Raw genomic sequence first — 56,955 nt, 5'->3', positions numbered from 1 at the left:
TCCCAGCCGTGGCCCTGCCACTCGGGGTGATGGCTTTCCCAGCCGAGCGCTTGGCCCAGCACGGATTCGCCCAGCTCCACGTCGTAGTGGCCTAGGTCGTTCCAGTGCTTCATCCGCTCCAAGCCTCTCTTGTCGGCAGGCAGCAACTCGCAGTTGGCCGGATGGAAGTTGCAGAAGTCCATATAGCGGACGAAGCCGCCGGGCCGCAGCGGGTTCATCTCCTCCGTCAGGTCCAGAAGGAAACGCCGGGTCGCCTCGAAGGGCACCTGCGGGTTTCCGCGGTCTTTGGAGCTAGCCAGTCCTAGCGCGTGAACCGGATGCACGATCAGCACGACTTGGAAGGAGCCTCCCGCGCATTCTTTCAGAAACTCGCGCAGGAGCTTGGACTTCTCGGGGTCCACACCGCCGCGTCCGTCCTCGCGCTCACTGCGGAGCTGGTCGCGAATGAATTTCATCTGCGAGCGGGACTTGGCCACTTCCGGGCGCAAGCGCAGGCCATGCGGCGTGTATTCAGCCAGCTTCTCCTGGCGGGCGCGGTTCAGCGTCTCGATCGAGGCTTCGAAGGTGGAAAGCCCCGCCACATAGCGGATCTCGCGGTTCAGCGTGTCCGTTTCGGCGAAGGGGGAGCTGTAGTAGTCGGATTTCGGCCGGGTGTCGTTGGGATTGCTCATGTCACCGGGGTCGATTCCGATGACGAGCAACTCCGGCTTCTCGCGGGCGAGGAAGTAGCGGGCGATGCCGATGGTCTCGTAGATGAAGCCGCCACTGGCCCCGAGGTTCACGGCCCGCTTGCCCTTCCAGCCGGCGGCATCCGGGTTCCAGGCATTGTCCACGCGGGAGGATCCGAAGAGACCCACCTGCCACTCCCCCGAGCGGATCAGGCCAGCCTTGCCGGTACGGATCTGGCTGGAGAGATCGCGGTAAGGCTCAAGGCTTTTCGCACTCCAGCCCATCGGCGTGACCCGGAAGGGGTCCACGGTGGTATTCACCGCCGCAAACGCGAGACATGCTGCCGCTGCCACCCCGATCACGAGGAAGGAATAGCGGCGTCCGGCTTGCATGCGGGAGGGTCTATGCGGAGGCCTCGCCAAGTCAACGCCGGACACCCTTCCGGGCATGAGGGACTTTGCCCTTGCACGGCGGGCGCTAGCCCTCCCATATCGGCCCCCGACGTGCCGGACACCCAGATCGTCTTCCTACTCTCCATGCCGCGCGCGGGATCCACTCTCCTGCAGCGCTTGCTGATGGGCAGCGGGGTCTGCAAGACCGTGGGCGAACCCAGCTTCCTGCTCCGCTTCCTCGGCATCAATGGCGATCCCATCCTGCGGGCAGCCACCTATTCCGAGGCTCTGGTGGAAACCGCCATCGACGATATGCGGAAGGCATGGGGCGGCTTCGACGCCTGTTACAAGAAGGGGGTCCACGACCTCGCGGTTTCGATCTACGACGGCCTTGCGGGCGAGTTCCCCTTCTTCATCGACAAGACCCCGCGCTACAGCTTGATCGCGGAGGAGTTGGTCGAGCTCTTCCCCGAGGCGAAGTTCATCGTGCTCTGGCGTCATCCCATCGCGGTGATGAACTCGATGAGCACGACCTTCCGCGAGGGTCGCTGGGAACCGCACTCCTTCGATCTCGATCTGTATCATGGCATGGACCAGCTCCGGGCCATCTGTGAGAAGCATCCCTCGCGGGTGCATCAGGTGAAGTATGAGGACCTTGCGGCGGACCCGGAAAAGGAGCTCGCCTCTCTCGGCGCTTATCTCGGCATTCCGACGCTGGGCGATGTGGCCAATCGTGAGCTCACGAAGGGTAACGACGGCAAGCTTGGCGATCCGACCGGAGTGAAGAAGTACTCGAAGGTTTCTCCGGACAGCATCTCCGAGTGGGAGCGCGGCATCCGCAATTGGTATCGCGAGGCTTGGGTGAAGAAATACTTCACCGGCGAGCGCGCGGAGTTCTTCCGCAAGATGGGCTACGACATCCCGCAGCGGATGAAGGACGGCAAGGTGCCGCTAGGTCTGATCGATGGCATCCGCGACTGGCTTTATGCCAGCCGGGTTATGAGCCGCCGTCTGCTGCGGCCGCTCGGCTCGAAGCGCCGCTTGCGCCGCCAGGCGAAAAAGCGCGGCTACTTCGTGGCCTACCGCTGATCGGAAATCGTCTCCGCCCGCCCGAGGTCGAAAAAGCTCGGGCGCCGGAGGTGTCCAATCTCCGGCGCCCGAATCTCGACAAGGAACCCTGACTTGTTCCTTTGCCGCCAGTCACCCGAAACGGGACTGGCGACACCGCGAAACTAACCATGGGATACCCTTTCCGGAACCCCGTCATCGCGTAGTGGGACGGCGCAAAAAAAGCGCCGCCGGCAAACCCGGCGGCGCTTGCGTTGCAGTTCGCTGCTTCAGGGTTGTGCCTGGAGGCGCGAGAAGAGCTTGCCGCCATTTGCCAGTGCGGGCGGGAGGCTTACATCCACCTTGTCGATGCCCGCTCCGTAGAAGTCATTGCTCACCGCGATGGTGACTCCCGACTGGCCATTCAAGGCCGTGGTCCATGTGGACAGGTTGGTGCTGTATTGGAGCGCGGGATTCGGCTCGTAGTTCGACAGGTCCGTGCGGCGGAAGCTGAAGACGAGGTTGCCATCCGCCATCGTGGAGGTGGGCAGCTTGTCGCGATCGTTTCCGGTGGCGGGATTACCGCCGAGCACGAATTCCAGTGCGTTCGGGATCCCGTCGCCATCCGGGTCCGCTGTCGCCAGTGCGTTGTTCCCGGAGAGGTTGTAGGGAGCTCCCGTAACCCAGCTCTGATAGGGATTCACATTCGGGTTCACCAAGCGGATGGACGTGGCTCCGATCACCAGTTCGTAGCCGCTCGGCACGCCGCTGACGCTGGCGAAGCTGCCGGTGAGGCTGGAGAAGGTGGCGATGGTGTAGCTCGGTCCTGTGAGCGGGCTGCCCGTGGCGGTCAGCGTCAGGGTGCTGCCAGTGATGTCGAGGGCGCCGCTGAGGTTCAGCCGGTCGATCGCAGGATCCGAACTGCCGTCGAACTCCACTAGCCATGGTCCGGAGATGGTGGCGCTGGTCGCACCGAAGACGCCGATGGACTCACCCGGGGCGAAGGTCGCACCGGCGGCCACGCTCAGCGGGCCGGCGAGCGATCCGCTGCCGCCCAAGCTGCCGGCGGAGATGGTGGTGGCCCCGGTGTAGACGCTGGCTCCGTTCAGGATCAGCCTGCCGGCACCGGTCTTTGTTAGCGTGCGACCGGCCTCGTTCTGGGCGATCGGCGAACTGATGGTGAGATCCGCCGCCGCAGTACCATCCGCGATATCGATGCTGGTGTTGTCGTAAAGCGTCAGGCCGCCGCCCTCGACGATCGATCCCGCAGTGGAGGCACCTACCGAGAGGGTTCCGCCTTGGAGGCGCAGGTCATTCGAGCTGATCTGGATGAGACCGCCGTTCAACTTGATGTTGTCGGCGTTCATGTATTGCTCGCGGACCAAGGTCCAGAGGCTGTTCTCCTCCAAGGTGATGACCGGCTGGTAGAGCGCGCCTCCAAGCCCGCCGAGGGAGTGGGTGCTGGTCTCCAAGCCCGCCTCGGCTTGGACGGTAATCGTCCGGATCGCGGTATTGCCGAAGAAGCTGGTGGCCCAACTTCCGCCCATCGCCTGCAGGGTGGTGCCGGAGGTGACGGTGATCGCCGCCGAGTGTGCTGTGCCACTCATGGTGATCAGACCCGCGCGCTCGACTCCCAGTGTGCCGCCGCCGGTAAACGAGCCGGAGAGCGTTAGATTGCCCATGCCGGTAATCGCGGTGCTGCCTTCGTTCTGGATATCGGTGCCAAGGTTCTGGCCGTCGCCGGGATTCAGTTCCAGCTCGGCGCCCAAGGCGGTGAGCACGCTGGCATCGGGCGAGAGCGAGCCCGTGAAGCCGTCGCCTACGGTCAGCTTGCCCTCCACCACCAGCACCTCGCCGGTGAAGGTGTTATTGTTGAGCAGCGTGACGTGGCCGCTACCTTCCTTGATCAGTCCGCCTTCGCCGCCGATGGGATCCCCGGAAAGGACGTAGTCGGCTCCGCTATTGCTGAAGGACATCGAGGCGGGCTCGATGCTGCCGCTCACGGTGATTTCCTTGGTGCCGGTGGCAGTGTCGTCGAAGAGCACGCGATCGCCTTGGAAGTACTTTGCCGTGGCGGAGTTCGAGACCTGTTTCCAGTTCGAGCTGGTATTGAGATCCCATATCCCATTGCCACCATCCCATTTCAGGGTGTCGATGGCGGTGATGTTCACGTCCACCGAGCTATCCACGGTGTTGTTCACCAGGCTGGCGCTCATGTGGGGCATGCTGCCCAAGGTAAAGCCGGTGAAACCGGCTCCACCGATGCTGCCGTTGTAGTCGATCAGCTTGTACTGGCCGGTGACCAGATCACCCGGTGGCAAGAGTTGGATCGCGTGAGTCTGGCCGGGGGCGGTTCCGACCGTAAGGCCGTTCGTTTCGGAGATGGTCACGAGGTCGGTCTGCGGGCGGAAGATCGAGCTGCCGCCGTTCGCGAGGTCCGCCAGTTCGTAGGTCACCACGCCTTCCTTGTCGAAGTGGTCGAGGATCGGCAGGGTCTCGATGATCAGCCCGGAAAGAGTCCCCCGGACGTTTCCGGCGCGGGGATCGCCCTTGATGGTAATCACGTCGCCGCTGAGCCGCGAGGAATTGATGGTGACTCCATACAGGGCTCCGCCGGTGCCGGTGGCGGGATTGGTCAGAGTGGAGAGCAAGGTGCCGCCCGTGCCCGCGCCGGCGTAGATCTTCACGGGGCCGAAGCCGGTGGCGCCATCCGAGCTCTGGATCGCCTTGATCCGGTAGGTCTCACCCGGCTGGAGAATGCCCGCCAAACCGTGCAGGGTCACTTGGTAACCCGGGCCGCCGTCATCAAGGTAGGCATCGCCCACGATCCCTTCCACGTCCGTGAACCACGCATTGGCCGCGCTGAAATCCATGGTGACACCGCTGATTCCCTCCGCCGTCACGCTTTCTCCCGTAAAAGCGACCGGATTGGCACCGAAGACGTCGAGGCCGGAAGCATTGTGCCAAGCACTTGCCGGGACGCCTTCGTGATCCTCCTCGGCCTCGGTATCCAATGTACCTCCTTGGCCGCCGTTGTAGAAATAGCGGAAGTTGATGCCGAAGGTCGCCGCGTCGGCTTCTGCTGCGAGACCTGCGGCTAGTACCGCACATGACATCGCCATGCGTATTTTATTGCGCCTATAATTGAGTTTTGAGGCCATACAAAATACAACAATGCATTTTTAGAGCCAAAACAAGATGTAAAATGTAGTGAAATCTGGGATCTTGGAAAGGATCTTGCTCTGGAGTCATGAATCCGAATGATAGAAGCAATGTCGTGTCCTGTGGCCGATTTTAACCCTCAAGGCACTCCGGATGAGGAGGTCGCGGTTCTCACGCAGGCCTTCCATGCCCGGCGGCGGGGGGACTACGCCGGAGCCCTCGAACTCTTCATGCGGGCTGTCGATTTCGACCCCGGAAGTCCTTACCCTTGGATCGAAATGGCGCGGGTGGATGCGCTGGCTCTGGACTTCGAGGGCATGTCAAGCCACCAAGCCCGGGCTCTGATTCTTGCCGAGGGGGATGCTGATGCCTTATACGATATCGCCTGCGTGTGGATGGACGGTTTGATGCCGGAAGAATGCTTGAAGGTGGCGGCAGAGGGAGAGCGGGTCTATCCAAGGGACGATCGTTTTCTGGGAAGACATCTGGCTGCGCTGGAGCGACTGAACCGGGTGGAGGAAGCGCTCGAATTGGTTTCAGGGCGAAGGATCCCGCGTGGCTCTGCCAAGGTGGTGGCTAGGCTTCTCCGCCGCAGCGGCAAGCCGGACGAGGCGCTTTCGGTCTTGTCCGGATTGGAGGATGCAGAGGCCCATATGGAGCGCGCCGCCTGCCTCGACCGGGCAGGAAAATATCGACTGGCAATGGAAGCCTTGGACAAAGCGAAGGCGATCCTGGCGGCGGATCCCGAGACCGACTACGAACGGAAACTCTATTCGCATCACGCGACCCGCTTGATGGCCGTGCGGGAGCGGATCGGAAGTTCAGCTAGCAACGGGAATCCCGATACGCGCTTGGCCTTCGTGCTCGGCCATCCCCGCAGCGGGACAACCCTGTTAGAGACCATGCTCGCGAAGGCAGGGGCCGCGATTGCCTCGGAGTATCCGCTGCTGGAGAACTGCATCCGGATGACCGCGCGATTGTCCGGTGGAGAGGCCGATGCCGATGGGCTGGGTCTGTTGGAAGATGCCGACCGGCTTCCCGGAGTAAGGGAATCCTATCTCGCTCGAATCCATGTCTTGGCACAGGCGGGTCCCGCGGACTTGGTCGTGGACAAGAACCCGGGACTCACCGATGGCGTCCATTGGATCGCCCGCTGCTTCCCCGAGGCCCGCATCGTGACGCTGCTACGGGATCCCCGGGACGTGATCGTGAGTTGCATGTTCCAGAGTTTCGGACACAGCCGTCTCGGGGTCGCCTGCCTCACCTGGGAAAGCGCGGCGCGAGCCTATGCCGATACCATGATGCACTGGGCAGGCATGAGGGGACTGTTAGGGACGGGGACGTGGATGGAGCTGCGCTACGAAGATCTGGTTCGACAGCCGGAGGATGAGTTCAGGAAGGTGTCCGGCTTCTTGCGAATCGCTGCGGAAGGGGCTCCCTCATCCTTGGCGGAGATGATTCGCACTCCGAGCTACGGCCAGGTGCTGGCACCGGTTCATGCCGCTTCCATCGGCCGCTGGAAGAACTACCGCAGGCGGATCGATCCACTGCGCAAAACCCTGGAGCCGGTCATGCAAGCACTCGGCTACCGGTGGTGAACCGCGCGGATCTTCTGCCACGCCGCGGGATCGGCTAGCGCCGTGGCCACTTCGGGCATGGTCATGCCTTGCTTAGCGAGTTGGCGGTGTCGTGCGCGCTTCTGTTCCCAGAGCCGGGCCTCTTCCGGACCCGATTGGAAGGGGCGATCGTGAGGAACCTTCTGCCCGATGAGGATGGCGAAGTAGCCGTCGAGCCCGAAGGGATTGTTCCGCCCGAGTTGTCCCGCGGCGATCCCCGAAGGACCGTTCTCGCGGTAGAAGCGCACCACGCCCTCCGCCGTATGCAGCGGGATCTCCTCCCGGCAGCGCCGCCAGAAGGGCGTATCAAATCGATCGTTGAAGCGATAGTGGACGGCCAGGAAGTCCCGGATATCCGTCCACAGCGCGGCATTGGTGGTATTGAAGTGATCCATCAGGCTCGGCGTCGGCCCTTGTTGCGAATCGATCAGCGCGTCGGTCAGCCAGCGGGATTGCAGGCAGATCACCATCAGCGCAGTCGCCTCCAGCGGTTCGACAAAGCCGCCGGCATTCCCGATCCCGATGACGTTTCCGATCCACGAGCGCCGGTAGTGACCCGAGCGGAAGCGCACGATCCGTGGCGCTAACGCCTTTGGCGCGACCTTCCGATAGGCCTCGATCGCTTCATCATCGCTCGCATGGGCGCTTGAGAAGACATAGCCGCGATGAATCCGCTCGGGATGATCGATCTGCCACAGCCAGCCGCTATCCATGCTATCGGACACGGTGTAGGGCAGCACTGCTTCGTCGCTCCGGTCCCAACCACCGGCCACCGCCCGGTCGCAGAAGAGCGATGAAGAGAAATCGATGAAAGGCTCTCCGAGCGCCTTCCCCACCAGCTCCGAAGCAAAGCCGGAGCTATCGATATAAAGATCTGCCTTCCGCTCCGAACCGTCGGAAAGCTTGAGCGCTGAAATGCCTTCCCCGCCTGTGTCGGCTCCGGCAAGCTCCGCATCCGTAAAGCGCACGCCCAGGCTCCGGCACTTCGTTTCCAGCCAAGCCACGAAGAGCTTGTTCTCGATGTGCCAGGCCAGGTTCCCGCCGGGCGCAGGCATGTCGGGAAGTCCGTCCGCCCGCAGCGGCAGTGCCTTGCCGGATTCCATCATCGCGGAGCCCAGATCCATCGCGGACGGATCCTCGTAGGCTAGGAAGCCGTTGTTTCGTGAATGGTCGCGCCAGCGCCATGCATGCTGCCGGCCGGTGAAGGTGTAGTCGAAGTAAGGGCGCTTTCCCCACGTGAAGCGGATCCCCAGCTTGAAGACCGGCTGAATCGCATTGAAGACCTCGTGTTCGTCCAGGCCGAGGTAGTGATGAAGATGAGAGGGGATGTAAGGGACCGTGCCCTCTCCGACACCGATCACGCCGATACGGCTGCTATACACCACCTCCACATCAAGCGACGGGAGCTTGCGTTTGAGGGTGAGTGCGGCGAGTAGCCCGGCACTACCGCCGCCCAAAACCAACACGGATCGGATCATTCTCCGATGTGAAGCACGCGGCGTGTCAGAAGCGCAAGCCTGTCCTCTGCTAGGCGCAGGACATCTTCTTAAGGAGCGAATCGAAGTTCCAGAAATCCCAGCCTTCCACGATCTGGCCATTCTCTACCCGCAGCCAGGTCACGCCTTGGAAATCCAGCGACTCTTGGCTCGGAACCATACCCATGCCGTCCCCGTTGTGGATTCCCGTGGCCCGCCAGTGGACGCAGGCATCGTCCCCATCCGCCAGACAGTTGACCACCTCCAGCTTGATGTCGGGAACTGCCGCCACGAACTCCGCCTGAAATTCCGCGAAGCCTTCGGGCCCGATGGACTTGCGTCCGCCTTCCAAGTGACCGACGGCTCCGGGAGCCATCAGTTCCTTCAAGAGAGAGAGGTCCCGGTTATTCCACATGGGACCGAACCAAGCGAGGGCGACCTCGCGGGGGCTGAGGGGAGTGCTCATCACCCGCCTGTCTAGCGGTGTTCGATGACTTCTGCCAGTGGGAAGCGTGACTTCGGCACGGAGGCATAGTTATCATCCGCCGAACGGTAGCCTGCGGCGCAGGCCATGGTAGTGGCGTATCCGCTGCCGGCGAGGCCGAGCACCTCGTCATAGCCCGCTGGCTCCAGTCCCTCCAGCGGGCAGGTATCGATCCCGAGCACCGCGGCGGAAGTCATGAACTGGCCGAGCGCGATGTAAGTCTGACGGATGTTCCAAGCATGGCGGGCCTCCTGGCTCATTCCGGCGGCGAACCCGGACACCACCTTGCGATAGCCGGCGAGGCTTTCGGGCGAGCGGCCCTGATGCTCGGAAAGCGCCGTGAAGAAGCGCCCGATATGATCTTCATCCATGTCCGTCCGCGTGGTGAAGACCACGAGGTGGGAGGCGTCGGTAATCTGCGACTGGCCCCAGGACTTCGCCCGCAGATCCGCCCGCAGTTCAGGGCTGTCGATGACGAGGAACTTCCATGGCTGGAGGCCGAAAGAGGAGGGGGTCAGCACGAGCGAATGCTCGAGTGCTTCCCACTCCGCTTGCTGGATCTTCTTGGTCGCATCGAACTGCTTGGTCGCGTAGCGGAACCGCAGCGATTCCAGGAGCTTCTCGGAGGTCATGACTTGTGGGCGTTACTGGGCGTCCAGCTTGAAGGGCACGGAGGCGGAGGGGAACTCCTTCAGGGTGAAGCTGAAGATCACCCCGAATTCATCTTGCAGGCGGTTGTCGCGCTTGGTGATACCCATCGAGGCGACCCAGTGATTGAAGTCGCGGTGGATGGTGTATTGCTGCACCTCCAGCGTGCCGTCATCCAGCTCCCAGAGTTGGAAGAATCCGGCGCCCCACTTGTCGCCCAAGCGGGCATAGGCACGCAGGTCGATGCGATGGGAATCGGTTAGCACCGGATGGTTGTCGAGGATGCGATGGCCGAGAGAGAACTCGAGGTTTTCGTTCGGCATGAAGCGTGCGCGAGCGGCCACTTCCGAGAAGCCCGAGCCGGAATCGATCACCGGAAACTGGGTTTCCAGGTTCATGCCGAACCAGGGAAGGGGATTCCAGCGCAGGTCGTTGTAGAGGTTCGAGAAATTGCGGTCGTAGTCGGGATCCGTAATGAATCCGTCCATGTAGGTATCCATCGAGAGCCAGTCGAAGCTCTGGCCATCGCGGCGCGTGATCAGCTTGTTGCGCATGCCGAGACGGATGATGTTCCAGTCGCGGATGCTATCGATCGCAGTGAAGCTCGGCACGGCAAGTGGCTGCGGGCGGGTGCTGAAAGTCTCGCGATCCACCCCGGGGAAGAGCGGGTCGAGGTCGTCCGTGGAGATGTAGGAGTAGCGGACGTAAGGCTGCACCACATGGAGCAAGCCATCGAGGCCGATCCAGCGCTTCTTCACGTCGCCCAGGTCCTTGGTGAACTTCATCGAAGCCTCCGCGCCTGCGTGCATGTGGAAGCGATCAATCGATTCGGAGGGGCCATTGACCTCCCAGTAGCGGCTGTAGCCGACGCCCAGTTCCGGGGTCACGCTGAGCCAGCCGCCCACGTTGGTCGGCATCGAGACTTCCTGGTAGGTGTGGAAGCGGTTGTAGCCGGGGCTGGAGAGCTGGTCGATGAGGCCCGGGAGCGCGGGGCTGCCGGGTGGCAGCGAGCGGATCGTCTGGATCAGCTGGCGCTCGTAGGTGGGGAGCTGATCGAGCAGCACCGGCACCAGCGGGTCGTTCGTGGGCAAGCGCAGCAGCGGGCGAATGGCCGCAAGCGAGGCGCTGCCGACTTCCTCCTCGATGAAGGAGAGGGAGATCGTCCCTTCGTGCAGGATCGGCAGGTCGAAGAGAGGGCGGCGCGCGAAGTCGAGGGCGATCTCCGGGCTGCGGGTGTCCGAACGGTAGAACTCGTTCGGACGCAGGCGGGCTACGGCGCTAAAGAGCGTCCCCTCGTCACGACGGAAGAGGCCGATGGTGTTGTCCGGGTTCGGATCGGTGCGGAAGAGCTCCGGCTCGAAATCCTCCAGATAGTAGTTGTCGCTGAGGATGTTCAGGTTGCTGTCCACGCGCCATTCGGCATTCTCCTCGAATTCGAGCGGGATGCGGTGTTGCAGGGCCAGGCGGTAGCGGTCCTCATTCACGAAGCCGCGGGTGATACCGGTGCGGCTCACGTCCGGGTTCAGGTCGTTCGTGTAATACAGCGAGAGGCCGGTGAGATTCGGGTTGTCCTCCTGGCGGGTATCCATCAGGTCGACGCCCGTGCCCACGCCGCGGCGGGTGCGCAGGTCGAAGTGCCAGCGGGACAGTAACCAGGCATCATCGTTCTCGCCCGTTTCCGGGTTCGGGCTGCCGCCCAGCATGATGCCATAGCTATTGAGCAGGAAGGCGCCCCAGTTCGAGCGGGCACCGGGGACGAAGTGATATCCCAGATCCGCATCGAGCGGCTGGGAGAGATAGGGGAGCCAGAAGATCGGCGTGTCTCCGGCATAGAGGCGCAGGTTCTTGAAGGTGACTTTGTCCTCCGGATAGATGGTCGTCTCCTTGGCCCGCAGCCAAAAGCCGGGGTTCTCGACATCGTGGGTGGTCACCCCGGCGTCGTGGCCGACATAGACTTGCTTGCCATCGCGGTCCTCGACCGTGAAGCGACCGGCCTCCAGCACGAAGGGATCGACCCCGGCACGCAGGCCGCTGGCGTCCATCTGCTCCTTGTCCCAGTAGTAAACGAGCCGCTCGCCGCGCTGTAGGAGATTGCCGCGGTAGACGCTCACGTTCCCGGTCAGGGTAATGGACTTCTCCACACTATCGGCCACCGCGTGATCGGCGAAAATCTCGGTGCCTTCCTTGGTCTTCACTTTGACGTCGCCGTCCAAGAAGAGCTTGTTCTCCTTGCCCTTCCAGATGGCGCCGCGGGCCTTGATATTCACGCCGGTGTCCGTCTCCACCTCCACCGGGCCGGAGATGGTGGCGACCATCGTCTGGAGGTTGAAGTCGTTTGAAGGCCCCGTGCGCTTCAGGATGATGTTCTTCGGCATCGCCGGAGTCGCCTCGGTCTGTCCCGGGAAAAGCTCAAGGCCCGGCGGCGGCGGCACGGGGTTGATGGGGACGACCACTTCATCGGGACCGGGGACATCCGGGATCGGTTCCTCCGCGGGGTTCTGTGCTGCAAGCCGGACTGTGGAAAGGAGAATGGCAGGAAGAGCGGCGAGCCTCATCGTGGCGGGATGAGACGGGCTCCCGGATTTGAAGTAAAGGGCAAAGCCCGAAAGCGGTTGCAGGAAAGGGGCGGCGGGGAGATTGTTTGAAAAATGACCCCTCGGACCGAATCCCTCGGCATCATCGGAGCTTCCGGCTTCCTCGGGCGCGAGCTTTCCCGTCAGGCCTCGGCCGCCGGGTGGTCCGTCTGCGGATACAGCCGCAAGCCACGGCAGCCCGGAGGCCCGGTTGCGGAGTGGCGGATCTGGAACGAAGTGCCGGACTTCGCCGGGGTCTCGGCCATCGTGAATCTGGCGGGCGAGCCGATCAACCAGCGCTGGAACTCGGATGCGAAGCGCCGCTTCTATGATAGCCGCATCGGCGCTACAGGGCGGATCGTCCGCGGGCTGTCCATGCTCGGCCGCACGGAGCGTCCCCACGTGCTGGTGAATGCCTCCGCCGTGGGGATCTACGGGGACCGGGACGATGAGATTCTGGAGGAAGGTTCTCCTACCGGGACCGGCTATCTGGCCGAGCTGTGCCAAGCTTGGGAGGATGCGGCCGATGGGATCGGTCGTCTGGGGCTGCGGGTGATCAAATGGCGGACCGGCATCGTCCTCGGCAAGGATGGCGAGGCCTTCAAAAGAATGTTGATACCCTTCCGTCTGGGCTTGGGCGGACGTTTGGGCTCGGGAGCCCAGTGGATGCCATGGATCCATATCACCGATCTCGTCGGCGGTATCCTCCACGCGCTCAACCTCGGCTCGACCGTCGGTCCAGTGAATGGCACTGCCCCGGAGCCGGCAAAGAACGATGAGTTTACGGAGAAGCTGGCCAAGGCCCTGAATCGTCCGGCGGCGATCGCCGTGCCGGAGTTTGCGCTCAAGTGGATGCTCGGAGACTTCGCTTCCGCACTGGTGGCCAGCCAGCGGGTGATCCCCCGGCTCATGCTGGATACCGGTTATAAATTCCGCTATCCCACGCTGGATACCGCTTTGGCCGATCTGGTGGGCGAGGGAAAAAGCCCGGTGGCTGTGTCCTGATTCCGCTTGCGGCGCGGGATAGGGGCTGGTTCCCTTCCGCCGCTCCATGGCTTCGCCGCAAAACACGATCGCGCTGGTCTTCGACTACGACCAGACCCTGAGTCCTCGCTACATGCAGGACGACGTGTTGTTCCCGGAATTCGGGATTGATCCGGCGCAGTTCTGGAAAAAGTGCAATACCCTGGTGGTCGACCAGCAGTGGGATGGCGAGCTCGCCTACCTGAAGTGCCTGCTCGATTATCTTCAGATGGACCAGGTGAGCAACGCCCGCCTGTCCGCCCTAGGGGCCGGCCTGCGCTTCTTCCCGGGCGTGCCCGAGATTTTCGATACCCTGCCGGGGATCTGCCTCGGTGCGAACCACGAGGCGGCAGGCATCCGGATCGAGTTCTACATCATCTCCTCCGGCTTGAAGGCCTTGCTCGATGGCAGCCGTCTGGCGAACAAGGTGAAGGCGGTCTTCGGCTGCGAGTTCGGCGAGGATTCGCAGGGCCACATTAGCTTCCCGAAGCGCGCGATCTCCCACACGACCAAGACCCAGTTCCTGTTCCGGATCAACAAGGGCATGCTCGACTACTCGCAGGACGTGAACGACCACATGCCCTTCGACCAGCGGCCGATCCCCTTCGAGAACATGATCTATGTGGGTGACGGCCCGACCGACGTGCCGTGCTTCACCGTGATGAACAAGAACGGGGGTCACGGGATCGCCGTCTACAATCCGGAGGATCCGACCGGGAAGAGCTTCCGGAAGTGCTTCCAGCTCTCCACCCACGCCGGGCGGGTCAAGCACATCGCCCCGGCCGACTACCAGCAGGGCAGCCACCTCTGGCTGCTGCTCACTGAGATGGTCCGTGAGATCGCGGACCGCATGCTCCGCCGCCGCACGGAAGAGCGCGAGAATGCGACCGTGGCCGCTCCGACCTTCTGAGGAAACGAGGAATGGAACCACCGAGCCGCATCTTCCGCCAGGGTCTTGAACGATTACGGCGCGGACGCGGACCGCATGGGTCTGTTAGAGCCGCTCTCCACGGGGCCTGAGCCTGTTTCCCGAGAAACCCCTTTCATGTCAGAGAAGAAGCATTTCCATTTCACCGGCGTCTGCGGGACTGCCATGGGAGCGGTGGCCGTGGCCATGAAGCGCAAGGGCTTCACCGTCACGGGATCCGATAACAACGTCTATCCTCCGATGTCCGACTTCCTCCGCAACGAGGGGATCGTTATCACGGAAGGCTACCGCGCGGAGAATATTCCGGGTGAGGCGGATGTGATCGTGATCGGGAATGCCATCAGCCGCGGCAACGAGGAAGCCGAGGCGGCGCTTTCCCGCAAGCTGCTCTACCAATCCCTGCCGGAGGTGATGAAGGAGCACTTCCTGCGCGGGAAGCGGAACTACGTGGTGAGCGGCACGCATGGCAAGACCACCACCAGTTCGATGCTGGCCTGGCTCTTCCTGACGGCGGGTCGTGATCCCGGTTGGATGATCGGCGGCCTGCCGAAGAATCTCGGACGAGGCGCGCAATTCAGCGATTCCGACTTCAACGTGCTCGAGGGCGACGAATACGACACCTCCTTCTTCGACAAGCGCTCCAAGTTCCTGCACTACCTCCCGGAAGTGGCGGTGGTGAACAACATCGAGTTCGACCACGCCGACATCTACTCCAATCTCGACGAGATCAAGCTGACCTTCAAGCGCCTGCTGAACGTGGTGCCCCGCACCGGCATGGCGATCATCAACGGCGATGACGCGAACTGCCTCTCGGTTGCTGACGGCGCGCACTGCCCGGTGCAGACCGTGGGTCTGGGCGATGGCTGCCAGACCCGGATCACGGAGGTGACCTACGATGCGGATCGTAGTTCATTCACGCTCGGTGGCGAGCGCTACTCGCTGCGGATGACCGGTGAGTTCAACGTGCGGAATGCGGCGATGGCCACGGCGGCCGCGCTGTTCGCCGGGCTGTCCCCTGAGATGATCCGCGAGGGGCTGGAGTCCTTCGATGGTGTCGCCCGCCGTCAGGAACTGCGCGGCGAGGTCGGCGGGGTGAAGATCATCGACGACTTCGCCCACCACCCCACGGCCATCAAGTATGCGGTGGGCAGCATGCGCCAGCGCTATCAGGATAGCCGCCTCTGGATCCTTTTCGAGCCGCGCTCAAACACCACGCGTCGCGCGGTCTTCCAGAACGAACTGGCCGAAGCTCTGGCTCTGGCCGACCAAGCGGTGGTCGCGGAGATCCCGGACCTGCACAAGTTCCCTGAGCATGACCGCCTGAATCCCGAGAAGCTGGTGGAGGACATCAGTCGCCATGGTGGCAATGGCCGCTACATCCACACCGTGGACGAAATCGTCGCCACGGTCGCAAAAGAGGCCCGTCCGGGCGATGTGGTCGCGGTGCTGAGCAACGGCGGCTTCGGTGGCATCCACAAGAAGCTTTTGGAGAGCTTGGCCTAAGTCCGGCTCACTTCAGCGAGGAGAGATACTCCACCAGATCGCGCAGTTCGCGCGGCTTGAGAATCGCCCCCATCGGCGGCATCGAGGAAACCGGATCGGTCTTCGTCGCGATGTCGGTGGCGGCGATCTCGATCCTAGTCCCGTCGGCTTGTGCCAGGATCAGGGCGCCTACTTGCTCCTCCACGAGATTTCCCGCGACCATTCCTCCGTCCTTTTTTGTCACGCTCATGGCACCGAAGCCGGGAGCGATGCTGGCTTGTGGTTCGATCAAGGCTTGGAGGAGATAGGTTCGGTCCTTGCCCCCGATCTTCCCGAGTTCAGGTCCGACATTGGAGCCTTCCTTACCGATCCGATGGCAGGCGGTGCAGTTCGCGGCAAGGTTCTGCTCGAAGACCTTCTTTCCTTCCCCGACATCGCCACCGGCGAGTGCATAGGACCAAGCTCCGAGCGGGCCGCTGGCGGCGAGTGTTGCTTTGATCTTGGCCAGCTCATCGGGTAGCAATGTGGTAGCTGCCTCGATCGTTTCGAGCTCCAGCTTCGGGTCGAGCTTACCCCCGGAGAGACTGTCTAACAGGCCTTGGAGCAGCTCCTTTCCTTCCGGCATGCGCCCGAGGAGTCGGACGGCGGCTTGCTTCTCCGCGAGGTCCGGAGAAATGAGGGCCGAGGTGCCGATGTAACGGATCACTTCGTTGTTCTTTGCTCCGGTCAGCATGCCTGCGGCTGCGGTGCGGAGGGCGGGGGAGGGGTCCGCGAGGAGGGAGATGGCAGTGTCGACCACGAGCGAATCACCGGCGCTTTCCAAGCGACGGAGCGCGGCGATGCGGAGTGATGGATCGAGCGCCGGATCGAGAGCTTGGCGGGCGAGACTCGAAGGATCCTGCTTGGTCCCCGTCGCCTCGATTGCGGCGGCAACGGCGCTCGTCCAAGCGGTCTCTCCGCTGAGAGGAGAGAGGATGCCGGTGATTTCGGCCGCCGTCCGGGGAGCGATCTTCAGGGACGGTGTGGGTGCATGGGCTCCGTCCACCGGATCGAGGTCCACGGTCGACTTGATACTCGCGAGGGCCTCGAACGCCGCGGTCCGCAAAGTCGACTCCTGCCGCGGATCGGCGGCAAAGCGGGCTAGCCTGAGAAGGCATTCGTTATCTCCGATTCTGCGGTTCGCGGCGATCGCACGTCGAAGGCTTGAGGGCCGCAGTTCCCGGGCCTGATCCAGCAATTCGGAAAGGGGGAAGAGCGCGCGCCCTTGGATTGGCTTTTCGTATAGCGCCCGCGCGACCTCCGCGACCACGGTAGGATCCGGATCTTTCAGCAAGGGAGTAAGCTGGGCTAGAATCCTTTGTGCCCTTCCGTCCAAAGACCTTGGGTTGGTGCCTTCGGTGACTTGGCAAGAAACGTCCTGGAGCATGTTGCGGAAGGCTTGGGCCAATCCGATTCGGACTGCGGGCGAGGGGTGTGTTAGAAGCGGCTTCAGTTTCTCCGGTTGGTGCTGGTAGGCACGGAGGGCGAAGCTTCCCGAATGGGAAAGGAAGGCGTCCTTGCCCCCGTTTTCCGCGAGCATCTTCCCGATCGGTTCGATCTCCCCGGGCAGTGATACCTTCCCAATGGCCATCGCCGCTTGGAAGCGGACCCTGGAGGACGGATCGGCCAACAGAGAATAAAGGGCGCCGGTGGAGCTCTTGCACTCGCCACACCATTTGGCTGCCTGAGCCCGCAGTTCGGGGTCCTTTTCCTTCGCCAGTGAGATGAAGAGCTCAGGGTCGAACTTTTCTCCTTGGGAGAGGCCCCACAAGGCATGGATGCGAGCAAGTGGAGAATGCTCCGGGGAGGCTGCAAGCTGTTTCAGTTCATTCCATTTCTCCCGGCGCACGAGTTCCCACTGTGCGTCCAGCCGGACCCGTTGATCGGCATGATCGAGCCGCTTGAGCAAGGCCTCATCGCTCTCATCCGCGGCGCCTAGCTTGAGGATCCGCGACACCTCTTTGCGCACTTCGCTTGATGCTTCCTTCGGGTCGTCGATCTTCCAGACCGCGCCTTTCTCCTTCAGGGGGTAACCACCCTGCCAGTCCGCCACGTAAAGCGCTCCGTCCGGACCGAAGTTGCAACCGGTGAAGGCCGTGCCGCTGGCCATCAGGTGGTCGCCCGCCATCTTGTAGGCGGCCCCGTCCGGCTCGAGTTTGAAAGCATTGATCTTGCCCGCCGGGAACTGGGTGAGGAAGAAGTGCCCTCGGTAGCGTTCGTTCAGAGCGGTTCCCGGATTGTAGGCGAAGCCGCTGGGGCCATCGAGATACAGCGAGAGGGGAGGGAGGATCGAAGCAGGCCGGTCTTCGCCACCGGGGAAGGCAATGCGTTCATCCATCCATGGGTTGTACTTCCCGCCACGGTATTGGTAGTAGCTACGCCAGCCGCTGTCCGATCCCTCCACGATGTAGAGCAGGCGCTCTTTCTCGCCCTTCTGGTCCGAATCATTGTCGACGCCGAAGATGTTACCGTAATCGTCGAAGGCGATCTCCTGCACATTCCGCAGTCCGCGCGCGAAGACCTCGAACTCGCTGCCATCCGGATTGCAGCGCAGCAGTGCGCCTTCGTGCGGATAGATCCAGCGCTTGCCCTCCGAGACGACATTTGTGCCCTTGTCGCCGATGGTCCAATAGACCTTTCCGTCCGGGCCGAAGGTCAAGCCGTGCATGTCATGCCCGGCGTAGTTGATGTGCACGCCGAAGCCGCTGGCAATCGCCTTGCGCTCGTCCGCCTTGCCATCGCCATCCGTGTCGCGGAGCTTCCACACGTCGGGTGCGATGGTTGCATACACTTCGCCGTTCCGGGCCAGCACGCCGGCAGCGATACCGGTGACTTCGGTATTGAAGCCTTCGGCGAAGACCGTGGCTTTGTCGGCCACACCGTCTCCATTCGTATCCACCAGCTTGTGGATCTTCTCGCTGTGAACCGTTAGGTCCTTCCAATCGATCGTGCCGTCCTGGTTGTGATCCTTGAGGGAGGGATGCTTCCTGAAGCGCTCGGGGGTGATCTCCTTGCGGAAGAAGTCGCGCTTCTGCTCTACCGAGATGTGGGAGAGATCCTCCGTCACCCAATCCATGACCTCGCGGATGTCGAGGTCCGCCACTTTCCTGCGGGTGGTCTCGGTGACATAGATCGAGCCATCGGTATCCACCGCCACGGAAACCGGATTGATGAACATCGGTTCGCGAGCCACGAGAGACCGGACCAACCCGTTCTGGCATGGATAAGTTTCCGGTGCCGCCACTGCGGCGGTTAGAAGGGAGAGCGGCAAAAGCTGTCGGACAAGCTTCATGGAGGTTTGCACTACGCAGCGTGGACGAGCGTGCCTGTCAATCCAGTCCGGAGATATCCCCGTTTGAGGGCATCTTGCACCTTATGGAGCTTCCCTCCATTCCGGTGAGGGTGAGGGCCCGCCGGGGCCTGTAGGGGAAATCCCGAATCGTAGCTATTCCGGGGTTTTGCCATTGAATGCGAGGGGGAAAGGGGGCTCATGCCTATCCATCCGCCCGGGCGCTCGATCCCGGACCTCCTACCCCACCCCCCGACTTCTCGTCGTTCCCCCGCGCATGAGATCTGCCTTCCCCTTTTTCCGCACCTTCGCGTTCCTGCTGTCCGTTTTCGCTTTGCCCGCCGCCCGGGCCGTAGGGGTCTACTCTTCGAATGTGGTCATCAGCGAGTTCGTGGCTTCGAACAGCAACGGCCTGTCCGACGAGAATGGCTCGAAGGAGGACTGGATCGAGCTTCACAATCCCACTCCCTTTCCGGTCAGCCTCAACGGATGGTATCTCACGGACGAGGCGGCGAACCTCAAGAAGTGGAAGTTCCCGAACGTAAGCCTGCCCTCAAAGGGCTATCTCGTCGTCTTCGCTTCCGACAAGAATCGTCGTGTCGCCGGCAATCCTCTGCACACGAACTTCAAGCTCACCACGGCGGGAGAGTATCTCGCGCTGGTGAAGGCGGACGGGACCACGATTTCCTGGGAGTATTCACCGTCCTTCCCCGAGCAGCTCCAGAATGTCTCATACGGGGTGACCCCGGTTCCGGGTGCGCCGGTTTCCTTGATTGCGCAAGGCGCCGAAGCCCAGGTGTTCATTCCCGAAGGCCCCTTGCCGCCGATGTGGAACGGAGAGGGATACTCGCCTGGAGCCGCTTGGTTCACCGTGCACAGCGGGATTGGTTACGATGACACGCCGCCTCCGGTGGGGGCTGCCAAGATTCTCTATGTGGGCGAGGTCCCAGCGAGCGGCGTGGCCTCGGCAGGTGACCAGTCGGTGATCAACCGACTCACCACGGTCCTCGGGCACCGCGTCACCTTGATCGATGACGACGCCGTGCAAGCAGCGAACGCCGCGGGGATGGACTTGGTCATGGTTTCCTCCTCCGTGAGTTCGACGGCGGTGAACACGAAACTGAAGGACGTGGCCGTGCCGGGGATCAACTGGGAGCGGGGACTCACCGACGACTTCCAACTCAGTAGTTCCGGCAGTGCGGTCAACCTTCAGACCGACATCCAGCTTACCACGCTGGGCTCGACGCATCCGCTCGGCGCCGGGCTTGCTGCCGGGCCGCTGGTCGTTCGCCAAACGGCGGGGACCTTCAATGTCGCCTCGATCAGCAACAATGCCGTCGGGTCCAAGGTGATCGCCACGGCGTCCACCGGGGAGCCCGCGGTGTTGGTGGTGGAGAAAGGCCAAATGCTGCGTGGGAATGTGCCGGCTCCTGCCGCACGCATCCACACCTTCCTGGGGGATGACGGGCTCGCGCCACTGACCCCGGAGGGTATCGCCTTGTTCGATGCGGGGGTCGCGCACGCCTTGGCCTACTACGTTCCGCGTTCGCCTTACGACGAGGTGATCCAATCCCAGATCGGCGCACAGATGAAGGGAGTCTCGGCGAGTGCCTTGGTCCGTTTCAATTTCATGCCCGAAACGGTGAACGACTTCGATTCGCTGGTCCTGAAGCTCCGCTATGATGACGGATTCGTGGCCTACTTGAATGGGATCGAAGTGGCGCGCCACAATGCCCCGACAAATCTGAGCACCTCGTCCGTAGCCACGTTGCACCGTGAAACCAGCGCCGGGCTTACGGCCGAAACGATCGATATCAGTGCCCATCTCTCGCTGCTCCAGGCAGGCCAGCCGAACGTTCTGGCCTTCCATGCACTCAATCATTCGGCAGCGGACGACAACTTCCTGCTGCTGCCGGAGCTCATCGCAGGGGGCGAGGTGCTGCCCTACTACCAGTACTATACCACGCCGACGCCAGGCGGGGCGAACGACACGAGCACCTTGGGTCTGGTTCCGGACGTGGTCTTCAGCGCCGAGCGTGGCTACTTCACCGAGCCCTTCTCCCTTACGCTCAGCAACGAGATGTCGCAGGCCCAGATCCGCTTCACCACGGATGGCTCGGCACCCACGGCGACGACGGGCACCATCTACACGGGGCCGATTTCCATCACGACCACTGCGGTGGTGCGTGCCGCGGCATTCCGCTCCGGTTACAGTTCGCCCAAGCCGGAGACCCGGACCTTCCTCAAGCTGGACGATGTCATCCGGCAGCCCGCGACCATTGCCGGTTGGCCGCAACCGACGATTCCGGTGGGGGTGGGCTCCCGTATCCACGACTACGAAATGGATCCGGAGATCGTGAACGACCCCGCCTATGCGGCAGATCTGACCGAGGGCATGAAGGAGATCCCCACCATGTCGCTGGTGGTGAACAAGACCGATATGTGGAGCGCCACGGGGGGCATGGGTTTCTACCGCAACGATGACCTCAAGAAGCCGGCGTCGATCGAGTACATCGATCCGAATGCCCCGGCCAACAATGTGCAGGCGGACTGCAGTGTGGAAGGTCACAGCCACGACCGGATGAAGCGCTCCCTGCGGCTCTCGTTCTCCAGCGCTTATGGTGAGTCGAAGTTCGATTCCAAGCTCTTCACCACCGGTCCGCTATTCCCGGGGAAGGGGAATGAGAGTGTGGACAAGATCGTGCTGCGAGCGGGGAACAACCATAGTTTTGCCCGCAGTTGGAATCCGACCCGTAGCACCTACACGGAAGATGAGTTCTACCGCACCACGCGTGTCGCGATGGGCGGGCCCGGGGCACCGGGTCGCTTCGTCCACCTCTTCATCAATGGCATCTACTGGGGACTCTACAACCCGGTCGAGCGTCCGGACGGAGCCTTCGCCGCGAATGTCTTGGGTGGTGAGAAGGAAGATTGGTTCAGTGTGAACCACGGCGGCACCCATGGCGGCGACGCCACGCGCTGGAACTACACGATCGGCGAACTGGTGGCGAAGAACATGTCCGTGCCCGCCAACTACTCCGAACTGAAGGAGTATGTGGATATCCCCAGCTTCGCGGATTACCTGCTCTGCGCATGGTATACCGGCATGAACGACTGGCCGGTGAACAACTGGTGGGGTGGCAATCGCAACAATCCGGCGGGTGCCTTTCAGTTCTTCAACTGGGATGGCGAAGCTTCATGGGGCACGGGTAACAGCTCGAACCTCACCGCATGGGTACACCCCGCCTTTCGCGTGAGCTCGGCAGACCTTACTTCTCCGTCCGGCAAGATCTGGCACGCAGCCCGGGTGAACCCGGATTTCCTGATGACCGTGGCGGACCGGCTGTACAAGCACATCTCCACGGGAGGTGCGCTCAGCACGCCGCAGGTGCTTTCGCGTTGGGATGCGCTGGGCAATCACCTGCGCAAGCCCATCGTGGCGGAGTCCGCACGATGGGGGGATACGATCCAGGAGCCCCCGGTTCGCCGTGACGTCGAGTGGCAGGCAGAGATCTCTCGTATCCGGAATATCATCGCCACCGGAACGGTTGATGGGACCGGCCTGAACGACAATGCCACCATCCTGCGGAACTTCATGCGCGGGCAGGGCTACTATCCGACCATCGATCCGCCGACTTTCAGTCAGGAGGGCGGTCTGGTCCCTGCACACTATGCGCTTCAGATGAGCAATCCGAACACGGGTGGCACCATCTACTACACCTTGGATGGATCCGATCCACGTCTGTCGGGTGGTGGCCTGTCGCCATCGGCCCAAGTCTACTCGTCCGCAGTGACGATCGACTATACGCTCGAGGTGAAGGCGCGGGTCCGCAACGGCTCCACATGGAGTGCCTTGAACTCACGCAGCTTTGTTTCAGATACCCTGCCGCCGCTTCGCGTCACGGAGATCATGTACAATCCGGCCGCTTCCACGGCGGCAGAAGTGGCGCAAGGCTTCCCGGAGAAGGAAGAGTTCGAGTTCATCGAGATCCGTAACATCGGCACCGTTGGCATCGACCTCAGCGGCGCACACTTCACCAGCGGGCTGACCTTCACCTTCGGCAGTCGCATCATCCAGCCGGGCGAAACCATCCTTCTGGTTCACAATGCCGCCGCGTTCGCGGTCCGCTATAGTAGCACCATCCCCGTCGCCGGCGTGTATGAGGGAAGCCTCGACAATAGTGGAGAGCGCATCCGCTTGAAGAGCCAGGCTGGAGAGACGCTGATCGACTTCGTCTATGACGACGCATGGCACCCCTCGACGGACAATCAGGGTCACTCGCTCGTGGCGCTTCACCCGGATGGCCCGGCGGAGCTTTGGAATACCGCGGAGGGCTGGCGACCGAGCACCCATCCCGGCGGTTCGCCCGGTGAAGAAGATCCGCCGCCGAACGATGGTGGCACAGGCATCATGAGCTTCCAACAGTGGCGCGAGCTGCACTTCGATGCCGCGATGCTGGCGGACCCGGACCTGAGCGGGGCGGATGCCGACTGCGATGGCGATGGCACGGTGAACCTGCTTGAGTATGCCTTCGGCTCCGATCCGCTGCTCTCGAATGTCGATCGCCTGCTGGTGGAGGAGGGTGCGCTTGCAGTGCGGGGGCTTTCGGCTCTGGATCTCGATGGCGAGAACGGTCGCCGGGTTCTCTTCTGCCGCCGCAAGGGCATTGAGACCAAGGGCTGGTTACTCAAGCCGGTTTTCAGTGCGGATCTGTCCCGGTGGGACGAAGCGGAAGGGGAGCCCGTGGTGGTGGCGGACGATGGCGAAATCGAAGTGATCTCCATACCCTTCCCGGAGGGTGGGGATCGCTTCTACTTCAGAGTGCAGGTTACGGAGAGCCCCTGAGTCCTCAGCATGGAGACCGCGGGGCTCCGAGCCTCGCGGTCAATCCCTACGGGTGAGCTCGACGAAGACGTCTTCCAGAGTCGGATCTTTCCGGTGCAAGCTCCGCAGCGGCCAGCCATACTGGGAGGCCAGCTCATGGATCCGCTCGCGGGCATCCGTGCCGGAATCCACGAGGATCTCGTAATGCGACCAGTCTCCCTCGACGATTTCGTGGGTCACGCGTTTCACGTGGTCCATCCGCTGGAGGGCAGGGGCGATCACTCCGGAGTCCCCGGAGATCTCGGCATGCACCCGTCCGGCGGCACGCATCCCGGCCACCAGGTTCTGCGGGGTGTCCTGGGCCTTGATCTGGCCGCCGTCGATGATGATGACCCGGCCGCAGGTCATTTCGACTTCGTGAAGGATGTGGGTGGAGAGCAGGATCGTGTGATTCTCGGAGAGCCGCTTGATCAGATCGCGGATCTGCCGGATCTGGTTCGGGTCGAGCCCGTTGGTGGGTTCGTCCAGAATCAGGAGCTGCGGCTCGTGGACCAAGGCATCGGCGAGGCCAACCCGCTGCCGGTAGCCCTTGGAGAGCACTTTGATCATTTTCCGGCGCACGCCTTCCAGTCCGCACGTTTCTATGACTTCGTTGACCCGGCGTTTCGCGTCCCGATTGTTCAGGCCCTTCAGGGAGGCACGGTAGCGCAGGAATTCCCGTACCCGCATGTCTTCGTAGAGCGGGACGTTCTCCGGCATGTAGCCGATGCAGCGCCGGGCATCCAAGGATTGGCGGAAGATATCGAAGCCGGCGATGGTCGCGCTGCCGGAGGTCGGAGGCAGGTAACCGGTCAGCATCCGCATGGTGGTGGTCTTACCAGCGCCGTTCGGCCCGAGGAATCCGACGATCTCGCCCTTCTGGACGCTGAAGTCGATGCCTTTGACCGCCGTGTGGCGGGCAAAGCTCTTGGTAAGTTCCCTGACTTCGATCATTGGAAATACGATGTATTGCTAGAATGGCGACGATTACTGGAATTACCGGAAAAACCGGCCTTGTGCGTTGACGGTTTCCAGACGGCCTCTTACCTAAGCGCTGCGCGCGAGGGGCCAAGCGGGAATTTCCGCGAACTCCAGCCCACACCCGAATCTACCGTCCATGAAATCGTCGGTTTCCGCCCGCTTCAATGCGGACCTGCTGGAGGAACAATACGCGCTGTGGTGCGCGGATGCCCGTTCGGTCGACCCCACGTGGGCGGCCTTTTTTGAAGGATTCGAGCTCGGGGTCGCCCAGCTCCGGCCGCGAGGGGAGGCAGCCGCCGCTCCCGCCCCGGCAGCGGCACCTGCGGCCGCGCCGGTGGAAGCCCCGCCGAGCGAGGGCCAGCTCGCCTTCTATGGCAAGGTGGTGAGCCTCGTTTACAATTTCCGTGCCCTCGGCCACACTCAGGCGCACATTAACCCGCTCAGCGGCCCGGAGCGAAATCCGCGGCTGGCGCCTTCCCAGTTCGGTTTTACCGAGGAGGACATGGACAAGGAGGCTTCCAATCCGCTCTTCCGCGAGGGCGCGAAGATGAAGCTGCGCGACATGCTGGGGGCTCTGGAAGCCACCTATTCCGGCTTCATCGGCTTCGAGTTCACGCATATTAATAACACCACCGTGCGCCACTGGGTGCGCCAGCAGATCGAGGCCCACGCGCTGCGTGCCGAGGATCCGGCGGACCGCAAGGCCCGCGCGCTCGGCTGGTTGATCGAGGCGGACAGCTTCGAGAATTTCCTCGGCAAGAAGTTCCTCGGTGAGAAGCGCTTCTCGCTGGAAGGGGGCGAGGGGGCGATGGTCTTCCTGAATGCCATCCTCGAAAAGTGTCCTTCCGAGGGGGTTTTGGAGATCGAGATGGGCATGGCCCACCGCGGTCGCCTGAACGTGCTGGCGAACTTCGTCCGCAAGTCCCTGACGACGATTTTGTATGAATTCACGCCGAATTACATGCCCGACCTCGTGGCGGGTGATGGCGACGTGAAGTACCACCTCGGTTACGAGAGCGTCCGCGAACTGCCCGATGGCAAGGTCCGCGTGAGCCTCGCCGCCAACCCGAGCCACCTCGAAGCCGTGAACGCGGTGGTGGAGGGCAAGGCCCGCGCCCGCCAGCGCCTGATCGGCGACGACGGCGTGAAAACCGACCGCAAGCGGGTGCTGCCGATCCTCCTCCACGGGGATGCCGCCTTCGCCGGTCAGGGTTCGGTGGCCGAAGTGCTGAACCTTTCCCAACTCCCGGGCTACCGCACCGGGGGCACGATTCACCTGATCATCAACAACCAGATCGGCTTCACCACGATGCCGGCCGATGCCCGCTCCTCCGCCTATGCGACGGACGTGGCCAAGATGATCGAGGCACCGATCCTGCACGTGAACGGGGAGGTGCCGATGGAACTCTACTGGGCCGCCCAGTTCGCCCTCGAATTCCGCCAGAAGTTCGGTCGCGACGTGGTGATCGACATGTATTGCTACCGCCGCCAGGGTCACAACGAGACCGACCAGGCCGCGTTCACCCAGCCGCACATCTACAAGCACATCCAGGAGCGCGAGACGATCGGCCAGATCTATAAGAAGCAACTGGTGGGTCAGGGTGTCCTGAGCCAAGAGGAAGCGGACAAGATCGAGAAGGACATCTGGGACCGCTTCGAAGCGGGCCACGCCAAGATGGTCGAGATGCAGGCCAGCGGCGACCGCAGCGTCTTCAGTGGCTCCACCGCCGTCGAGCAGGAGGACTACAATCACGCTCCCGTTCCGACGGGCATCTCCCGCGACCTGCTGCAGCATGTCGGGAAGGTGCTCACCACGGTCCCGGAAAGCTTCAATCTCCACCCGACCCTCGCCAAGCGCTTCATCCCGCGCCGCCAGGAAGCTCTTCAGAACGGTGGCCCGGTGGACTGGGCCTTTGCCGAATCGCTCGCTTGGGGAGCCCTGCTCACCGAAGGTCATCAGGTCCGCCTCTCCGGTCAGGACTGCCGCCGCGGCACTTTCTCGCAGCGCCACGCGGTGTTCTACGATTCCGAGTCCCGCGCCCGTTACATCCCGCTGGAGCACGTGAGCCCCACGCAGGCCAAGTTCTGCGTCTACAACTCCTTCCTCTCCGAGTTCGCCGTGCTCGGTTTCGACTACGGCTATTCGATCGGAGCCCCGAATATGCTGACCCTGTGGGAGGCCCAGTTCGGCGACTTCTCGAACGGTGCCCAGGTCATCATCGACCAGTTCATCGCCTCCGCGGAGTCGAAGTGGCAGACCCCGACCGACCTCGTGCTGCTCCTGCCTCACGGCTACGAAGGCATGGGTCCTGAGCACTCCAGCGCCCGCCTCGAGCGCTTCCTGCAGCTATGCGCCGGGAAGAACATGATCGTGGGCAACTTCACGACTCCCGCCCAGTACTTCCACGCTCTGCGCCGCCAGAAGATGCGCAGCTTCCGCAAGCCACTGGTGCTCATGACGCCCAAGAGTCTGCTGACCCGCCCCGAAGCGGTTTCCACGGAGGCCGATTTCCTCGAGGGTTCCTGCTTCCAAGAGGTGCTGCCGGATCCGGTGCACCACGAGGATCCGATGCAGGTCACCCGCATCGTCTTCTGTTCGGGCAAGGTCTACTACGATCTGGCTGCCTATCGTCAGGAGCACAACATCACCGACACGGCGATCCTCCGCATCGAGCAGCTCTATCCCTTCCACGATGAGCTGGTCGCCGCTCTGGTCGCCCAGTATCCGGGCGCTTCGAAGTTCGTCTGGTGTCAGGAAGAACCGCTCAACATGGGCTCCTGGTCCTACATCTTCCCGCGTTTGGAGAAGGCGCTCGACCGCCGCGTCCGCTACGCCGGGCGCACCCGGGCCTCCAGCCCCGCCGCGGGTTCAAAGGCCAGAAGCTATGCCGAACAAAAAGCCCTGATCGAAGCCGCTTTCAAGGTTGTCTGATTCTCCTACAGCACGGACCGGTCTGAAAATTAGCGCTTAGTCATTAGTCCATTTCTTCCTCATGTCTCTCGAAGTCAAAGTCCCCGCCGCCGGCGAATCCATCACCTCCGCGAATGTCGCCCGCTGGCACAAGCAGAACGGAGAATCCGTCCGCAAGGGCGATGTGCTTGTCACTCTGGAGACCGACAAGGTTTCCAGCGAACTTGAAGCCGCTGCCGATGGCGTCCTCAAGATCGTGGTAGGTGAAGGGGAGGAAGTGGCGATCGGCACCGTGATCGCACTGCTCGAAGATGGAGCCGCTACCGGTGGCTCGCCTGTCGCCGCTCCGGCCGCGGGCGCGCCTTCTCCTTCGGCTCCTGCCGCCGCCTCGCCTCCACCGCTGCCCGCCTCCGGTGCGCAGGTGATCGACGTGAAGGTTCCCGCGGCCGGCGAATCCATCACCTCCGCAAATGTCGCGCGCTGGCACAAGGGCGACGGCGCGGCCGTCTCCAAGGGTGAGGCGCTTGTCACCTTGGAAACCGACAAGGTGTCCAGCGAGCTCGAGGCTGATGCCTCCGGGACGCTCAAGATCCTCGTGGCCGAAGGCAATGAAGTCGGGATCGGCACTCTGATCGCTCAGATCATCGTGGGGAATACCACCGCCGCTCCCGAGCCTGCGGCTCCGGCTCCGGCCGCGCCGGCACCTGTGCCTGCCGCCGCGGCGCCCGCACCGGTGACCGAAACGCCGAAGCCCCGGACCTTCGAGCTTCCCGCTGCTCCGGCCCCAGCTCCTGCGGTCGCTGCCGCTCCGGTTTCGGACGGCCGCGTGACCCGTAAGAAGATGAGCATGCTGCGCCGCAAGATCGCGACGCACCTGGTAAATGCCCAGCAGACCGCCGCGATCCTCACCACCTTCAACGAGGCGGACATGACCGCGGTCATGGAGCTCCGCAAGGCGGTGCAGGAAGACTTCCTCAAGAAGCACGGCGTGAAGCTCGGCTTCATGTCCTTCTTCGTGAAGGCCGTGGTCCAAGCTCTCAAGGACGTGCCGCAGGTTAATGGCATGATCGATGGCCAGGACATCGTTCAGAACCACTTCTACGATATCGGTGTGGCGATCGGCACCGAGAAAGGCCTGATCGTTCCGGTGATCCGCGATGCGGACAAGAAGAGCTTTGCCCAGATCGAGCAGGACATCATCGACTACGCCAAGAAGGCGAAGGAAGGGAAGATCGGCATCGAAGACCTGCAGGGTGGTGTCTACACGATCTCGAACGGCGGCACCTACGGCTCTCTGCTCAGCACGCCGATCCTCAACCCGCCCCAGAGCGGCATTCTCGGCATGCACACCATCCAGCAGCGCCCGGTGGCCCTGAACGGGCAGGTGGTGATCCGCCCGATGATGTATCTCGCCATGAGCTATGACCACCGATTGGTGGACGGCAAGGAAGCCGTGACCTTCCTGATCCGCATCAAGGACTGCATCGAGAATCCGACGCGCCTGATGCTGGAAATGTAATTTGATCGGCTCTTTATAGATGTGATTTGATTCGGGGGAGAGTAATCTCCCCCGAACTCTTGTACGCTCATGGTGACGGTCGCTCGTTTTCAAACGCCGGAAGAAGCCCATCTTTTCCGCTCCTTCCTTGGATCACGCGGGATCCAGGCAGAGGTCTTCGACGAGCACGTGGTTCAGCTTTTCTGGCACTATAGCAACGCGATCGGTGGCGTTAGGGTAGTGGTGGCTGCGGAGGACGAGATGGATGCAGCCGAGGCCCACCGCGAGTATCTGGAGGTCCTGAGATCGGAACCGCGCGAATTCTCCGGGGCTCGGGTTTGGCCGGTGGTCCTGCTGCTTTCCATCGCTTTAGGTGCTCCTTTCCTCGCTTTCGGGAGGCGCCTGGCTGCAGGTGCGCCGAAAGAGGGGTGAGCACGGCGAGATGAGGCGCAGGCCCGTCGGGTCTAGCAGCTTTCACTTTCGCGAAGGCCACGATTTCAACTTCTTCCAGCCCCATGATTGTGGCATCGGATGCGGCTTTTCGGCCTTGCCAGACCCCTTTGGGCCCTCTAGTTAGAGCCCCGGCCTAGCGGCCAACCGAGTTCTTTTAGCTGGACATTACCTTTTGGGTTTCTTAACTAGTTGCCCGATAGGCAGCGTCCGTCATGCTGTAAGGCACGCGGTTCGCAGCAAGCCAAGACCTCTCCTCAAGCCGGCGAAAGCGGGATAGAGAAGGGGTTGCAGCAACCGAACAACCGAATACCAAGATGCGCAAACACACCAAAATTATCGGCTCCCTGGCCGCTGCCTCCGCTCTCGTGGCTGGCTACGCCTCGGCGGAGATCGAAGGGGAAGTCCACGTCGGCTACAGCAACATCTACGAATTCCGTTTCGTGGATCTCGGCAGCGATCTGATCGAAGCCGGTGCTGACGTGTCTTACGATGCCGGTTTCGCCGCTCTGAGCGCCGGTGCCTGGTACGGCTCCGTCAACGATTCCCAGACGATCGGCGGTAACTTCAACGAGCTTGATCTCTACGCCGCCATTTCGAAGGAAGTCGGCCCGATCGATCTCGAGCTCGGCTACATCTACTACTACTTCCCGGACACCCCGGGTACCGTTGACACCCAGGAAGTCTACCTGTCCGCCAGCTACGAGATCGCTTGGGGTCTCTCCGCCAGCGCGACCTACTACTACGACTTCGACTCCAACAACGGCTGGTACCTGCAGCCCGAGCTGTCCTGGACCAAGGAGTTCAACGACTGTCTGGCCCTGACCCTGTCCACGGGTGTCGGTGTTGCCGATGGCCACGGCCTCCAGGCTCGTGCCGGTCGCGCGAACCCCGGTTCCACCGCTGACGGCTTCCAAGGCTGGTTCGTCAAGGCCGAACTCCCCTGGGAGTTCCGCGAAGGCGTGACCATCGCTCCTTACCTGAAGTACACCGATGCCGACAACAAGCTTGCTGCCGACATCAACAACCTTCAGGGCGGCCAAGAGCACCTGATCGGTGGCGTGAAGCTCTCCGTTGGCTTCTAAGCCGACCGAGTTTCATCCCTACGAAACACTTCGGGCGGCCGTGGCAACACGGCCGCCCTTTTTGTGCACGCGATTCTGCAGCACTCCGTGAAAATTCCGTGTAGGGCCTCTCGGCGCTTGCTCCTTGAGGCCTCCATCGGACACTACCCGCAGCAATGATTGGCAGGGCGCTTCAGGCATGGATTCTGGGCTGGCTCGTGAGCTTCGCCGTGGTGATCTCGCCTTATGTGATTGAGGGCATTGTCCGGAATGGATCACTGCGTGGCGTGGGAGTCCCCATGTTTGCCTTTTGGACCTCCGCGGTTCTTCTGGTGGTCTTCTGCGTGCTCATCCTTCCGCTCTATCTCTGGCTCCCGGACAGCGTCAGGGAGCTGAGGCCCATGGTTCGGGCGATGATCGGTGCCGGGGTGGCTTGCTTCGTCTGCGTGGCTTGGCCGCTGTTTCTGGAACTGCCTTCGGTGTTGCCGGCGGCGCTCGCGGCAGGCGGGCTGATCGGTTATATGGTGCCCAGGAATACTGGGGCGGAGGGATAACAAAGTCCTGGATGCCCTGATTCAGGTGGCACGGGGATGGGCCGCATCGTAAGCCTGCCGCAGCCGCTCCTTCGTCACGTGCGTGTAGATCTGCGTGGTCGAAAGCGAAGCATGGCCTAACAGGCTTTGCACGGATCTCAGATCCGCCCCTGCGTCTAACAGATGGGTGGCGAAGCTGTGCCGCAGCTTGTGCGGGGAGATTTTGAAGGGAATCGAACTCAGCTTGAGGTACTTCTTCAGCAGCAGATCGATCGCCTGCTGGGTGATGCGCGTGCGCCGCTTTCCCAAGAACAGCGGACCGTTGGTCACGGCGGCTTCGCGCTGGTAGCGCTGCAAGGCGGAGAGTGCAGGGCCTCCGATCGGCACGATCCTCTCCTTCGCGCCTTTGCCCGTGACCTTCACGTTCTCGCCGAGGAAATCGATGTCCCTCACATCCAGCCCCCTCAGCTCGGAGATCCGGAGCCCGCAGGAATAGAAGAGCTCCAGGATCGCAGCATCGCGCAGGGGCATCCAAGGCTGGGTCTGCTTGTGGATGGGGGCTTGTAGTGGCAGAGCCAGCAGTTCGTCGATCTGTGAGGCGGTGAGCACCACCGGCAGCTTCTTCTCCGGCTTGGGGAGTTGCACCTCCGCCACCGGGCTCTTGATGAAGCCGCGGCGGTGAACCAGGAATTTGTAGAAGGACCGCAGAGCGGCGAAGCGGAGACGGATCGTCGACTTCGACAGATCCTGCTTCATCATCTCATAGAGCCAGCGCCGGAAATCCTCCGCGGTAGTCTCCCGCCAGCCGGCGAACTTCGCGCCGAACCATGTGCGGCAGCTCTCCAACGCGAGCCGGTAGTTCTCCAATGTGCGAGGCGAGGCGGTCCGCTCGACCTCCATGAATTTCAGGAAGCCGCTCTCCAGCTCCTCATCCATCGCTGTCCAGCTTCTGCTGCCTGCCTTTGATGATCGCGGCGATGATGAGGCCGATACCGGCCGCGAGCATGACGCCCACGATCCCCATGCCGATGTAGACCATCTGGAACTCGGACTCCGCCATCGGGTTGTGGGTGCCTCCTCGAAGGCTGGCAGCGGCTTCCTTCGCCCGTTGCAGACGCTGGAGGACTAGGAAGATCAGAATAGAGGCCGAGATGAAAAGAGTAAGGGCGATGCGGACAAGGCGATTCATACGCAGGCGGGGCAGGTGCCGAAGAACTCGAGCTCGTGGTAAAGGTTGCGGAAGCCGGTCTTCTCGCGAATCTCTTCTTCCAGTTCGTGGACAGGGCAGGGGGCTTTTACCGCCTCGATGCTGCCGCACTCCGTGCAGATCAGGTAATCCTGATGACGTCCCGGTACCAGCAGCGTGAAATAGGCAGCGCGCTCGTGCAGGCCGAGCCGCCGCACCACGCCCTTTTCGGCGAGACGTTGCAGCAGGCGGAAGACGGTTGCCTTGTCGCATTGATCACGCAGCCGCGGGGATGCGGCCAACTCGGACAAGGTCATGGGCCGCGAGGACTCGAGAAGAGTCACGATGAGTTCTTCGAGGGCCTTCGTGCGGCGCAGTCCCGCCGAGCGGCAGCGGTCAATGAGTTGGGCGACAATTTCGGACATCCCGGGGCGAAAGTAGGACGGGAAACAGGGTTGGGAAAGGGGATTCGGGGTCTCTCAGGCCGTGGTGAACTGGCTCCGGTATTTCACGAAGGCGGTCTTGGTATCGCTGGCAAATCCGCAATGGCGGAAAAATGCATGGGCTCCGTGACGGCGGACGCTGCTCAGAAGCATGATCTTGGTGCAATCGTGCTCTTTCGCCAAGACCTCGACCTGGGCCAGAAGCCGTGTCCCGATGCCCTGTTGTCGTGCTGCCGATGACACCACGACATTCTCGAGAACTCCGAAGGGCTGGGAACGGAACATCACGTCGTTGCGGAGGTTGAACAGCACGGTGCCGAAGACCGAATCACCGGACTCCGCAACGAGAAGGAAGGTCGAAGCGCTCCGGCCCATGGTTACAATCTGCTCCGGAAGAACTTGGATCAGGGGATCCCCGACGAGTTCCTGATACAGATGCTGGATCGCACCCGCGTCTTCCGGATTCGCCCTTCGGATCACGCACGAGATCATGATCCCTTAGAGAAGGGTCGGCTGTCCGTCCGTTGGTGGAGGCATGGACGCGCCGATCTTGGTATAGGCGGCAGGCAGGGCGATCCGCCCCCGCGGCGTGCGCTGGAGGAAACCCTGTAGGATCAGAAAGGGCTCGTGCACCTCCTCGATCGTCGCGGCATCTTCACCGACCGCGACGGCCAGCGAGCCCACGCCCACGGGACCCCCGTTGAACTTGTAGATCAGCGCCTCGAGGATGCGCTTGTCCATCTCGTCCAAGCCCTGTGCGTCGATCTCGATCATTGCCAGTGCTGCATCCGCTACCGGACCCGAGATCGTGCCGTCACTTTTCACCTGAGCGTAGTCGCGCACCCAGCGCAGCAGGGCATTCGCCACGCGCGGAGTGCCACGGGAACGAGCCGCGATCTCCAGCGCCCCTTCATGCAGGATCGGGATGTCCAGCAGGCCTGCCGAGCGCTCGATGATCTGGGCGAGTTCCGTCTGGGTGTAGTAGTCCAGACGGTTCACCAGTCCAAAGCGTGAGCGCAGGGGAGCCGTCAGCATCCCGGATCGGGTGGTGGCTCCCACCAGCGTGAAGCGCGGCAGGTTGAGTTGGATCGAGCGGGCGGAGGGGCCGGAATCGATGATGATATCCAGCCGGAAGTCCTCCATGGCGGGGTAGAGATACTCCTCGATCGCCGGGTGCAGGCGATGGATTTCGTCGATGAAGAGCACGTCGCCCTTCTGGAGATTGGTCAGAACTCCGGCCAGATCGCCTGCCTTCTCGATCTGCGGCCCGGAGGTCACGTGGAGCTGCGAGCCGGTGGCGCGGGCGATGATATTGGCCAGCGTGGTCTTGCCCAAGCCGGGAGGGCCGGAGAGCAGCACGTGATCCAGCACGTCCCCGCGCTGGCGGGCAGCCTCCACCATCAGCAGCAGGCGGTCCTTCACTTTCTCCTGCCCGATGAACTCGGAAAACACCGGCGGACGCAGCGAAACGTCGAAGGAAGTGGTAGGGGCGGAGGTGGTTTTCTGGTAGAAATTCTCGCTCATCCGGTGCGCGCCGAGAGAACATCATGGCGGCGCTCGGATGAACACGATTTTTCACGCGAGAATCGGCTTTACAACTTCGCGCGGTTCCGTAATTTCCGCGGCCCCGCAACGCAGCGCCATTTTTCCCATGAAAGTTCTTTCTTCGCTCTCTTCCGCCAAACGCCGCCACTCCGGATGCCAAGTGGTGAAGCGCAAGGGCACGCTCTATGTGATCTGCAAGGCCAACCCGAAGTTCAAGGCCCGCCAAGGCGCGACCAAGGGCACCCGCCTGTCGAAGAAGGGCGTGAAGTAATCCTTCGGGACCCAGTCCAGTTTGAGAAAAGGCGGCCTTAGGGTCGCCTTTTTATGTTCCCGGGTGGCGACTCAGTCCCCCGATCGCTCCCGCGCTTCGATCTCCAGCGGTGCTTCAAAGTAGCCATGGACCAGGCATTCACGGATGTAGAGCCGCATGAAGGGCTCGATTCCGCCGAGCCGCTGGTACTGCGCCACGTGCACCAGTTCGTGGGGGATGACCCACTCGTGGCCGGGCAGGATGTAGATTCCACGACCGAGGGTCATCCCGGCGGGGTTCATGACCGGCAGGCCGCATTTCCGGGCCAGATTCACCACCGGCTGCGGGACGGGCATCGGCACCGGGTTCACCGTCAGGACCCGGATGCCCTCCGGATCTTGAATCTCCATCGTCCGGGCGAATTCCAAGGCTTCCGCCGTGAGCGGCACCCCCTCAGCCAGGATCTTGCGCTCCTGCCCCTGCGCCCATCTGGCGGTCGCCGGAGCCACTCCGGAGACGAGCGTGAGCGCCAGGCCGAGCGGGACGATCATGCAAGCTGCTCGGCCAGCATGGCCTTCCCGTAGTCACGGTTCATCCGCGCGATGTGATCCACGCTGATCTCCTTCGGGCATGCGGCCTCGCATTCGTAGTGGTTGGTGCAGTTGCCGAAGCCCTCGCTGTCCATCTGCTTGACCATCGCGAGCACGCGCTTGTCGCGCTCCGGTTGGCCCTGGGGCAGGTGGCCGAGGTGGGAAACTTTGGCGGAGACGAAGAGCATGGCACTGGCATTCGGGCAAGCGGCCACGCAAGCCCCGCAGCCGATGCAGGCGGCGGCATCGAAGGCGGCGTCGGCATCCGGCTTCGGAATCGGGATCGCATTCGCGTCCACGGCGGAGCCGGTGCGGATGTCGATATAGCCGCCTGCCGCTATGATGCGGTCGAAGGCATTGCGGTCCACGATCAAGTCGCGCAGCACCGGGAAGGCATTTGCGCGGAAGGGCTCGATCCAGATGGTGTCGCCATCGCGGAACTTGCGCATGTGGACTTGGCAGGTGGTGGTGCCCTTTTCCTTGCCGTGGGGCACGCCGTTGATCGTCAGGGAGCACATCCCGCAAATGCCTTCGCGGCAGTCGTGGTCGAAATGGATCGGCTCGCCGCCATCGCTGATGATGCGCTCGTTCACGATGTCCAACATTTCCAGGAAGGAACATTCTTCCGGAATTCCTTGGGCGGGATAGGTTTCGATCCGGCCCTTGTCCTGCGGGCCATTCTGACGCCAGACCTTGAGCGTGAGGTTCATATCGTGGGAAAATTGGCTGCCCGCGCGGTTCCACCGGGCCACGCGCCGGAAGGTAAAGGGTGCAGCGGCGGGCGCTAGTCGAAAAAGCCGGTTTTCCACGCGAATCCGCTCAAGTCGGCTATGAGCGCGATCCCTAGCATCCGTCTCCTGCCGAAAGACCCGTTGTGGCGAAAACGTTGCTACGCATGGGACGGTCTCGTGCCGCACGATCACCCTTTTACGAAACCTCATGCAAATCCGCCATTCCGCATCGTTCCTTCTCACCACCCTGCTTTGCCCGGTCCTTTCGCTTTCCGCTGCGGAAGAGAAGCCGAAGCCCTTCCATTTCGCTCACCGCGGCGGAGCCCACGAGTTCGAGGAGAACACGCTCTTCGCCTTCCGCAGCAGCTATGACAAGGGCCTCCGGGGCTTCGAGACGGACATCCGCATGACCAAGGACGGCAAGCTGGTGATCCTTCACGACGATTCCTTGGATCGCACCCACAATGGCAAGGGGCCGGTGGAGGAATTAGAGTCTGAGTCCGCTAGGAGCATCACTTCCAAGAAGCAGGGCGAGCCGCTGCTCTTCCTCGAAGCCCTGCTCGACTACCTAGCCGACAAGCCGGGCCTCTACGTCGAGTTCGAGATGAAGACGAGCAACAAGAAGCTCTATCCCGACGAGGCCATCGATACCTATGCGCGGGCGATCTACGATCAGGTGAACGCCCGCAAGCCGGAGAACTCCACTTGGGTCTTCACCTCCTTCGACCAACGCCCGCTGAAGGCGATAAAGAAGATCAATCCGGACGCGGACATCATGCTGATCAAGGGCGGCCCGCTCGACTCCGCACTGATCGACTCCGCCAAGGCGATCGGCTCGAAGCGCATTGCCTGCAAGATGGAGGGAACCACCCGGCTGGCCGTGAAGGATGCGCAGAAACAGGGCCTGATCGTCACCGGTTGGCCCGGGCATACCCTCAACGACTACTTCCTCGGCCTCGGACTCGGCGTGGATGCGATCTGCAGCGATGTCCCGGTGATGTGGCAGAACTACATCGAGAGCAAGAAGCCCTGAAGCGGGGGCGGCTTTCCCGTGGCCATGGTCGTTTCGCCTGAGGATTTTCTCCACCGGGCATGAAACGAGCTTTTCACCCGAACACCTCGGGTCTTAATATCGAACGATCATGGCCACCCTTGAAACCACCGTCGACGGGCTGAAATTCGCGAATCCCTTCGTGATCGGTTCCGGTCCTCCGGGGACGAACGTGAAGGTGATCAAGCGCGCCTTCAAGGAAGGGTGGGGGGGCGTCATCGCCAAGACCGTCAGCCTCGACGCCTCCAAGGTGGTCAATGTTGGCCCCCGCTATGCCAAGCTCATGGCCGGCGATGGCAAGGAAGTCATCGGCTGGGAGAACATCGAGCTCATCAGCGACCGCAAGTTCGAGATCTGGCTCGATGAGTTCAAGGAGGCGAAAGACGAGTATCCCGACGGCGTGTTGATCGCCTCCATCATGGAGGAGTATAACAAGGATGCCTGGTGCGAGATCGTCGAGCGCTGCCAAGACGCCGGGGTGGATGCCTTCGAGTTGAACTTCTCCTGCCCGCACGGCCTGCCCGAGCGCAAGATGGGTGCCGCCATGGGTCAGGATCCGTCCATCCTCGAGGAAGTCTGCGGCTGGGTGATGGGCGCTGCGAAGATTCCTGTCTGGGCCAAGATGACGCCGAATGTCACCCACATCGAGGAGCCCAGCGCTGCCGCCCTGCGCGCCGGCTGTCAGGGGGTCAGCGCGATCAACACCATCCGCAGCGTGATGGGCGTGAATCTGGATACGCTGCGGCCAGAGCCGACCGTGGAAGGCTACACGACCCCCGGCGGTTATTCGTCAAAAGCGGTGAAGCCGATCGCCCTGCGCATGTGCATGGAGATCGCCCAGCTCATCAAAAAGGACTTCCCCGGCCGCACGCTCTCCGGCCTCGGCGGCGTGGAGACCGGTGCCGACGCCGCCCAGTTCATCCTGTTAGGCAGCGATACCGTCCAAGTCTGCACCGGCGTCATGAAGTTCGGCTACGGAATGGTGAAGGATCTCAATGCCGGGCTGCTCGCCTTCATGGACAGCAAGGGCTTTGAGACCATCTCCGACTTCAAAGGCCTCAGCCTGCCCTACTTCACCACCCATGCGGAACTCGTCCGCATGCAACTCGCCCGCAAGGCCGAGGAAGCCGCTGCGAAGGAACGTGCCGACATGGTCAAGAGCGATGCCGAATGGGATGGCGATGACTTCGTTAAGCAGTCGGATGCTCTGGCGCGGAAGCCGAATTCTTAAGAGAAAGTCGGCCTCTAACTGTCCCAACGGGACCGTGCAACAGAGCCAAGGTGTCGCCGACCGAGGAGGCTACTCCGGGTTGCCGATCTAATGCCTCCTGCCTCAACAAGGTTGTGCACGTGGACGTCCTCGCTAACGGAAGAACATCTCGCGAAGTCTTGACCGGACACGGCGCTTGGGAGGCTCATCGCGCGGCCCGGTTCTTTTGCGGCCCCTCCACCGCATCATCCGGCTCTCGCTCCATCTCTTCAGTGAAGAACGTCAGAACGACACGTACTTCAGATACAGGATCAATCGGCCGTCCTCCCGGACTAGGCGAGCATCGAGATAGGAGCTTTTCCCAATCGCTTTTCTCGAAACAAGCGTGTTTTCGAAGTGCTTTGGCCACCATGCACAGCGGTCGTTTGCCAAGTCGTCGGAGAAGTCCTCGCTCGCTTGGAGGCGCCCGATCTCAGCTTCCAAGTCTTTCTGTGAAGCCTCAGGGATCTCGATTTTTGCGAAGTAGATCGGGTCCACCGGAGGAATGTAACGAAACCGCAGCCCTTCGGCTCCCTCCGGGATGTCGATCTTTGCGGCGTCCTCAATCAGCCTCATGGCCTTCAGATCAAACGAGGCCTCATCGAGATCATGTACCTCAAAATCCCTCCCGCAACCGGAGAGTGCAAGGATCAGGGAGCAGATTGCGGCATGTGCAACTCTTGTAATGGCAAGGAGATCAGTCTTAACAATGGGACTGTCAATGCCTTGAGAAAATCGAAGTGACTATCTTCACTCTCAACTGGAACCGCCCCGATGATTCCGGACTTGGTAAGGCATTACCGGGTCAGGCGTTAGCTTTGCTCACGGCACCACAATCTCCCCATAAGACTCCGGCCGCCGATCCCGGTAGAACTGCCAGGTATTCCTCACCTCCTCGATCATCTCCAGATCCAGATCCGCCACGATCAGCTCCGTCTGATCCCGGCTGCCGACCGCGACCATCTGCCCGCGCGGATCGCAGAAGTAGGACTGCCCGTAGAATTCACCGATGCCCCAAGGTTGTTCCGTGCCGACCCGGTTGATCGCGCCGACGAAGTAGCCGTTTGCCACGGCGTGTGCAGGTTGTTCCAATTTCCACAGATACTCGCTCAGCCCCGCGACGGTCGCGGAGGGATTGAAGACGATCTCCGCGCCATTCAACCCGAGGCATCGAGCGCCCTCCGGGAAGTGCCGGTCATAGCAGATGTAGACGCCGATCTTCCCGACCGCCGTCTGGAACACCGGATAGCCGGTGTTGCCGGGGCGGAAGTAGAACTTCTCCCAGAAGCCCGGATGGCAGTGGGGGATGTGATGCTTGCGATACTTCCCGAGGTAGGTGCCGTCCGCATCGATCACCGAGGCGGTGTTGTAGTAAACGCCCGTCTGCTCGACCTCGTAGATCGGCACCACCAGCACCATCCCCAGTCGCTTCGCCGTCTCCATCATGAGCTGGGTGGTCGGGCCGTCCGGGATCGATTCGGTGATGGAATACCAGCGCGTCTGCTGCTCCGCGCAAAAGTAAGGACCGTAGAATAGCTCCTGCAGGCAGAGTACTTGCACGCCCTGCTTGGCGGCCTCCTCGATCATCTCCATGTGCCGCGAGATCATCGCCTCGCGGATCACCTTCGGGTCGGCGTCGCCGGGGTGGGTGGAGGCTGCTTGGATGAGGCCAGCTTTGACTATTCGGGGCATGAGCGTGAAACGGTTAAGGTCTTGCCGGAGCGGCACGGAATCCGCTAGAAAAGCGATTGGCATGCCAATCCGCATGCTCCTCAAACCATGAATGCGTCCGTGGATCAAGCATGCCCGCTCTATATCGGAGGAAAGTGGAAGGAGGTGGGAGGAAAGGCGGGCAGCACGGTCTACAACCCCTCCCGCGGCAGTGCCATCGCCACCGTGCCCATGTGCGGGCCCGAGGAGGTGAACGAAGTGGTGGCGGCGGCGAAAGCGGCATTTCCGGATTGGCGCGATACCCCTCCGAACGAGCGGGCACAGGTTCTCTTCCGCCTGAAGATCTTGTTAGAAGATGCCTTCGAGGAACTCTGCCTCGGCATCTCCACCGAACACGGCAAAACCCTCTCGGAAGCGCGTGGCGATCTGCGCCGCGGCATCGAGGTGGTGGAGTTTGCCTGCGGCATCCCGACCCTTCTGATGGGCGAGTCGCTGGAGAACATCGCCCGCGGAATCGATTGCCACACCGACCGCCATCCACTTGGCGTGGTCGCTGGTATCTGCCCTTTCAATTTCCCCGCGCTGGTGCCCATGTGGATGTGGCCGATCGCCATCGCCTGCGGGAATACTTTCGTCCTCAAGCCGAGCGAGAAGGTCCCGCTTACCATGCAGCGCGTCGTCGCCCTGCTGGAAAAAGCCGGGCTGCCACCGGGTGTGCTCAATATTGTCCATGGCGGCCGCGAGTGCGTGGACGCTTTGTTAGAGCACCCGGATGTCGCCGCGATCTCCTTCGTCGGCTCTACTCCGGTGGCCCGTGAGATCCACCGCAAGGGCTCGCTGGCGGGCAAGCGGGTCCAAGCCGCTGGCGGTGCGAAAAACTTCGTGATCCTGATGCCCGATGCCGACGTGGATCGGACGGTGGAAGCGGTGAAGGACGGTGCCTTTGGCTGCGCGGGTGAACGCTGCATGGCCGGATCCACCGCCGTGGCGGTCGGGGATGCGGGCGACAAACTCCTGCCCGCCCTCGCCGATCTCGTCGGCTCCATGAGAGTCGGCCCCACCGATGTTCGCGAGACCCAGCCCGACATGGGCGCGGTGATCTCCGCCGAGCACAAGACCCGCGTCTCCGGGCTTATCGATGCCGGTGAGCGCGCGGGTGGCAAGGTACTCACTGATGGCCGCAAGACCAAGGTGGATGACGCCCCCGAGGGATTCTTCCTCGGCCCCACCGTGATCGACCAAGTCACTCCAGATAACCCACTCATGGAAACGGAAGTCTTCGGTCCCGTCCTTGCCGTCCTCCGTGCCAAGACTCTCGACGAGGCCATCGCCCAGGCTAACAAACAGGCATTCGGTAACGGCGCCGCTATCTTCACGAACTCCGGTAAAGCGGCCCGCGAGTTCCGCCGCCAGGTCAGTGCCGGCATGGTCGGCATCAATGTGGGCGTGCCCGCACCGCTCGCCTACTTTCCCTTCACCGGTTGGAACGACTCCTTCTTCGGCGACCTCCACATCCAAGGCAAAGAGGGCGTCGAGTTCTTCACCAAACGCAAGACCACTACCACCCGCTGGTTCTCCTTCGGCGATGGCGAGGTCTGGGCCAAGTAAGCATCTCTTCATCTTTCTACGGATCACCCGGCACTTTCATGACCCTACTCATCCGCAACGGCGACATCATCACCTCCTGCGAGCGCCGTACCGCCGACATCCTCTGCGAGAACGGGCAGATAACCGCGATCGGCTCCAATCTCCAAGCACCCGAAGGAGCCGAAGTCATCGATGCTTCCGGCAAGTATGTCTTCCCCGGCTTCATTGACCCGCACGTCCACATTTACCTGCCCTTCATGGGCACCTTCTCGAAGGACGATTGGGAGACAGGCAGCAAGGCAGCTCTTATGGGCGGCACCACCACCCTCATCGAGATGTGCTGCCCCTCCCGTTCGGAGGATCCGCTGGAGGCTATCCGTCTTTGGAAGAGCAAGGCTGCGGGTCTCGCTTCCTGCGACTACACCTTCCATGCCGGTGTTACCCGCTTCGATGAAACCACCACTGCCGCCCTGAAGACCGTTGTCGAAGAGGAACAGATATCCTCTTTCAAAGTCTTCCTCGCTTACAAGGGCGCTTTCGGCATCGAGGACACCGAACTCTATCAAATCCTCGCCCTTGCCAAGGATCTCGGCGTCGTCGTCACCGCCCATTGCGAGAATGCCGATCTCGTCTCGGAAACACAGAAGCGCTTAGTCGCCGAGGGGAAGACCGGCCCCGAATGGCACGAACCCTCCCGCCCGATCACCGTCGAAGCCGAGGGCTGCCACCACCTCATGACCTTCGCCGAGATGACCGGCGCGGAAGTCTACGTCGTCCACACCAGTTGCCAACCCGCCGTCGAAGCCATCACCGCCGCCCGCGAACGGGGTGTGAAGGCTAGTATCGAAACCGTCGCTCCCTACCTCACCCTCGATAGCTCCTATGCTGAGCAGCCGGACTTCGAGGGCGCGAAATACGTGATGAGCCCGCCCATCCGCACCAAGGAGCAGCAGGACTACCTTTGGCAGGCCCTCGCTGATGGCGTCATCGATACCGTCGCCACCGATCACGCGCCCTTCGACTACGCCACCCAGAAGCACATGGGCCACCCTGAAGCCGGCAAGGCCGTCGATGCCTCCTTCGATCCCACCGGCCAGCCCGCGAACTTCACCCTCATCCCGAACGGCATCCCCAGCGTCGAGGAGCGCGTGAAGCTTCTCTACACTCACGGTGTCGCCACCGGTCGCATCGATCTCCATACTTTCGTCCGCGTGGCCAGCACTCGTGCCGCCGAGATCTTCGGGCTCTATCCGCGGAAGGGCGAGATCGCCCCCGGCAGCGATGCCGACCTCGTGATTTGGGACCCCGGCTGGTCCGGCATCATCACCGCCGCCAGCCACTCCATGGCCACCGATTACTCCGCCTTCGAAGGCTGGCCGATCCAAGGCCGACCGGAAACCGTCACCGTCCGCGGCAAGCTCATGGTCAAGGATGGCCAATGGTGCGGCGAGAAAGGGTGGGGGGGCTTCCTGCCCCGCAAGCCGAAGGCCTGACGCCATGCACGATCCCGATCTCACCAACGAAGATCTCGCCGCGGTCCCGCCGGAGAAGCGGACATGGATGATGTGGAACTTCGCCGCGCTGTGGATTTCCATGGCGGCGTGCATCCCCACCTACATGCTCGCCTCCTCGCTCATTGATGGCGGCATGAACTGGTGGCAGGCGGTGCTCACCATCTTTCTCGGGAATGCCATCGTGCTCGTTCCGATGATACTGAACGCTCACGCGGGCACCGCCTACGGCATCCCGTTCCCGGTCTTCTGTCGCGCCTCCTTTGGCATCCTCGGAGCGAATATCCCCGCACTGCTCCGCGCCCTCGTCGCCTGTGGCTGGTTCGGCATCCAGGCATGGATCGGCGGTGAAGCGATTCACAAGATTCTCGCGGTCTTCTTCCCGGCATTCTCCTCCGGAAGCGCCATCGCGGGTTTGGGCATCACCGGCACGCAGCTCATCTGCTTCCTCTTCTTTTGGGGCATCAACATGTGGGTCATCCACCGCGGCATCCACACCATCCGTCTTCTGCTCTCGATCAAGGCTCCGCTCCTGATCATCCTCGGCTTGGCCCTGCTTGCGTGGGCCTACAGCGCGGCAGGGGGATTCGGCCCCATGCTCTCGAAGCCCTCCGCCTTCGACCCCGGGCAGCCGAAAGCGGGGCAATTCACCGCCTTCTTCATCCCCGCTCTCACCGGCATGATCGGCTTCTGGGCCACGCTCTCGCTGAATATCCCCGACTTCTCCCGCTATGCCCGCTCGCAGAAGGACCAGATCCTCGGCCAAGCCATCGGCCTCCCGCCCACCATGGCACTCTACTCTTTCATCGGAGTCGCGGTGACCTCTGCCACCGCCATCATCTACGGCAAGACCCTCTGGGACCCTGTCGATGTCCTCACCCGCTTCACAAATCCACTCGTTCTCGTCGTCGCGATGCTCGCTCTTTGCATTGCCACCCTCGCAACAAACATCGCGGCGAACGTTGTAAGCCCCGCGAACGACTTCGCTCACCTCGCGCCTCGCAAGATCTCTTTCCGCACCGGCGGCTACATCACCGGTATCATCGGCGTCCTCATGATGCCCTGGAAACTCGTCGCCGATCCGTCTGGCTACATCTTCACCTGGCTCATCGGCTACAGCGCCCTGTTGGGGCCTATCGCCGGTATCATGATCGCCGACTACTTCGTGCTCCGCCGCCGCAAGCTCGATCTCGACGAACTCTACCGTGCTCACGGAATCTACCGCTACACGAGTGGCTTCAGCCTCGCCGCCATCGCGGCTTTCCTCCTCGCCGTCATCCCGAACCTTCCCGGCTTCCTCGCCCACGTCAAAGCCGTCGATCCCGCTTCGGTTCCGGACTTCCTCGAAACCCTCTACCAGCAGGCGTGGTTCGTCGGTTTCGCTCTTGGCTTCATGCTTTACCTCTTCTTCCGCAAGCTCGCTCCGGCGAAGGTCACGGCGTCGTAAACGCCACTGCTCACTGCTCACTCGGCACCAGCCTTTCCTTTTACCTGTATGGCCACGCTCCCACCCTTCGACTACGCCCCGCTGCCCTACACCGGTCCCTCGCCGGAGGAGGTTCTCGCCCTCCGCAAGCAGCACGTCAGCCCCGGCATCTTCCACTACTACAAGAAGCCGGTCATGATCGTGGAAGGGAAGGGACAATATCTCTTCGATGAAACCGGCCGTCGTTATCTCGATGGCTTCGGCGGCATCGTCACCGTCAGCGTCGGCCACTGCCACCCGGAAGTCGTCGCCGCCGCGAATCTCCAGAACGAGACGATCAATCACACCACCACCATCTATCTTCACCCGAATATCGCGCTCTACGCGCAGGAACTCGCCGCGAAGATGCCCGGCGATTTGAAGGTCTGCTACTTCGTGAACAGCGGCTCGGAGGCCAATGACCTCGCCATGCTCATGGCCCGTGCCTACACCGGCAACTACGACGCCATTGCCCTGCGCAATGCCTACCATGGCGGCAGCCCTTCCGCCATGGCTCTCACTTCCCATCACACTTGGAAGTTCAATGTCCCGCACTCCCACGGCGTCCAGCACGCCCGCATGCCGGACACCTACCGTGGACCCTTCGGCAAAGACGATCCCGATGCTGGCAGGAAATACGCCGCCGATATCGAGGAACTCATCCGCTTCGGCAGCTCCGGTAAGATCGCCGCCTTCATCGCCGAGTCCATCCAAGGCGTCGGCGGCACCGTTGTCTTCCCCGATGGCTACCTGAAGCATGCTTACGCCCATGCCCGCGCCGCCGGCGGCCTCTGCATCGCCGACGAGGTCCAGGCTGGCTTCGGCCGCACCGGCACGCACTTCTGGGGCTTCGAAACCCAGGGCGTCATCCCCGATATCGTCACCATGGCCAAGGGTATCGGCAATGGCTGCCCGCTTGCCGCCGTCGTCACTACCCCGGAGATCGCGCAGACCCTCGCCACCCGCATCCACTTCAACACTTTCGGCGGCAACCCCGTCTCCATGGCCCAGGGCCGCGCCGTACTCAAGGTCATCGAAAAGGAAGGCCTTCAAGCCAACTCCCTCGCCATCGGTACCCGTCTAACAGACGGCTTCCGCCGCCTCGCGGAGAAGCACTCCCTCATCGGCGAAGTCCGCGGCCTCGGCCTCATGCTCGGCATCGAGCTTGTGAAGGACCGCATCACCAAGGAGCCTGCCCGCGAGGAATGCGCCGAGGTCTTCGAGCGCTGCAAGGATCTAGGCCTCCTCATTGGCAAGGGTGGTCTCTGGGGCAATGTCCTCCGCATCAAGCCACCGATGTGCATCACTGCGGCCGATGCCGACTTCATGCTCGAGGTCATCGATGAAGCGCTGGCCAGTGCCTGAGCCGCATTCTCACACCGGCATCACCAGTCCTTTCAATCCATCTACTCGGACCCGGCTTCCCGGTTCGAGCAGGCTCAGGCATTTTGGCACGGACATCACCGCAGGGATGCCGAGCTCGCGCGCGGTCACGGCTCCGTGAGACAGGGGGCCGCCGCTCTCCGTGATGACGGCTGACGCGAGGTGAAACAATGGTGTCCACGCGGGATTCGTCGTCCTGCTCACCAGGATGGCTCCGGCAGGAAATGCCGCGAAATCACCCGGTCCGCGCACGTGGTAGACTAAGCCTTCGGCGATTCCCGGGCTTCCCGGCATGCCCTTCAGAAGGTCCTCTCCATCGGTTCAAGCGCGCGGTGTGGTAGTGCTCCAAGTCGTCGAGCTGGGTGTAGACCCGCGCGAGCCGCAGGATCTCCGAGAAGAAGAATCTCCACGAGTGAGGCGCGAGATGGAGGAACCTCTGCTCGGCCTGATGAGCCGCCAGCTTCGCCTGATGTTCGCTCCCGTCCCTTGGTTCGGAGTCCGTGGTGCCTGCGATAGCCCGCAGGTGATCCAGAACGATCGCGGGCGGGTCGCCCCAAGGCGCATGATACATATCGAAGTCCGTCTCCCGATGGCCGTGGTCGTTCAGGAACTTCGCCAGCCGCTTTTCAAACAGCGGATATGAGTTCAGCCCGCCGGCTAGCAGTTCCTCGGACGGGAGCTCCGCAATCAGAAGAGACAAGCCGGCGTCCGCACGGATCATCCCGGCGATCTCCTTGAGTTCGCGATTGATCTGCGATGTCTTCGTGTTTCCCCACGCCAGCAAGGCTTGGAACATGCTGGCGACCTCGTCCTGATCCACGACGAATCCCACCAGCTTATACAACAGACGACACAGGAGACCGTGGGTGATCGAGATGGCAATGTTCGGCAGGAAGTAATCCGAGCCGTGCTTCACCAAGTTCTTCGTATGCTCCCAGAGTTCCCGCTCGCTCATGGCTCCGAGGTCCTTGGACTCGGCCCTACCGATCCCGATCAGGTAGCCATCGAGATCCCGCATCCAATCGACCGGTAGCTCCTGCACCCAGCGGAACTCCTCCTTCATCCGCGGGATCACCGCATCGAGTTCCTCCAGGCTATCCGCGTGAAAGGGGAGCCGGCAGTAGTGCTCCGCCAGATTCTGATTTCCATAAATGTAGTGATCGAAGCTCGCGAACCACCGCCCCGGGGCAGGGCGGCATTCCCATCAGCTTCAGGGACCATGCGAGCGAGTCGTGGAAGCCTGCCTCAACGAAGTCCCAAGTCAGCGGGCTGATCGGTGTCGGGAAGCGCTCGGCGGATTCCTGCCGCGTCCATCGCTCCGGCAGCGTGGTGATGGGGCGTGCTTGCAGAAGCCAGAGTTCGTCTCCCGCAAAGCCCCATTCGATGTCCTGAGGGAAGGCTGCCTTGCGCTCCACTTCCAGGACGAGCTTCGCCACCTCTCGCGTTTGCGCTGCGGTGAGGGATGGGGCGCGTGCTTCCTCGCCGCTCAGTTCTTGGTGGCGGATCCCGTTCTCCGCCGGGATCGTTCGTGAAGTCTTGCTCGCGATGGACTCCTCGATCACACTCAATCCATCCCGCGCGATCACCCAGTGATCCACCTGGGTCTCTCCTCCCACTACGGATTCGCCCAAGCCCCGGTTCGCATCGATGAGGATGCGCCTGGCATCCCCGCTTACCGGATCCAAGCTGAAGGCCACGCCGGCGGAGTCGCAGGGAACAAGCCGCTGCACCACCACCGCCATGCTCGCGGAAGCTTCGTCCATTCCGCGCTGCTGGCGATAGGCCACCGCTCGTTCGTTCCAGAGCGAGAGAAAGCAATCCGTCACCCGGAGCAGGATCTGCTCGGTCCCGCGGATGTTCAGGTAGGTCTCATGCTGTCCCGCGAAAGCGGCATCCGCGGAGTCTTCCGCGGTCGAGGAAGAGCGCACGGCGAAGGCCTGATCCCCGTAGTGCTCCAGGTGGGCCCGGATCTCCGCGGTCACTTGCAGGGGTAGCTCTCTGCCGCCCGTGGAGAATTCCTTGAAGGATCTCGCGGTGACGACGAAGCCGTCGGGCACGCGGAACTCCGCGCGGTGGAGCTTGGCCAGGCTAGATCCCTTGCCGCCCGTCAGGGCGGGGTTCGCGGCCGCTGGATCTTGAAGTCGAATGACAAAGGGTTCCGTCATGATGATGTTTGCTCGAATGTCGGAAGATCGTGAGCCACCACACTGCCGCACCCAGCAGGGTGCCTGCGGCCAAGTCGGCAGCGTAGTGATATTGCAGGCCGATGGTGGCGCAGATGATCAGGATGCAGGGCATGGCGAGCCATGCCGCGAGGCGTTGCGACCAACTCCACGCGGCGAGGAGAACGAAGACCGTGATCGCCGTGTGCAGACTGGGAAAGACATCCACTCCATTGCAGCCGTTCATCACCACCGCATCGTTCATCCGGGTGAAGACGCCGCCCGCAGTGGCGAAGCCCGCCTGCTCCGATAGCGGTGGATAGCGGAAGGGGCCCGCCGCCGGGAACAAGATGTATCCCGCAAAGCCGACTACGTAGATGAGATACAGGCCGGTGAAGAAGGACTGCTGGTCTTGTCGTCCCCGCCATTGGGCGAGCGCGAGACCGCCCAGCCACAGCGGGAAGAAACTCAGATACGCCATGGATAGTATCTCCCTTGCCCAAGTGGAGACGAGAGGTGCGGCCTTCAAAGCCAGGCAATCTCCGAACACGGCGCGGTCCAGCTCAAGCAGCATTGCATCCGCCCGCCATGGGTTCAGGCGGGGAATCGCATCACCGAGCCAGAAGTAGGTCACATTGAGCGCGACCAAGGGTAGCCACATCCGCACCTGCCACCACAGGCCTCGCTTTCCCACCTTGACCAAGCCCAGCAGTGCCAACGCTTGTCCCCCGGCCACGGCGTCGGATGGCTTGGCCATGCCCTGCCATGCCAGTGCCGCGCCGAGGGAAATCCACAGCAGCAGGTAAGCCCGCTCGTGCCACATCATGCCGGATTCTTCACGCATGGTTCTCCAGCAATGTCCTCAGTTCACGCACCTCGTCCCGCCTTCGGCGCGGTGCTGTCAGCCAGCGTAGGGCTCGACCGGTTTGGCGCAAGGGTCTCCTCAGGGCGAACCCCAGAAGAGTGCTCGCCGTGTAGGAGGCCAGCCCGCGGAGGCCGCCGCCAAGACCGCAGGCCAGCGCCATGGCTGGGACCCAGATCGCCGCCGCCGCGCTTGCTCCCAGAATCTTCCAGAGTGCCACGACGTTGGGGCCGTCGGCCATTCGCTTGGCCGCCAGATGGGAGGCCATGTATACCGGTGCATTCAGGACATAGCCCGGCAAGGCCAATGGTAGCAGCAGCGAGCTCGGAGCGAAGCGACCACGCTTCAGCAGCTCGCGGGATGCCGGATCGGAGTGCCGCCATAGGTCCGCCAGATCTGTCGGAGTGTTTGCCTCCCATCGCTTCAAGGTCTGGTAGCGGGTATCGGAATCCATTGCCGCAGTTTCCGAGATGTCTTGATGGAATTCGCTTTCGAAGTTCGCACCCACTTCCTTCAAGCCCACCTCGATCGCCCGCTTCAGCGCGACGATCCGGCGACCTCGTTCTTCGATCCGCAGGGGCTTTCCAATCACGACCTCGACTCTGGAGCGGAAGAGTCCGGGCTCTTCATAATGCAAGCCGATCGGGATGATCTCCGGCAGCCGCCCGTTCTCCTCCTCATAGGCCGCTGCCAGTCTCGCAGCTCCGGAGTGGGAGGTGAGATGACGTGGTCCTAGGGAACTCGTTCCTTCCGGGAAGACGCACAGGACACCACCTTCACCGAGATGTCTCACACAGGCGTCCATCGCGCTACGGTTGTCTCGCTCGCCATCTTTGGCCCGCTCGACCGGAATGCCACCGAAGAAGGCCCTTTGCCACCACCGCTTCACCAGACGACCCGCAATCATGAACTCCAGCCGGGGGGAGACCGCATCGAGCAGGAAGCCATCGACCGCCCCATTTCGGTGGCAGGAAACGAGCAGGAGCGGTCCCTCGGCAGGTAGCTGCCCGGACACTTTGATCTCATCGAACCAAGCCGCCGAGATCAGGCGATGAAAGAAGCGATGCCAAGCGGTGCTCCGGGTCGGGGAAAGGACAGGGCGGTGCTTGCTCACGAACAATCGATAGCCTCGTCACGCCTGTAATCGAAATCGATAGATTTGGAGCCATCATCGATTAGATCGATGATTGGCTAGCTGCCTCTCAGCCGATGCCAGCCACGAGTGTCCGGTTCCAGCAGCCACTCCACCGGTTTCTCTTTCAGGTCGAAGCTTTCCACAACGTCTTCTAACAAGATCAACGACGCCGCGGCGTCGTATAGGGCGTCGTGCCAGCGGCGGCTCGGGATCATGGTGGCCACCCGGGGGCTCAGGCCCCGTGCTTCGCATAGGGCGGAGAGGGAATGATCGCTCAGCTCCGGCCAAGCGGCGCGTGCCAGCAGGAGGGTATCGACCCAAGGGCCGAAGCCGTGGCCGGGGAAGGCACGCAGGAAGCGCTTTTCGGTGCCCTTGCCATGGGCCACCACCACCGCGCCAGCCAGATGGCGCTTGAGCTCGGGCCAGAGGGAGAGAAGGCCCGGTGCTCCAGCCAGATCCTCATCGCGGATACCGTGGACCTTCCGGGCCGACCACTGGATGGGCGCATCGGACGCCAGATAGGAGACGAAGTTCTCGCCGTGCCCTGCGGCGAGGGACCAGCGTGCCAAGCCCACCTGCACCGGCACATCGGTCTGCCCGCGCGCGGCACCCGCCGATTCGAAATCGATCGCCGTGAACTGGCATTCCCCGATGAGCACGCGCCACGGCAACACGGCCCGGCCTCGCCACGCCACCGAAAAATCCCCGGCACTGCCTAACGTCCCGGGCTTGCCTTCGGCGGAAAGCTTGCCGAAGGTCCGGCCCCGCGAATGCCGGACCGCCGCACACCACTCTGGCTCTGGCCGAATCTTCTAAGCCTCGACGCCCCCGCTGTCGCGATGGCGTGGCTTTTCATGTTCCAGAAGATCTGGCTGCAGGTGCTGCCGTGGGGCTACTACGCCGCGCTGGGCTTGGCGGTCTGGGGGATCTACATCCTCGACCGGATCATCGACGTGAAGATGCTCAGCCCGGGCGATCACCGCTTGGGGGAGCGTCATGAGTTCCACCAGCGGCATATGAAGTTCATGTCGATCCTGGCGGTGGTGACTCTCCTTGGGTCCGCCTTCGTGGCCGGCGGGCATATCTCCTTCGGCCCGCTCGTCGACTATGGGAAGCCGGTGATCTTCCTGGTGGTGGTCTTCTTTTCTCTGACCATCTTCTCGAAGCAGGACCGGGAGATTCCCCATCTGAGGAATCTGTTCGCAGGCTTGGCCTTTTCCTACGGTACCGCGATGGGTGCGCACATGTGGTCGTGGAAACCGGGGATTTTCGATGCGATTCACCCGCCTTTCAATCTTGCACTCTCGCCCGAGATGCTCGCCTTCGCCGTGCTCTGCACCCTGAACATCTCGGCCATCCACTTCTGGGAGCAATCGGCCTTCACCCGCGACCGCGAGCGGGGTGCTGCGAACGACTTGTCCCTGACCATCCCGCTCACCGGCCTCGCCGCAGCCGCCATCGGCTTGGCGGTGCTGGATGAGGAGAGCCGCAGCCGCCCTTTCTACTATGCGGTGCTGATTTCCTCCGCGCTCATCTATGTGCTGAACCGGGTCCGTTCGAAGTATTCGGTCGATGCCCTGCGGGTGATGGCGGATGCGGCCATGATTGCGCCTCTGCCTGTTTTCATCGCTTTATCGGCTAATTTGTGATCGTGCTTGCTGGAGGGCACTCGAATCTTAGCATCCTTTCCCATGTCCAAGGCACTCGACGTCAAACGCCCCGCCTTCCTGATCCTCGGCGCTCCCGGTGCGGGGAAGGGGACTCAAGGGAAGGTTCTCGGCTCCATCCCGCGCTTCTTCCACTGCGCCTGCGGGGATGTCTTCCGCTCCCTCGATACCCGCACGACGATCGGACAGCGCTTCGTCTACTACTCGAGCCGGGGCGAGTTGGTGCCGGACGAATTGACCATCGAACTCTGGAAGGCGCAGGTCGACAACTGGGCGGATTCCCACGTCTACAAGCCGGACATCGACTTCCTGGTGCTCGACGGCATTCCGCGGAATGTGCCTCAGGCCGAGATGATCACCAGCTTCCTGGACATCCATCAGGTTTTCCACCTGTCCTGCCCGGATCGCGAAGAGCTCGCCCGCCGCATGCGCAAGCGCGCTCTGAAGGACAACCGGATCGACGATGCCTCCGACCGTGTGATCCAGCAGCGGATTGCCACCTATGAGGCGGAGACCAAGCCGATCCTCGAATACTTTTCGGACCGGCTGGTAACGAATATCGATGCCACCCAGCCGCCGGTGAAGGTGCTGCATGATATCATCGGCAAGATCGTGTCGCTGCCGGTGTTCGCCGCATCCGCCCAGATTGTCGCCTGATGTCAGAGGATTCCCGGATCATCTTTTTCGGCAGCGGGGAGATTGCGATCCCTTCCTTCCGCTGGCTCATCGAGTCGGGCCCGCGGCCGTTGGCACTGATAACGCAGCCTGACAAACCGGCCGGGCGCCATCGCAGCACGCTCACGCCGCCGCCGATCAAGCGGATCGCGGTGGAGGCCGGGATCCCCGTGCTCCAGCCGGAGAGCGTGAGAGAGGAGGGGAGCCTGATCGCGCTGCGGGGGCTGCAGCCGGACCTGATCGTGGTGATGGCCTACGGCCAGATCCTGCCGAAGGCTCTTATCGCGATTCCCCGCATCGCCTGCATCAATCTGCACGCCTCGCTGCTGCCGCGCTACCGCGGCGCCTCATGCATCCAATCCGCGATCGATGAGGGCGATGCTGAGACTGGCATCACCGTGATGCACATGGTGCCGAAGCTGGATGCGGGGGATATCATTCTCTCCAAGTCCACGCCGATCGGCGTGGGCGATACCGGTGGGATTCTTCACGACCGGATGGCGGATCTGGCGGCGGGGGCACTCGGTGCCGCACTGCCCTTGCTTCTGGATGGAAGTGCCTCGCGTACGCCGCAGGATCCGGAGCTGGCTACCTATGCGCCGAAGCTTGAGCGGGATCACGGCCGCTTGGACTGGACTTGGGCCGCGCCGCGGCTTGAGCGGAGGATCCGGGCCTATGAGCCCTGGCCCGGGACTTGGAGCGAGATTGTGGAGGAGGGGAAACCGCCCAAGCGTTTGAAGGTCTATCCGGTGCAGGGCATTGTCGATAGCGGCGATGGATCGCCGGGGAGCTTGAGCTTTTCGCCTGACGGTGGATTGCAGGTGGCTTGTGCTGGAGGACGGCTTGTCCTCGGTGAAGTGCAGCCAGATGGGTCGCGGCGGATGTCGGCGGTGGAGTGGGCCAATGGCTTCCATGGGAAGCCGCTGCCGCATTTGCGCTGACAAGGGCCTACTGCAGGAAGACCGCAAGGCCGTGGGCGGTCCCCGCTGTGGGCTACTGAGTTTCGCAGCCTGGAGAGAAACGGAAAAGCCGCACCCGTGAGGAGTGCGGCTTCTTCGGAAAAGTCTCCAATTAGCGCTTGGAGAACTGGAAGCGCTTGCGGGCGCCGGGGCGGCCGGGCTTCTTACGCTCCTTCATGCGCGGGTCGCGGCGAAGCAGGCCGTGCGGCTTGATCACCTTGCGGAGCTCGGCATCGAAGATGGTGAGCGCGCGGGCGACTGCCAGGCGGATCGCACCGGCTTGGCCGTGGATACCACCGCCGTTGGCGGAGACGACCACGTCGAACTTGTTCAGCAGGTTCGCGTGTTGGAAAGGAGCCAGCACGGTGTTCTGCAGGGGCAGCGTCGGCAGGTATTCCTCGAAGGAACGACCGTTGATCACGATCTGTCCGCTGCCTTCCGTCATGCGGACGCGGGCGACGGCGTTCTTACGGCGGCCGGTGGCGCTGAGATTCTTGACTTCGCTCATTTTAAGAGAGGTTCGGGGCTAGCCGGATCAGGCGATTTCGTAGGTTTCCGGCTGCTGGGCTTCGTGCGGGTGCTCGGCACCGGCGTAAACCTTGAGCTTGCCGTATTGGGCGCGGCCCAGACGGTTCTTCGGGATCATGCCCCAGACGGCGTATTCCACCATCAGCTCCGGCTTGCGCTTGCGGACCATGCGCGGGGTCTCGACCTTCTGGCCACCCACGTAGCCGGAGAAACGGGAGTAGATCTTGTCGTGCTCCTTGGTGCCGGTCAGCACCACCTTGTCAGCGTTGACCACGATGACGAAGTCGCCGGTGTCCACGTGCGGGGTGAAGATCACCTTGTGCTTGCCGCGCAGCAGTCGGGCGGCTTCGACGGCGACCTGGCCCAGGACTTTGTCCTTGGCGTCGATCACATACCATTTGCGCTCGATGTCGGTCGGCTTGGCAGAAAACGTCTTCATGAGATTGAACCTGATTCCCTCGGCAGCACGCCTTCAGCGTCTCGCGGCGGAGGGGCGCGCAAGCTAGTGAGCGGGGGAAACGGTGTCAATCGGAAATCCGCTGGAACTTTCAGGGTTTCTCAAGGGGTCTTTTCCAGACCTTAATGAATCCTTTCGCCACGGAGGCACGGGGGATGCTCGCGAGCTGCCGCCCTTTGCCTTTCTTTCCTTGTGAGAGCACGCTTGAGCACACAAGATCCGCACATCCGATCCTCCCCCAATGGTAGATCAAATCACGCTCCAGCCTTTCTTCGATTCCCTGGGACAACCTGTCTCCCCGCACGCCCCCGCGGTGAATGCTGCCGCCACCGCCCGGATGGAGCGCCTGCTGGCCTCCCCCGTGGATGCGCCGGGGCGCGGGATCCTGCTCCTCGCTCCCCGCGCCGGTTTCGGTAAGACTCACCTCTTGGCCCAAGTCCAGCAGCGGCTCGGGACGACTCATGAATTCCTGCCGCTGAGTCCGCCGGATGGTTCGCGCATCGATGCCCCCGCGGCGATCGAGACGGCCCTGCGGCGGCTGACCCGCCAGCTCCCGGCCGGCGGCGGGCTCACCGCGCTGGATTTGCAGGCGCGCCGGCTGTTCTCGCTGGCACTTCAGCCGCTGGTGAATTCCGGCGAGGTGCCTTGCCAAGATCGCGAGGCCGCCCTCACCGCGCTGCGCCAGCGTCCGGTCGAGACCTTCGATTTCCACCACTCGCAGGCCGTCACCGCGCATTGGACCAAGGAAAACTTCGAAGTGCTGGGGCCCCGCCTCGCTCTCGAGCTGAGCCGCCGCACGGGGATCTCCCTGAACGAGGCCTCTTTCTGGTTGGCCTCGCTGTTCCGTTTCGCGATCGCCGTGCCGGAGCACCCGGGGCGCACCGGGATGATCATCCAGTCCGCCATTTCGGATGCTGGTGTAGAGCGCTACGCCGCGCTGCTGGCGCTGCTCTCGCTGATCGGGCGGGTGGTTGTGGCTGCCGACGATCTGGAAGGCCTGCATTCCGACCCGGCGGCCGCCCTGCGTTTCGCAAGCTTCCTCGCCTCAGCTCGCCAGGATGCTCCGCGCGTGGATGTGGTGGTCTCCCTGAACAACGATATTTGGGAGAGCGCCTTCCTGCCCGCATTGAGCGGTGGTCTTCAAGATCGCCTTAGCGAACTTGAAATCCGCCTTGAGCCACTCGATCAAGCTGGCGCGGTGGCCTTGCTGGAATCCCGCATGCCGGGGCGGGCTGCGGCTCTAGGCTCCAAGCTCGGTCTGTCGACCGGGGAATTCTATGCCCGCAAGGTGCTGAGGAAGGCAGCGGAGCTTGAAGAAGACTCGGTATCCATTTCCGCGGCGGCTCCTGCTTTGATGGAGTCACCGGTCGAGGTTCCTGCCCCGGTGCAATTCACACCGGAGCCGGTAATTGTTACCGCACCGCCGGTTCCGGAGACCACGCCGCCGCCGGTGCCTCAAGCTCCGGGAGAGCCGATCATGGACGCCCCCGTGGCGGCTTTCGGCGAAGCCCCGCAGAATGGAGCTCCATCTTCGCCCTTCAGCTTTGCGCCACCGGAAGAAGAGGGGGAGACACCTGTGGTTTCTGCTCCGCCCGTGGAGCCTCCGTCTTTTCAAGAATCAGTCCTCCAGGAATCTGCCGCTGCGCCGACTGCCGTGGAGTGGCCTGCGCCGGACCCGGAACCTGCCAAGGAATCGCCGGAACCGGTGGCTGCCGCCCATTCCGGCGGAGATCGGATCGACGACTTGCTGCGTCAATTCCGGGAGCGCTACGGTCGGGAGTAAACTTCCTTAAGGAAGATACATTTTTCCCTTGCCAGTGAAGCGTGGGGCATCCCATCTTCCGCCCGCCCCGGTTCCGGGGTTGGTCTTCTGAAAATCCGGCGTAGCTCAGCGGTAGAGCGGGTGGCTGTTAACCACTAGGTCCTAGGTTCGATCCCTAGCGCCGGAGCCAGATGAAACAAGCAATCGCGAGGTCCACGGTATGTGCTGTGGGCCTTTTTTGTGGGCACGTTTCGACAAGGGGCCCGTGGGGCAACCGTTATGCCGGTCTATTCGCCAAGATGGGCGATGATGCCACCGACCACGAGGCAGCTTAGCAGTAAGGGTCCGAAGATAAGGTTCAGCATGATGATCCAGCGTGGTGCCCGGGCTCTGTCTTTACCGATGAGCCGGAGGGAATAGACGATGGCGGCGAACACACAGACGGTGAAGCCGAGTTCCAAGGGGACATGCACCTTCAGGAATGTCTGGCGGCCCCCCAACTTCTCGGTCGAAATTCCAATAAGCAGGACGAGCAGTCCCGTGGGTGCTGGCCAAAGGTATTTGAGGTAGGGGCGCGGGATAGGGGGATTCACGTCGGCGTGTCCGGAAGATGGGGATGATAAGGGTCGATCAACGAGGCCTCGCGTGTGGAAGTGTTGAAGAGGTGGTGCTGAAGTATGCAATCTATAGTTTCAGCTGAGTGGCGAGAGTTGGGGTGAATTCCTGGTAAAGACGGAATCTGGCGATGAAAACCCGGTCTGGCGCTGGGCCGTGAGTGCAAAGCCTCAAATTGGGGCGGGGCAGGCGCATGTATGCAATTCTTAGCAATCCGGTCCGTGGTCGCCACTCGCCCACCGGAGTTTCGCGGAGGTGCGCTTCGCGGCGGATGCTGTCTCGAAAAGAGGGAATAAAAACCAAAGGCCTCACTAAACTTTATTTCACCTGAGGCAGTAGAGCA

48 protein-coding genes and 1 tRNA gene (1 of these 49 only partly in view) are annotated in these 56,955 nt (G+C 62.4%); 23 read left to right on the top strand and 26 right to left on the bottom strand.

The window, feature by feature from the left end; all coding sequences use genetic code 11:
* Positions 1–1,061 carry the 5' portion of a hypothetical protein gene (locus tag OJ996_RS19650; RefSeq protein WP_264515370.1) on the bottom strand. 127 nt of this gene lie to the left of the window's left edge, so only the first 1,061 of its 1,188 coding nucleotides appear in the window; the start codon lies at positions 1,059–1,061; its stop codon lies off the left edge, out of view.
* Between the two features lie 111 nt (positions 1,062–1,172).
* Here OJ996_RS19650 and OJ996_RS19645 point away from each other — a divergent pair, with 111 nt between their 5' ends.
* Positions 1,173–2,150, top strand: a complete 978-nt coding sequence (locus OJ996_RS19645; protein ID WP_264515369.1) for a sulfotransferase family protein — start codon at positions 1,173–1,175, stop codon at positions 2,148–2,150.
* A 248-nt stretch (positions 2,151–2,398) separates the two neighbouring features.
* On the opposite strand, the gene OJ996_RS19640 is transcribed toward OJ996_RS19645, so the two are convergent.
* The gene (locus tag OJ996_RS19640; RefSeq protein WP_264515368.1) at positions 2,399–5,230 is read right to left on the bottom strand and encodes an autotransporter-associated beta strand repeat-containing protein; all 2,832 of its coding nucleotides are present in this window, start codon (positions 5,228–5,230) and stop codon (positions 2,399–2,401) included.
* 150 nt (positions 5,231–5,380) lie between these two features.
* Here OJ996_RS19640 and OJ996_RS19635 point away from each other — a divergent pair, with 150 nt between their 5' ends.
* Positions 5,381–6,868: a tetratricopeptide repeat-containing sulfotransferase family protein gene (locus OJ996_RS19635; protein ID WP_264515367.1), complete on the top strand. Its 1,488-nt coding sequence runs from the start codon at positions 5,381–5,383 to the stop codon at positions 6,866–6,868.
* Here the strand turns inward: OJ996_RS19635 and OJ996_RS19630 are convergent.
* From OJ996_RS19630 to OJ996_RS19615, 4 genes are read right to left on the bottom strand one after another with little or no spacing between them, the layout of a single operon-like run.
* Positions 6,856–8,364 carry a tryptophan 7-halogenase gene (locus tag OJ996_RS19630; protein ID WP_264515366.1) on the bottom strand — a complete coding sequence of 503 codons (1,509 nt, stop codon included), beginning with the start codon at positions 8,362–8,364 and terminating at the stop codon, positions 6,856–6,858. The genes OJ996_RS19635 and OJ996_RS19630 overlap by 13 nt on opposite strands.
* A 49-nt stretch (positions 8,365–8,413) precedes the next feature.
* The gene (locus OJ996_RS19625) at positions 8,414–8,827 is read right to left on the bottom strand and encodes an ester cyclase (protein ID WP_264515365.1); all 414 of its coding nucleotides are present in this window, start codon (positions 8,825–8,827) and stop codon (positions 8,414–8,416) included.
* An 11-nt stretch (positions 8,828–8,838) separates the two neighbouring features.
* A complete protein-coding gene (locus tag OJ996_RS19620; protein WP_264515364.1) occupies positions 8,839–9,477 on the bottom strand; it encodes an NAD(P)H-dependent oxidoreductase in 639 nt (212 codons plus the stop codon).
* A 12-nt stretch (positions 9,478–9,489) separates the two neighbouring features.
* Complete coding sequence (locus OJ996_RS19615; protein WP_264515363.1) at positions 9,490–12,048, bottom strand: LPS-assembly protein LptD; 2,559 nt, start codon at positions 12,046–12,048, stop codon at positions 9,490–9,492.
* Between the two features lie 93 nt (positions 12,049–12,141).
* Between OJ996_RS19615 and OJ996_RS19610 the strand changes: the two genes are divergently transcribed.
* The 3 genes from OJ996_RS19610 to mpl all read left to right on the top strand — a co-directional run bounded on the left by OJ996_RS19610 (position 12,142) and on the right by mpl (position 15,520).
* Positions 12,142–13,071 (top strand): TIGR01777 family oxidoreductase, encoded by a 930-nt coding sequence (locus tag OJ996_RS19610; RefSeq protein ID WP_264515362.1) that lies wholly within the window; start codon positions 12,142–12,144, stop codon positions 13,069–13,071.
* Positions 13,072–13,117: 46 nt separating this feature from the next.
* Positions 13,118–13,999, top strand: a complete 882-nt coding sequence (locus OJ996_RS19605) for an HAD family hydrolase (RefSeq protein ID WP_264515361.1) — start codon at positions 13,118–13,120, stop codon at positions 13,997–13,999.
* Between the two features lie 135 nt (positions 14,000–14,134).
* Positions 14,135–15,520, top strand: a complete 1,386-nt coding sequence (gene mpl, locus OJ996_RS19600; protein ID WP_264515360.1) for a UDP-N-acetylmuramate:L-alanyl-gamma-D-glutamyl-meso-diaminopimelate ligase — start codon at positions 14,135–14,137, stop codon at positions 15,518–15,520.
* A 7-nt stretch (positions 15,521–15,527) separates the two neighbouring features.
* Here mpl and OJ996_RS19595 read toward each other — a convergent pair whose 3' ends face one another.
* Positions 15,528–18,830, bottom strand: coding sequence for a PVC-type heme-binding CxxCH protein (locus OJ996_RS19595; RefSeq protein WP_264515359.1), 3,303 nt, complete (start codon positions 18,828–18,830; stop codon positions 15,528–15,530).
* 274 nt (positions 18,831–19,104) lie between these two features.
* On the opposite strand from OJ996_RS19595, the gene OJ996_RS19590 reads away from it, so the two are divergent.
* Positions 19,105–23,673 carry a lamin tail domain-containing protein gene (locus OJ996_RS19590; protein ID WP_264515358.1) on the top strand — a complete coding sequence of 1,523 codons (4,569 nt, stop codon included), beginning with the start codon at positions 19,105–19,107 and terminating at the stop codon, positions 23,671–23,673.
* A gap of 39 nt (positions 23,674–23,712) precedes the next feature.
* On the opposite strand, the gene OJ996_RS19585 is transcribed toward OJ996_RS19590, so the two are convergent.
* Positions 23,713–24,645: an ABC transporter ATP-binding protein gene (locus tag OJ996_RS19585; protein WP_264515357.1), complete on the bottom strand. Its 933-nt coding sequence runs from the start codon at positions 24,643–24,645 to the stop codon at positions 23,713–23,715.
* A gap of 163 nt (positions 24,646–24,808) precedes the next feature.
* On the opposite strand from OJ996_RS19585, the gene OJ996_RS19580 reads away from it, so the two are divergent.
* From OJ996_RS19580 to OJ996_RS19560, 5 genes are all read left to right on the top strand, one after another.
* Positions 24,809–27,604: a 2-oxoglutarate dehydrogenase E1 component gene (locus OJ996_RS19580; RefSeq protein ID WP_264515356.1), complete on the top strand. Its 2,796-nt coding sequence runs from the start codon at positions 24,809–24,811 to the stop codon at positions 27,602–27,604.
* A gap of 61 nt (positions 27,605–27,665) precedes the next feature.
* Positions 27,666–29,102: a dihydrolipoyllysine-residue succinyltransferase gene (gene sucB / locus OJ996_RS19575; protein ID WP_264515355.1), complete on the top strand. Its 1,437-nt coding sequence runs from the start codon at positions 27,666–27,668 to the stop codon at positions 29,100–29,102.
* Between the two features lie 69 nt (positions 29,103–29,171).
* Positions 29,172–29,513 (top strand): putative signal transducing protein, encoded by a 342-nt coding sequence (locus OJ996_RS19570; RefSeq protein WP_264515354.1) that lies wholly within the window; start codon positions 29,172–29,174, stop codon positions 29,511–29,513.
* 335 nt (positions 29,514–29,848) lie between these two features.
* Positions 29,849–30,616: a TorF family putative porin gene (locus OJ996_RS19565; RefSeq protein ID WP_264515353.1), complete on the top strand. Its 768-nt coding sequence runs from the start codon at positions 29,849–29,851 to the stop codon at positions 30,614–30,616.
* 155 nt (positions 30,617–30,771) lie between these two features.
* On the top strand, positions 30,772–31,149 hold the full coding sequence (locus OJ996_RS19560) for a hypothetical protein (protein WP_264515352.1): 378 nt from the start codon (positions 30,772–30,774) through the stop codon (positions 31,147–31,149).
* 21 nt (positions 31,150–31,170) lie between these two features.
* Here OJ996_RS19560 and OJ996_RS19555 read toward each other — a convergent pair whose 3' ends face one another.
* From OJ996_RS19555 to ruvB, 5 genes are read right to left on the bottom strand one after another with little or no spacing between them, the layout of a single operon-like run.
* Positions 31,171–32,064: a tyrosine recombinase XerC gene (locus OJ996_RS19555; protein WP_264515351.1), complete on the bottom strand. Its 894-nt coding sequence runs from the start codon at positions 32,062–32,064 to the stop codon at positions 31,171–31,173.
* Positions 32,057–32,317 carry a hypothetical protein gene (locus OJ996_RS19550; protein ID WP_264515350.1) on the bottom strand — a complete coding sequence of 87 codons (261 nt, stop codon included), beginning with the start codon at positions 32,315–32,317 and terminating at the stop codon, positions 32,057–32,059. The genes OJ996_RS19555 and OJ996_RS19550 overlap by 8 nt, the downstream gene beginning before the upstream one ends.
* A complete protein-coding gene (locus OJ996_RS19545; protein WP_264515349.1) occupies positions 32,314–32,739 on the bottom strand; it encodes a Fur family transcriptional regulator in 426 nt (141 codons plus the stop codon). The genes OJ996_RS19550 and OJ996_RS19545 overlap by 4 nt, the downstream gene beginning before the upstream one ends.
* A gap of 54 nt (positions 32,740–32,793) precedes the next feature.
* Positions 32,794–33,249, bottom strand: coding sequence for a GNAT family N-acetyltransferase (locus tag OJ996_RS19540; protein ID WP_264515348.1), 456 nt, complete (start codon positions 33,247–33,249; stop codon positions 32,794–32,796).
* A 6-nt stretch (positions 33,250–33,255) separates the two neighbouring features.
* Positions 33,256–34,281, bottom strand: coding sequence for a Holliday junction branch migration DNA helicase RuvB (gene ruvB / locus OJ996_RS19535; RefSeq protein ID WP_264515347.1), 1,026 nt, complete (start codon positions 34,279–34,281; stop codon positions 33,256–33,258).
* Positions 34,282–34,408: 127 nt separating this feature from the next.
* Here ruvB and ykgO point away from each other — a divergent pair, with 127 nt between their 5' ends.
* The gene (gene ykgO / locus OJ996_RS19530) at positions 34,409–34,573 is read left to right on the top strand and encodes a type B 50S ribosomal protein L36 (RefSeq protein WP_264515346.1); all 165 of its coding nucleotides are present in this window, start codon (positions 34,409–34,411) and stop codon (positions 34,571–34,573) included.
* Between the two features lie 71 nt (positions 34,574–34,644).
* Here the strand turns inward: ykgO and OJ996_RS19525 are convergent, their stop codons facing one another.
* Complete coding sequence (locus OJ996_RS19525; protein WP_264515345.1) at positions 34,645–35,103, bottom strand: hypothetical protein; 459 nt, start codon at positions 35,101–35,103, stop codon at positions 34,645–34,647.
* Positions 35,100–35,852, bottom strand: coding sequence for a succinate dehydrogenase/fumarate reductase iron-sulfur subunit (locus tag OJ996_RS19520; protein WP_264515344.1), 753 nt, complete (start codon positions 35,850–35,852; stop codon positions 35,100–35,102). The genes OJ996_RS19525 and OJ996_RS19520 overlap by 4 nt, the downstream gene beginning before the upstream one ends.
* 229 nt (positions 35,853–36,081) lie before the next feature.
* Between OJ996_RS19520 and OJ996_RS19515 the strand changes: the two genes are divergently transcribed.
* Entirely contained in the window at positions 36,082–36,906 is an 825-nt protein-coding gene (locus OJ996_RS19515) for a glycerophosphodiester phosphodiesterase (protein WP_264515343.1), read from the top strand.
* 109 nt (positions 36,907–37,015) lie between these two features.
* Positions 37,016–38,155, top strand: a complete 1,140-nt coding sequence (gene preA / locus OJ996_RS19510; protein ID WP_264515342.1) for an NAD-dependent dihydropyrimidine dehydrogenase subunit PreA — start codon at positions 37,016–37,018, stop codon at positions 38,153–38,155.
* Between the two features lie 261 nt (positions 38,156–38,416).
* Here preA and OJ996_RS19505 read toward each other — a convergent pair whose 3' ends face one another.
* Positions 38,417–38,749 carry a hypothetical protein gene (locus OJ996_RS19505; RefSeq protein ID WP_264515341.1) on the bottom strand — a complete coding sequence of 111 codons (333 nt, stop codon included), beginning with the start codon at positions 38,747–38,749 and terminating at the stop codon, positions 38,417–38,419.
* 246 nt (positions 38,750–38,995) lie between these two features.
* Positions 38,996–39,865, bottom strand: a complete 870-nt coding sequence (locus OJ996_RS19500; protein WP_264515339.1) for a nitrilase-related carbon-nitrogen hydrolase — start codon at positions 39,863–39,865, stop codon at positions 38,996–38,998.
* A gap of 87 nt (positions 39,866–39,952) precedes the next feature.
* On the opposite strand from OJ996_RS19500, the gene OJ996_RS19495 reads away from it, so the two are divergent.
* Genes OJ996_RS19495 through OJ996_RS19480 form a run of 4 tightly spaced genes read left to right on the top strand, consistent with a single transcriptional unit; the run spans position 39,953 to position 45,772 of the window.
* Complete coding sequence (locus OJ996_RS19495) at positions 39,953–41,452, top strand: CoA-acylating methylmalonate-semialdehyde dehydrogenase (RefSeq protein WP_264515338.1); 1,500 nt, start codon at positions 39,953–39,955, stop codon at positions 41,450–41,452.
* Between the two features lie 38 nt (positions 41,453–41,490).
* Complete coding sequence (hydA, locus tag OJ996_RS19490; protein ID WP_264515336.1) at positions 41,491–42,924, top strand: dihydropyrimidinase; 1,434 nt, start codon at positions 41,491–41,493, stop codon at positions 42,922–42,924.
* Between the two features lie 4 nt (positions 42,925–42,928).
* Positions 42,929–44,389 carry an NCS1 family nucleobase:cation symporter-1 gene (locus OJ996_RS19485; protein WP_264515335.1) on the top strand — a complete coding sequence of 487 codons (1,461 nt, stop codon included), beginning with the start codon at positions 42,929–42,931 and terminating at the stop codon, positions 44,387–44,389.
* Between the two features lie 48 nt (positions 44,390–44,437).
* On the top strand, positions 44,438–45,772 hold the full coding sequence (locus OJ996_RS19480; protein WP_264515334.1) for an aminotransferase class III-fold pyridoxal phosphate-dependent enzyme: 1,335 nt from the start codon (positions 44,438–44,440) through the stop codon (positions 45,770–45,772).
* A 9-nt stretch (positions 45,773–45,781) separates the two neighbouring features.
* On the opposite strand, the gene OJ996_RS19475 is transcribed toward OJ996_RS19480, so the two are convergent.
* From OJ996_RS19475 to OJ996_RS19450, 6 genes are all read right to left on the bottom strand, one after another.
* Positions 45,782–46,042 (bottom strand): PEP-utilizing enzyme, encoded by a 261-nt coding sequence (locus tag OJ996_RS19475; protein WP_264515333.1) that lies wholly within the window; start codon positions 46,040–46,042, stop codon positions 45,782–45,784.
* Positions 46,026–46,853: a hypothetical protein gene (locus OJ996_RS19470; RefSeq protein WP_264515332.1), complete on the bottom strand. Its 828-nt coding sequence runs from the start codon at positions 46,851–46,853 to the stop codon at positions 46,026–46,028. Before OJ996_RS19470 ends, OJ996_RS19475 begins: the two co-directional genes overlap by 17 nt.
* A 31-nt stretch (positions 46,854–46,884) precedes the next feature.
* Entirely contained in the window at positions 46,885–47,955 is a 1,071-nt protein-coding gene (locus tag OJ996_RS19465; RefSeq protein WP_264515331.1) for a PEP/pyruvate-binding domain-containing protein, read from the bottom strand.
* Positions 47,879–48,796 carry a phosphatase PAP2 family protein gene (locus OJ996_RS19460; RefSeq protein WP_264515330.1) on the bottom strand — a complete coding sequence of 306 codons (918 nt, stop codon included), beginning with the start codon at positions 48,794–48,796 and terminating at the stop codon, positions 47,879–47,881. The genes OJ996_RS19465 and OJ996_RS19460 overlap by 77 nt, the downstream gene beginning before the upstream one ends.
* Positions 48,789–49,928, bottom strand: coding sequence for a 1-acyl-sn-glycerol-3-phosphate acyltransferase (locus tag OJ996_RS19455; protein WP_264515328.1), 1,140 nt, complete (start codon positions 49,926–49,928; stop codon positions 48,789–48,791). Before OJ996_RS19455 ends, OJ996_RS19460 begins: the two co-directional genes overlap by 8 nt.
* A gap of 77 nt (positions 49,929–50,005) precedes the next feature.
* Entirely contained in the window at positions 50,006–50,623 is a 618-nt protein-coding gene (locus OJ996_RS19450) for a 3'-5' exonuclease (protein ID WP_264515327.1), read from the bottom strand.
* A gap of 96 nt (positions 50,624–50,719) precedes the next feature.
* On the opposite strand from OJ996_RS19450, the gene OJ996_RS19445 reads away from it, so the two are divergent.
* Genes OJ996_RS19445 through fmt form a run of 3 tightly spaced genes read left to right on the top strand, consistent with a single transcriptional unit; the run spans position 50,720 to position 53,232 of the window.
* Positions 50,720–51,598 carry a hypothetical protein gene (locus tag OJ996_RS19445; protein WP_264515326.1) on the top strand — a complete coding sequence of 293 codons (879 nt, stop codon included), beginning with the start codon at positions 50,720–50,722 and terminating at the stop codon, positions 51,596–51,598.
* A gap of 42 nt (positions 51,599–51,640) precedes the next feature.
* Positions 51,641–52,273: an adenylate kinase family protein gene (locus OJ996_RS19440; RefSeq protein ID WP_264515325.1), complete on the top strand. Its 633-nt coding sequence runs from the start codon at positions 51,641–51,643 to the stop codon at positions 52,271–52,273.
* Positions 52,273–53,232: a methionyl-tRNA formyltransferase gene (gene fmt, locus OJ996_RS19435; RefSeq protein WP_264515324.1), complete on the top strand. Its 960-nt coding sequence runs from the start codon at positions 52,273–52,275 to the stop codon at positions 53,230–53,232. The genes OJ996_RS19440 and fmt overlap by 1 nt, the downstream gene beginning before the upstream one ends.
* Before the next feature lie 130 nt (positions 53,233–53,362).
* Here the strand turns inward: fmt and rpsI are convergent, their stop codons facing one another.
* Positions 53,363–53,758, bottom strand: a complete 396-nt coding sequence (gene rpsI / locus OJ996_RS19430) for a 30S ribosomal protein S9 (protein ID WP_264515323.1) — start codon at positions 53,756–53,758, stop codon at positions 53,363–53,365.
* A 27-nt stretch (positions 53,759–53,785) separates the two neighbouring features.
* Positions 53,786–54,217, bottom strand: a complete 432-nt coding sequence (gene rplM, locus OJ996_RS19425; protein WP_264515322.1) for a 50S ribosomal protein L13 — start codon at positions 54,215–54,217, stop codon at positions 53,786–53,788.
* A gap of 259 nt (positions 54,218–54,476) precedes the next feature.
* Between rplM and OJ996_RS19420 the strand changes: the two genes are divergently transcribed.
* Together OJ996_RS19420 and OJ996_RS19415 are read left to right on the top strand one after the other, a co-directional pair.
* Complete coding sequence (locus OJ996_RS19420) at positions 54,477–56,018, top strand: hypothetical protein (protein WP_264515321.1); 1,542 nt, start codon at positions 54,477–54,479, stop codon at positions 56,016–56,018.
* A 94-nt stretch (positions 56,019–56,112) separates the two neighbouring features.
* Positions 56,113–56,187 (top strand) — tRNA-Asn (locus OJ996_RS19415).
* Positions 56,188–56,284: 97 nt separating this feature from the next.
* Here OJ996_RS19415 and OJ996_RS19410 read toward each other — a convergent pair.
* Positions 56,285–56,590 carry a hypothetical protein gene (locus OJ996_RS19410; RefSeq protein WP_264515320.1) on the bottom strand — a complete coding sequence of 102 codons (306 nt, stop codon included), beginning with the start codon at positions 56,588–56,590 and terminating at the stop codon, positions 56,285–56,287.
* Between the last annotated feature and the right edge of the window lie 365 nt (positions 56,591–56,955).

The organism is Luteolibacter rhizosphaerae (genome assembly GCF_025950095.1).
GTDB classification, from domain to species: Bacteria; Verrucomicrobiota; Verrucomicrobiia; order Verrucomicrobiales; family Akkermansiaceae; genus Haloferula; species Haloferula rhizosphaerae.
The sequence above is the reverse complement of the archived record's forward strand: the minus strand, read 5'-3'. Positions and strand labels throughout refer to the sequence as shown.

Coding starts and splice junctions, on each gene's coding strand:
- OJ996_RS19640 (WP_264515368.1), bottom strand. CDS start 5,230: ATGGCGATGTCATGTGCGGTACTAGCCGCAGGTCTCGCAGCAGAAGCC.
- OJ996_RS19635 (WP_264515367.1), top strand. CDS start 5,381: ATGTCGTGTCCTGTGGCCGATTTTAACCCTCAAGGCACTCCGGATGAG.
- OJ996_RS19630 (WP_264515366.1), bottom strand. CDS start 8,364: ATGATCCGATCCGTGTTGGTTTTGGGCGGCGGTAGTGCCGGGCTACTC.
- OJ996_RS19625 (WP_264515365.1), bottom strand. CDS start 8,827: ATGAGCACTCCCCTCAGCCCCCGCGAGGTCGCCCTCGCTTGGTTCGGT.
- OJ996_RS19620 (WP_264515364.1), bottom strand. CDS start 9,477: ATGACCTCCGAGAAGCTCCTGGAATCGCTGCGGTTCCGCTACGCGACC.
- OJ996_RS19615 (WP_264515363.1), bottom strand. CDS start 12,048: ATGAGGCTCGCCGCTCTTCCTGCCATTCTCCTTTCCACAGTCCGGCTT.
- OJ996_RS19610 (WP_264515362.1), top strand. CDS start 12,142: ATGACCCCTCGGACCGAATCCCTCGGCATCATCGGAGCTTCCGGCTTC.
- OJ996_RS19605 (WP_264515361.1), top strand. CDS start 13,118: ATGGCTTCGCCGCAAAACACGATCGCGCTGGTCTTCGACTACGACCAG.
- mpl (WP_264515360.1), top strand. CDS start 14,135: ATGTCAGAGAAGAAGCATTTCCATTTCACCGGCGTCTGCGGGACTGCC.
- OJ996_RS19595 (WP_264515359.1), bottom strand. CDS start 18,830: ATGAAGCTTGTCCGACAGCTTTTGCCGCTCTCCCTTCTAACCGCCGCA.
- OJ996_RS19590 (WP_264515358.1), top strand. CDS start 19,105: ATGAGATCTGCCTTCCCCTTTTTCCGCACCTTCGCGTTCCTGCTGTCC.
- OJ996_RS19585 (WP_264515357.1), bottom strand. CDS start 24,645: ATGATCGAAGTCAGGGAACTTACCAAGAGCTTTGCCCGCCACACGGCG.
- OJ996_RS19580 (WP_264515356.1), top strand. CDS start 24,809: ATGAAATCGTCGGTTTCCGCCCGCTTCAATGCGGACCTGCTGGAGGAA.
- sucB (WP_264515355.1), top strand. CDS start 27,666: ATGTCTCTCGAAGTCAAAGTCCCCGCCGCCGGCGAATCCATCACCTCC.
- OJ996_RS19570 (WP_264515354.1), top strand. CDS start 29,172: ATGGTGACGGTCGCTCGTTTTCAAACGCCGGAAGAAGCCCATCTTTTC.
- OJ996_RS19565 (WP_264515353.1), top strand. CDS start 29,849: ATGCGCAAACACACCAAAATTATCGGCTCCCTGGCCGCTGCCTCCGCT.
- OJ996_RS19560 (WP_264515352.1), top strand. CDS start 30,772: ATGATTGGCAGGGCGCTTCAGGCATGGATTCTGGGCTGGCTCGTGAGC.
- OJ996_RS19555 (WP_264515351.1), bottom strand. CDS start 32,064: ATGGATGAGGAGCTGGAGAGCGGCTTCCTGAAATTCATGGAGGTCGAG.
- OJ996_RS19550 (WP_264515350.1), bottom strand. CDS start 32,317: ATGAATCGCCTTGTCCGCATCGCCCTTACTCTTTTCATCTCGGCCTCT.
- OJ996_RS19545 (WP_264515349.1), bottom strand. CDS start 32,739: ATGTCCGAAATTGTCGCCCAACTCATTGACCGCTGCCGCTCGGCGGGA.
- OJ996_RS19540 (WP_264515348.1), bottom strand. CDS start 33,249: ATGATCTCGTGCGTGATCCGAAGGGCGAATCCGGAAGACGCGGGTGCG.
- ruvB (WP_264515347.1), bottom strand. CDS start 34,281: ATGAGCGAGAATTTCTACCAGAAAACCACCTCCGCCCCTACCACTTCC.
- ykgO (WP_264515346.1), top strand. CDS start 34,409: ATGAAAGTTCTTTCTTCGCTCTCTTCCGCCAAACGCCGCCACTCCGGA.
- OJ996_RS19525 (WP_264515345.1), bottom strand. CDS start 35,103: ATGATCGTCCCGCTCGGCCTGGCGCTCACGCTCGTCTCCGGAGTGGCT.
- OJ996_RS19520 (WP_264515344.1), bottom strand. CDS start 35,852: ATGAACCTCACGCTCAAGGTCTGGCGTCAGAATGGCCCGCAGGACAAG.
- OJ996_RS19515 (WP_264515343.1), top strand. CDS start 36,082: ATGCAAATCCGCCATTCCGCATCGTTCCTTCTCACCACCCTGCTTTGC.
- preA (WP_264515342.1), top strand. CDS start 37,016: ATGGCCACCCTTGAAACCACCGTCGACGGGCTGAAATTCGCGAATCCC.
- OJ996_RS19505 (WP_264515341.1), bottom strand. CDS start 38,749: ATGAGGCTGATTGAGGACGCCGCAAAGATCGACATCCCGGAGGGAGCC.
- OJ996_RS19500 (WP_264515339.1), bottom strand. CDS start 39,865: ATGCCCCGAATAGTCAAAGCTGGCCTCATCCAAGCAGCCTCCACCCAC.
- OJ996_RS19495 (WP_264515338.1), top strand. CDS start 39,953: ATGAATGCGTCCGTGGATCAAGCATGCCCGCTCTATATCGGAGGAAAG.
- hydA (WP_264515336.1), top strand. CDS start 41,491: ATGACCCTACTCATCCGCAACGGCGACATCATCACCTCCTGCGAGCGC.
- OJ996_RS19485 (WP_264515335.1), top strand. CDS start 42,929: ATGCACGATCCCGATCTCACCAACGAAGATCTCGCCGCGGTCCCGCCG.
- OJ996_RS19480 (WP_264515334.1), top strand. CDS start 44,438: ATGGCCACGCTCCCACCCTTCGACTACGCCCCGCTGCCCTACACCGGT.
- OJ996_RS19470 (WP_264515332.1), bottom strand. CDS start 46,853: ATGAAGGAGGAGTTCCGCTGGGTGCAGGAGCTACCGGTCGATTGGATG.
- OJ996_RS19465 (WP_264515331.1), bottom strand. CDS start 47,955: ATGACGGAACCCTTTGTCATTCGACTTCAAGATCCAGCGGCCGCGAAC.
- OJ996_RS19460 (WP_264515330.1), bottom strand. CDS start 48,796: ATGCGTGAAGAATCCGGCATGATGTGGCACGAGCGGGCTTACCTGCTG.
- OJ996_RS19445 (WP_264515326.1), top strand. CDS start 50,720: ATGCCGGACCGCCGCACACCACTCTGGCTCTGGCCGAATCTTCTAAGC.
- OJ996_RS19440 (WP_264515325.1), top strand. CDS start 51,641: ATGTCCAAGGCACTCGACGTCAAACGCCCCGCCTTCCTGATCCTCGGC.
- fmt (WP_264515324.1), top strand. CDS start 52,273: ATGTCAGAGGATTCCCGGATCATCTTTTTCGGCAGCGGGGAGATTGCG.
- rpsI (WP_264515323.1), bottom strand. CDS start 53,758: ATGAGCGAAGTCAAGAATCTCAGCGCCACCGGCCGCCGTAAGAACGCC.
- rplM (WP_264515322.1), bottom strand. CDS start 54,217: ATGAAGACGTTTTCTGCCAAGCCGACCGACATCGAGCGCAAATGGTAT.
- OJ996_RS19420 (WP_264515321.1), top strand. CDS start 54,477: ATGGTAGATCAAATCACGCTCCAGCCTTTCTTCGATTCCCTGGGACAA.